This window comes from Ralstonia mannitolilytica (assembly GCF_000954135.1).
Taxonomy (GTDB): Bacteria; Pseudomonadota; Gammaproteobacteria; order Burkholderiales; family Burkholderiaceae; genus Ralstonia; species Ralstonia mannitolilytica.
In genome coordinates this window covers 2,545,133-2,601,899 of the sequence record NZ_CP010799.1, presented here as the reverse complement: position 1 = coordinate 2,601,899, position 56,767 = coordinate 2,545,133, and the positions used below count along the sequence as shown (strand labels likewise).

Below are 56,767 nucleotides of genomic sequence, written 5' to 3'. Positions count from 1 at the left end.
CCTGGCGCGCGACCTGGCCGAGAAAACCCTCAAGGAATTCGAGCAGTTCGACTACGTCGTCATTCCGTCGGGTTCGTGTGGCGGGATGATCCGCAAGCACTACGCCGATCTCTTTCGCGACGATCCGGAACTGGCCGGCCGGTACGAGCGCCTGGCGCCGCGCGTGCACGAGTTGACCGATTTCCTGGTCAACGTGGCGCGCGTTGAATCGCTCGATTCGGAATTCAAGGGCCATGTGACTTACCACGATTCGTGTTCCGGTCTGCGGGAGCTCGGGGTGAAGGCGCAGCCGCGCGAGTTGCTTGCCAAGCTGCCGGGCGCGCAGCTGACCGAGATGCCGGCGTGCGAAGCGTGCTGCGGCTTCGGCGGCACGTTTTCGATCAAGTACGGCGACATCTCCACCGCCATTGCCGATGAGAAGTGCGCCAACATCAAGGCGAGCGGCGCCGATGCCGTGGTGCTCGGGGACGTGGGCTGCATGCTCAACATCGAGGGCCGCCTGCGCCGCACCGGCGACACACGCACGCGCGTGCTGCATATCGCGCAGGTCCTGGCCGGCGACGCCTGACCCCACGAACCCGACGGAGACGCAATCGCATGCAAGTCCGCAGCATGGAATTCAAGGCGCGCGCCGGCCAGAAGCTTGCCGACCAGCGCCTGCAGCAGAACCTGACCAAGCTCTCGACCAAATTCGTCACCGCGCGCGCCGCGGCCATCCAGGAGATCGACTTTACGGCGACACGCGAGGCGTTGAAGGAGCGTCGCAACCGCGCGCTCGAGAACCTCGACGTCTGGCTCGCCACGTTCGAAGCCGAAGCCACGCGCCGTGGCGCCAAGGTCCTGTTTGCCGAAACGACGGCCGATGCGGCGCGGCTGGTCGCGGAAATCGCGCGCAGGCACGACGTGAAGAAAGTCATCAAGAGCAAGTCGATGGTGACCGAGGAGATGCGCCTGAACCAGGTGCTCGGCGAGATGGGCGTGCAGAGCATCGAGACCGATCTGGGCGAATACATCCTGCAGATCAACGACGGCGAGCCGCCGTCGCACATCATCGCGCCGGTGGTGCACAAGGATAAGGAAGAGATCGCAGATCTCTTTGCCAAGACCCACAAGAAGCCGCGCCTGACCGACATTCCGCAGATGACCCGCGAGGCGCGCGAGGTGCTGCGGCCCGAGTTCCTCTCTGCCGACATGGGCGTGACGGGGGGCAATTTCATCATTGCCGAAACGGGCTCGGTCGCCATCGTCACCAACGAAGGCAACGAAGGCATGTGCACGATCATGCCGCGCGTGCACGTTGCCGTGACCGGCATCGAGAAGGTGTTGCCCACGCTCGAAGACTTGGCCACGGTCATGCGCCTGCTGCCGCGCTCGGCCACGGGGCAGGCCATTTCCAATTACTTCTCGCTGTTGACCGGCCCACGCGCCCCGGGCGAGCAGGATGGCCCGGAGCATATGTACTTCGTCCTCGTCGATGGTGGCCGCAGTGGCCTCATCGGCGGCGCGTTCCAGGAGATGCTGCGCTGCATCCGCTGCGGCGCGTGCATGAACCACTGCCCGGTCTATCAGAAGATCGGCGGCCACGCGTATGGCTGGGTGTATCCCGGCCCGATGGGCAGCGTGCTGACGCCGAGCTACGTTGGGCTGTCGAACGCCCTGGATCTGCCGCAGGCTGCCACGCTGTGCGGCGAGTGCAATCGCGTGTGCCCGGCGTCCATCCCGCTGTCGGACCTGCTGCGCACGCTGCGCGAGAAACAGATGGAGCGCGAACTGCGTCCGCCATCGGAGCGCTTCGGCCTGCGGGTGTGGGGCTTCATGGCGCGGCGTCCCGCGCTGTATTCAGCCGGCACATGGGTCGCCGCACGCGTGCTGCGCTGGATGGGCGGCGACAAAAGGCTGATCCGCTCGCTGCCGGTAGGCAAAGGTTGGACGGACACGCGCGACATGCCGGCACCGGCCGGCAAGACGTTCCGCGAGCTGTATCGTGAAAAGAGGGCCCGGGCATGACGGCGGCTGAATCGTTGCAGAACCTGCGTGAGGCGCTCGAGCGTCACACGAAATCTCCCGACTTGCCGCGACTCCTGAATCAATGGCGCGACGATGCCACGCTCGCGCCGCTGGCCGTCCTGCCGCCGGCCTATGACCAGGTCCGACGCTCGCTGCTGCAGCGGCTCGATATGGCGGTGTCGTTCGGCGAAGAGAGCTGCTCGTTCTCGCCGGCGTCGCTGCTCGCGGAAATGCGGTTGTGGACAGACAAGGCTGAAGCCAAGCTCGCCGCCATGTAGCCGGTGGTCGACATGGAACGTGCCATGCGGGTGAGTGTCTGACACGTTATCCCGTGGCAGCCAGCGCCATGAACCGGACCGCCCGCGAAACCATGCTGTACGACGCCCTGAAGAAGAGCGCGGGACTCGCCTGCCTGAGGTGGTTTCCTCCTGGGTCTTCTGGTCGGGCCGCTTTGATCTGAAGCGGCCGGGAAGCGCCATCGCGCAGGCCGTCACCAGTATCGGGGGCACGTGGTGGCGTCCGCGATATGGGCAATACCGCCGACTCGGTGCTGGCAGTGATTGGCGGGCGTTGGGTACTTGGGGGACTTGTTCCTGATTCCGGGGATGGTCCGTGCGTACAACACGGTGTTGGCCGAGCAGCTCGGCCACGCCCGGACAGGGGGTGACATCATGAGCAAGAGAATCGCGTGGAAACGTCCAGCGTTGTGGGCGGCGGGCCTCGTGTGCGTCGGCGCAGCGCTGACGGCGTGCACGACGTCGCGTGATCAATATCGCGACAGCTCGAACATCAGCACGTATGGCGTGGTGGACGTCGGCATCGAGCGCACGTCGCGCTGACAGTCAACCCTTGGCTTGCGCCACGTCGTCAAATGGCCGCCATTCTCCATTGACCAACAGCTCCAGCGGCTGAAACAGCGCCTTGTACGCCATCTTCCGGCTCTGTTCGATCCAGTAGCCGAGATACACATAGGGCAGGTCCAGCGCCTGCGCCTGGGCGATCTGCCACAGCACGTTGTACGTCCCGTAGCTGGCCTTGTGCTCGAGCGGATCATAAAACGTGTAGACGGACGATAAACCGTCTTCCAGCACGTCGATCATGCTCACCATGCGCAACTTGCCCGCGGATGGCGACTCGGGCGGCTCGCGAAACTCCACCAGGCGCGAATTCACGCGGCTTTGCAGCAGGAACTGCTCGTACTGGTCGCGGCTGTCGTGGTCCATGCCGCCGCCGGCGTGGCGAATCGACTGGTACAGCAGATACAGCTGGTAATGCTCTTCCACATAGGTAAGCGGCGCCACCAGGGCTTCGAGTGACTGGTGTCGTTCCGCCGCCCGGCGCTGCGCACGCGACGGCACGAACTGATCGACCACGACGCGGCATGGCGTGCAGGCATGGCAGTCGTCGCAATGAGGGCGGTACGTGAAGATGCCGCTGCGCCGGAAGCCCGCGCGTACGAGCTTGGAATACACGTCGGCGTTGATGAGGTGTGCCGGCGTAGCAACTTGCGACCGCGCCAGGCGGCCATCCAGGTAGCTGCATGCGTAAGGCGCAGTGGCATAGAACTGCAATGCCGAGAGGGGGAGTTCCTTAAGCTTGCTCATTGCGCGTAGTCCACCGGCGGAGTACCGACTTGTCGAAGTACCACGGCACGATGGCCGGCGCGTTGGCCGCTTCCCGCACATGTGCGAGAAACGCCGCGCGCGGCACCGGCGCTGCGCCCAGCGACGCCAGGTGCTCGGTCTCCTGCTGGCAGTCTATCATCGCGACGCCCTGGCCGCCCAGGAAGGCGCAGAGGGCCGCGAGCGCAATCTTCGACGCGTCGGTGCGACGCGCAAACATCGATTCGCCGTAGAACATCCGGCCCAGAGACACCCCGTACAGTCCGCCCACACGCTCGCCCGCATACCAGCTTTCGACGCTGTGCGCATAGCCGCGGCGGTGCAGGGCGGTGTAGGCGTGGATGACGTCCTCGGTGATCCACGTGCCGTGCTGGCCGGGGCGGGCCGTCGTGGCGCAATCCACCATCGTCTCGCGGAATGCGTGGTCGATGCGGATTTCCCATGCCGGATTGTCGAGCACCCGGCGAAGCGTCTTGCGGAAGGTCGTCGACACGCGAAAATCTTCCGGGCGCAGAACCATGCGCGGATCGGTGCTCCACCACAACACCGGCTGGCCCTGGGCATACCACGGAAAAATGCCTTGCCGATATGCGATGAGCAGCCGTTGCGGAGACAGATCCGCGCTGGCCGCCAGCAACCCGGGCGCCTCGGAGTCTGGCCCGAGCGCACGATCGACCGGCGGGAAGGGATCGTGCGGATCCAACCAGGCGATCATGATGCGGACAACTTGGGATGGGGTTACGGCGTGGTGGCGGGCGTATCGATGGCCGCCGAGCGCATCGGCTTGTAGATGTCCAGCGTGTGCAGCCGGAAGCTGCTGTCCGACAGTTTGCCCGCCGCGCGGTCCGCAAAGAAGCAGCGCAGGGTGTGGATGACCGTGGGGAAGGCGAGGTCATCCCACGGGATATCGGCCTCGTTGAACAGCGCGACCTCGAGACTTTCTTCGCCGGGTGCGAAATCGAGGTCGTTCAGGCTGGCCAGATAGAAGAGATGCACCTGATGCACGTGCGGCACATTGAGCACCGAGTACAGCTCGCCGATTTCAACGCGGGCGCCGGCTTCCTCAAGCGTTTCGCGCGACGCGGCCTGCGCCGTGGTTTCGCCGATTTCCATGAAGCCCGCGGGCAGGGTCCAGAAGCCGTAGCGCGGCTCGATCGCGCGCTTGCACAGCAGGACCTGATCTTTCCAAACGGGCACGGTGCCGACCACGTTGCGCGGATTCACGTAGTGAATCGTATTGCAATGGTCGCAAACGTCGCGCAGCCGGTTGTCGCCGGCAGGAATGCGCGATACGACTGGCTGGCCGCAGTTGGAACAGAATTTCATGGGGAATCGTTGCGGGTGGAATGCCTCAGTGTATCACCGAGGCAGTAGCCGTCAGCCCGTGCGGCGGGAGCCGGAGTATCCAGTGCGGTGCGCGACGAGCGGCGCGCAGAAAGCAAAAAGCCCGCTTGGTTGCGGGCTTTGCTGCATCGGCTCAGGTCTTGGAGCGAGCCGTTCGACTTTGGCTGGTTGCGGGGGCAGGATTTGAACCTGCGACCTTCGGGTTATGAGCCCGACGAGCTGCCAGACTGCTCCACCCCGCGTCCGTCGAAAACAAGACTATATCGGAATCCGTGCGGCGATGCAACACCTTTTTGGAGAACATGCTTCTTGATGGTGCGTGGGGGTCCTTGCGATTCACCAGCCAAGCGTTGTGTCGACTGGCTTTTGGACACTTTCAGCCTGGCAATGTTCGAATGCGGCGCTCACGATGCATGGCAATGGGCGCGCCGTTTACAATGCCGCCTTCCGCGTTCTCCTGGATTCCGATCGTGCTCAACGCCTTGTTGTATCCGCTTGCCCGCCCGCTGCTGTTTTCGATGGACCCCGAAGACGCGCACCACTTCACACTGAATCAACTCAAGCGCGCGCAGGCCATGGGGCTGTCGGGTTGCATTGCGGCGCGTGTGGCGCCGCAGCCGCGCACGGTGATGGGCGTAACGTTTCCGAATCCGGTCGGGCTGGCCGCTGGCCTGGACAAGGACGGCGCGTACATCGATGCGCTGGGGGCACTCGGTTTCGGCTTCATTGAAGTGGGCACGGTCACTCCGCGCGCGCAGCCGGGCAACCCGCGCCCGCGCATGTTCCGTCTGCCCGCTGCAAACGCGCTGATCAACCGCATGGGTTTCAACAACGGCGGCGTCGACGCGTTCATCAACAACGTGAAAGCCTCGAAGTGGCGCGAAGCAGGCGGCGTGCTGGGTCTGAACATCGGCAAGAACGCCGATACGCCGATCGAGCGTGCCGTCGACGATTATCTTTACTGCCTCGAGCGGGTCTATCCGCATGCGAGCTACGTCACGGTGAATATCTCGTCGCCGAACACCAAGAACCTGCGCCAGCTCCAGGGTGCAAGCGAGCTCGACAGCCTGCTGGGAACCTTGCGCGATGCGCAGCAGCGCCTGGCCGATCAACATAAGCGCTACGTGCCGGTGGCCTTGAAGATCGCGCCGGACCTGGATGACGATCAGATTGCCAACATTGCCGATGCGCTGCTGCGTCACAAGATGGACGGCGTGATCGCCACCAACACGACGATTCGCCGCGAGGCTGTCGCGGGCTTGGCCCATGCGGAAGAGGCAGGTGGCCTGTCGGGGCAGCCGGTGCGCGAAGCGTCGACGCGGGTCATTCGGGCGTTGCGCGGTCTGCTGGGCGAGTCCGTGCCCATCATCGGCGTCGGTGGCATCCTGGCGGGCGAACATGCGCGCGAGAAGATCGACGCCGGTGCGCAGCTCGTGCAGGTCTATACGGGATTGATCTATCGCGGCCCCGCGCTGGTGGCCGAATGTGCCAGGGCGCTGGCGCGTTGAGGCCGGCTAGCGCCGGACCGCAAGGATGACCAACGCGCTGGCGGCGACGATCGCCGCGGCGAGGTCATACGGGCCGGCATAATCGGCCCACACGGCCGGGTCGAGATGCTCCGCAAAGGCGGGTTGCACCCACGGCAGGATCACGCGGGGAATGGCGAACAACAGCGCGGCGACAGCCAGCAGGACAACCCAGGCCATGCGGGATGTACGTGTGAGCCGGACGAGCCGGACGCAAGGGGTGGGCAAGGTGGTCTCCTTGCGGGAGCCGGCGGGTGGTCCCGTCGACAGAAGTTTGCAATCGAGGTGTGTCCGTCATTCTCCTACAGATTGATGTCGGGTGCCGTCCTACATTCGGCTAGGTGCAGCACAGCAGGGGCCCATCGCGGAACCGGCACCCGGCGGCTTCCGCCGGCAGCGGCATCGGACGACGCGCAGGCCGCTCGATTTGCGCAAACGCGGTGGAACGGGGGTGAAGCCGTGTCGGCAGCTCATCACCGTGATGCGGCGTGGCAACGGATGCCATTCAAGGGGTTGGCGCGGAAAAGGTGGGGAGTACAATCCGCCCTCATTGTGCATTGCACGATTTTGAGCGGCCGGTGGATCGGCCGATTTTTCAGTTCATGAGTCAAGCTCTCACAGCAACAGGGTCTGCGCAGGCCAACCTCAACCTGCGTGCCATGGTGGTCGGCGCCGTCGGCGTGGTATTCGGCGATATCGGCACCAGCCCGCTGTATTCGCTCAAGGAAGCCTTCAACCCGGAGCACGGTATCCCATTCTCCAGCCCGGCGGTGCTCGGCATCATCTCGATGCTGTTCTGGGCGATGGTGATCGTTGTGTCACTCAAATACGTGCTGTTCGTCATGCGCGCCGACAACAACGGCGAAGGGGGCATTCTCGCGCTGATGGCGCTGTCGCTGCGCACGGCCAGCGCAGACTCCAGGCGCATGTCGCTGCTGATGATGCTTGGCGTGTTCGGGGCCTGTATGTTCTACGGCGATGCCGTCATCACGCCGGCCATCTCGGTGCTGTCCGCCATGGAAGGCCTGGAGATTGCCGCCCCGGCGCTGTCGCCGTTTGTGCTGCCGATTACGCTGGTGATCCTGACGGTGCTGTTCCTGATCCAGCGCAGCGGCACGTCGGTGGTGGGCAAGCTGTTCGGTCCGGTGATGCTGCTGTGGTTTGCCGCGCTGGCGGCGCTGGGCCTGATGAACCTGGTGAAGGCGCCGCAGATCCTCGTGGCCGTCAATCCGATGTACGCGATCTCGTTCCTGCATGACCACGCGCTGCAGGCGTTCATCGTGCTGGGTTCCGTGTTCCTCGTGCTGACCGGTGCGGAAGCGCTGTATGCCGACATGGGGCACTTCGGTGCGCGCCCGATCCGCTGGGCGTGGTTCTTCATCGTGGCGCCGAGCCTGCTGCTGAATTACTTCGGCCAGGGCGCCATGATGCTGACCGACCCGAGCACCATCGAAAACCCGTTCTACCGCTCCATGCCGGAAGCGCTGCAGCTTCCCATGGTGGTGCTGGCCGCGGCCGCGACCGTGATCGCCTCGCAGGCGGTCATTTCGGGCGCCTTTTCGCTGACGAGCCAGGCCATTGCGCTGGGCTTCGTGCCGCGCATGCGCATCCGCTACACGTCTGAGGCCGAGATCGGGCAGATCTACGTGCCGGTGGTCAACTGGATGCTGTTGATCCTGGTGGTGGCCGTGGTGCTCGCGTTCAAGAAGTCCGACAACCTTGCTGCCGCCTACGGCATTGCGGTGACGACGACGATGGTCATCACCACGTTGCTGGCCGCAGTGGTGATGCGTTCGGTATGGCGCTGGAACACCGTGCTGGTGACGCTGGTCTGCCTGGGCTTCCTGGTGGTGGACCTCGCGTTCTTCGCGGCCAATCTGCTGAAGATCCGCGATGGCGGCTGGTTCCCGCTGATGCTCGGCGGCTTCGTGTTCTTCCTGCTGATGACCTGGTACAAGGGCAAGAAGCTGCTGCGCGCGCGCAGTCTTGAAGACGGCATTCCGCTGGAGCCCTTCCTCGCGGGCCTGCTCGCGCATCCGCCGCATCGCGTGGAAGGCACGGCCGTGTTCCTGACCGGCAATACCGACTTCGTGCCAGTGTCGCTGCTGCACAACCTGAAGCACAACCGCGTGCTGCACGAGCGCGTGATCTTCATCAGCTTCGTCACGCGCGACATTCCGTACGTGGACGACAAGCAGCGCGTGGTGGTGCGCGACCTCGGCAGCGGCCTCTATGTCGTGAAGGCGGAATATGGCTTCAAGGAAACCCCCGACGTCTATCGCGTACTGGAACTGGGCCAGCCGCAGATCGGCACGCGGTGCGAACTGATGGACACGTCGTTCTTCATCGCACGCGAATCGGTGGTGCCGTCCAAGCTGCCGGGTATGTCGATGTGGCGCGAGCGCCTGTTTGCCTGGATGCACCAGAACGGCGCCAAGCCTTCTGACTTCTTCCACATTCCGGCGAACCGCGTGGTGGAGCTCGGGACGAAGGTGGAAATCTGACGCGGCCTGCGCTCGTAAAAAAAACGGCCCGTGCGTGACAGACGCACGGGCCGTTTGCTTGTGAGGCGGCCCTTAATTACATCTTTGCGGCTGCGTGGTTGCGCTCGCGCACTTCATCGTTGCGGGCGCGCACGTCGTGGTTGCGGTCCTTCACGTCGTGGCGCAGGTCTTTGCGATCGTGACGCAGGTCGCGGCGCTCGGCATTGATCTGGTGCTGGTCTTGCGCGCGCTGCTTGTTCCAGTATTCGGCCCCCTTGACGTTGCCATTTGCCAGGTCGCGGTCCTCGCGCCGCTGCGCAGCATTGCGCTCGGCGCGCTCGTCTGCCAGGGCCGCCTTGTCCTTGGCGATGTCGGCGCGGTCGCGGCGGATATCGCGGTTGTCGTGCCGGATGTCACGGTTGTCCTGGCGAATCTGCTGGTTGTCTTGCTGCACTTGCTGGACCGGCGTGGTTTGCGCGAAGGCAGCGATGCCAGCGACGGCAAGCAGGGCGGCGATCAGGGTGTGGCTTGTCTTCATGGTGTTCTCCTCGTGGTTGCCAGGCGGTGGTTGCCTGTGCTTTCTTAACGGCCCGAAAAGACCTGTCGACGACGCCCGAGTGTGAGGAAAGTCCCACGGGCGTAAGGAGCTGTAACACCTTGCCGAAGCACAAAAAAACCCGCCGGCTCGAGGCTCCGGCGGGTTCTGGGCAGCGCAGCGGTATGCGTGTCAGCGCTTGAGCTTCGCGAAGGCTGCGGCCATGGCGCCGGCCACTTCGGGCTCGCGGCGCTGCTGGCTGCCATGGCGGTTGCCGCCGCCGCTTGGCCGGTCGCCACCGCCAGTGCGCGCGGGCGCCTGGCCGGGCTCGTCCGACAGCCGCATCGTCAGGCCGATGCGGTTGCGCTTCACATCCACCTCCATCACCTTGACCTTGACGATCTGGCCCGGCTTGACGACCTCGTGCGGGTCGCGCACGAACTTGGTGGACAGCGCCGACACGTGCACCAGCCCATCCTGATGCACGCCGATGTCGACAAACGCGCCAAAGGCGGCCACGTTGGTCACCACGCCTTCGAGCACCATGCCCGGCTGCAGGTCCTTGATGTCTTCCACGCCGTCCTGGAACGTGGCGGTCTTGAACTCGGGGCGCGGGTCGCGGCCGGGCTTTTCGAGTTCGGACAAGATGTCGACCACTGTCGGGAGGCCGAACTTCTCGTCGGTGAACTCGTGGGCCGACAGGCCGCGCAGCGCCTCGCGGTTGCCGAGCACATCCCCGATGCCCTTCTTGATGCGGTCGAGAATGCGCTGCACGACCGGATACGCTTCCGGGTGCACGGAGGAGCGGTCGAGCGGGTTGTCGCCGTCATTGATGCGCAGGAAGCCGGCCGCCTGCTCGAACGTCTTGTCGCCCAGGCGCGGCACCTTCTTGAGCGCCTCGCGGTTGGCAAAGGCGCCGTTGGCGTCGCGGTACTCGACGATGTTCTTGGCGAGAATCGAATTCAGCCCCGAGACCCGCGCCAGCAGTGGCACCGACGCCGTGTTCACATCGACGCCCACGGCGTTCACGCAATCCTCGACCACGGCATCCAGCGCACGGGCCAGCTCGCGCTGGTTCACGTCGTGCTGGTATTGGCCCACGCCGATCGACTTGGGGTCGATCTTCACGAGCTCGGCCAGCGGATCCTGCAGGCGGCGCGCGATCGACACCGCACCGCGCAGCGACACGTCCAGGTCCGGGAACTCCTTGGCGGCGAGTTCCGATGCCGAATATACCGATGCGCCGGCCTCGCTGACCACGACCTTGGTCAGCTTCAGCTCGGGCGCGCTGCGCATCAGGTCCTGCACGAGCTTGTCGGTCTCGCGGCTGGCGGTGCCGTTGCCGATGGACACCAGCGACACACCGTGCTGCTTGGCCAGGCGCGCGAGGGTAGCGAGCGAGCCGTTCCAGTCGCGGCGCGGTTCGTGCGGGTAGATCGTGGCGGTTTCCAGCAGCTTGCCGGTGTGGTCGACGACGGCCACCTTGCAGCCCGTGCGGATGCCCGGGTCGATGCCCATCACCGACTTCGGGCCCGCCGGCGCGGCCAGCAGCAGGTCATGCAGATTGCGGCCGAAGATCTTGATGGCTTCGGCCTCAGCCGATTCGCGCAACTGCGTGAGCAGTTCGGTCTCGATATGCGGCTGCACCTTGACGCGCCAGCACCAGCGGCAGACATCGGAGAGCCACTTGTCGGCCGGGCGGCCCTTGTTCTCGATGCCGACATGGCGCGCAATCATGGTTTCGCACGGATGCGGACTCAGGGCATCCTGCTCTTCGCCCAGGCCCAGCTTGACGAACAGCACCCCCGCATTGCGCCCGCGGAACAGCGCCAGCGCGCGGTGCGACGGCACGTTGCGGATCGGCTCGCTGTAGGCGTAGTAGTCGCGGAATTTCTCTTCTTCGGCGCTTTCCTTGCCTTCCACCACCGTCGACGAGACCAGGCCGTGGTTCCACAGGTGCTCGCGCAGCTTGCCGAGCAGCTCGGCCGTTTCGCCAAACTGTTCGGACAGGATGTCGCGCGCGCCGTCCAGCGCCGCCTTGACGTCGGGTACGCCGCCCTCGGCGGTCGGCTTGCCGTTGACGAACTTGGCGGCCTCGGCCTGCGGGTCGAGCATCGGGTCGGCCAGCAGCGCCTGCGCCAGTGGCTCCAGACCGCATTCGCGCGCGATCTGGGCGCGCGTGCGGCGCTTCGGCTTGTACGGCAGGTAGAGGTCTTCCAGCACCTGCTTCGTTTCGGCCGCTTCAATGGCCGCGCGCAGGGTGTCGGTCAGCTTGCCTTGCTCTTCAATGGAAGCCAGGATCGCCGCGCGGCGGTCTTCCAGCTCGCGCAGATACAGCAGGCGCTCTTCCAGGTTGCGCAGCTGCGTGTCGTCCAGGTTGCCCGTCACTTCCTTGCGGTAGCGTGCGATGAACGGCACGGTGGCGCCTTCGTCCAGCAGTTGCACGGCGGCCGCGACCTGCTGCGGCCTCACCGCCAGTTCAACGGCAATGCGGGAAACGATCTTCTGCAACACGGAATCAGTCATTGCTTCCAGAGAGTGCGATGGAAAGCCGCGCATTTTGCCACAACGTCAAGCGTGTCCCTGAGCGCAAATCCCCGTCTGCGCGGCGTTTGCGGCACAGGGGCGGTGATAAAATGCGCGCTATGCCTACGCCCCTGTTTTCCGCCCGCTGCCGCGCCGGTGCGCGCCACGTATCCCGTCTGGTCCTGCCGGCCGCCGCGCTGTTTGGCGCCCTTTGCGCCGCGCCTGCGTGGAGCCAGTCCCCGTTGCCCGCTACGCCGGCAACGGCAGTCTCCAGCACGCCGCCCGACTTTGGCGCCGAGCACGACCGCATCAGCAGCGCCAAATCGTGGGCCGAATACCGGTACGCCGAGGCGGAACGCGCATGCTACGACAAGTTCTTTGTCACGCACTGCATCAACAAGGCCAAGGATGTGCGCCGCACGGAACTGCACGCCATCCGTGAGCGCGAACTGGCCCTGGACGAAGCCGAACGTGCCGACCGCGCCGCGCGGCGTGATCAGGACCGCGCCATCCGCCAGGCGCAGTACAACGCCGAGCGCCCCCAGCGCGAAGCCGCTGAGCAGAAGAACCGCACCGATTTCGAAAACAAGCAGGAACAGCAGCGCCTGAACGAAGCGCAGCGCCAGGCCGAGGTGCCGCAGCGCGCCGCCAACGCGCAGGCCTTCGCCAAGAAGCAATCCGACTACGACGCCAAGTTGAAGGCCGCGCAGGAGCAGGGCGCCGCCAACGCCGCCAAGCGCGCAGAGAACGTGAAGCAGTTCCAGGAAAAGCAGCGCGAAGCCGCCCAGCGTCAGAAAGAACTGGACGAGCGTCGCGAGCAGACCAAGCGCCGCAACGAGCAAAACCAGAACAACACGAGTCCGCTGGGGTTCTAAACTCGAGGCAGGATCGGTTTCCGGAGGAGTGCGATGGACAGCGATCTGAACACGATTTCGCGTCGGATCATCGAGTTGCAGATCGAGCACCGCGATCTCGATTTCCTGATCGACCGCCTTGCGGGCGAAGCGAACCACGATGAGCTGCAGTTGCGCCGTCTCAAGAAGCGCCGCCTGAAACTCAAGGACACCATCACCCTGCTACAGTTGCAGCTTGAGCCGGACGTACCGGCCTGAGGCTGACCCACCCCGACGCTGAGAGGCCGCCGTCACGTGCGGCCTCGGTCATTTCATCCCCAAGGTTTTCCGTTGACTTCGCTTTCTCCGCTCGCCGAGCCGTCGGCCGAATCCGACGCTGGTGAGGCCGCAACGCCCAAGCCTACGCCCGACGCGCACCACGCCGAACTGGCAACGCTGTTTGCCGACGACGGCACGCTGGCCAAGGGCATCGAGTCGTATCGGCCGCGCACGTCGCAGCTCAAAATGGCGCAGGCCGTGGCCAATGCCATCGAAGCCGCGGATTCGGTCATCGTCGAGGCCGGCACCGGCACCGGCAAGACCTACGCGTACCTCGTTCCGGCGATGCTGTGGGGCGGCAAGGTGATTCTTTCCACCGGGACGAAGAACCTGCAGGACCAGCTCTTCCTGCGTGATATCCCGACGGTGCGCAAGGCGTTGAATGCGCCGGTGTCGGTAGCGTTGCTCAAGGGGCGTGCCAACTATGTCTGCCATTACCACCTGGAGCGCACGTCGCAGAACGGGCGTCTGTCGTCACGGCAGGACGCCGCGTGGCTGCGGCAGATCAACCTTTTCCTGAAGACCACCAAGACCGGCGACAAGGCCGAGCTTGCCAGCGTGCCCGAAAACGCGCCGGTGTGGAACCTCGTCACGTCCACGCGCGACAACTGCCTCGGCTCGGATTGCGCATATTACAAGGACTGCTTCGTCATGCGCGCCCGCAAGGAGGCGCAGCAGGCCGACGTGGTGGTCGTCAATCACCACCTGTTCTTTGCCGACGTGATGCTGAAGGACACCGGCATGGCGGAGCTGCTGCCGGCGGCCAACACGATCGTCTTCGACGAAGCGCACCAGCTGCCCGAGACGGCCACGCTGTTCTTCGGCGACACGATTTCCACCAACCAGATCCTGGAGTTGGCGCGTGACAGCGTGGCCGAGGGCCTGTCGCATGCGCGCGATGCGGTCGACTGGGTCGCGATCGCCGCGCCGCTGGAGCGCGCCGCGCGCGATCTGCGCCTGGTGTTCCGCCAGGACGGCGCGCGCCTGTCGATGAAGCAGATCGACAGCGATGCGGCCATCGCCAAGCCGTTCTACGAGGTGCTGCCCAAACTCGAGCAGGCGCTGTCCGATTTCACCGGGGCACTGGAGGCCCAGGCCGAGCGCGCCGAGACCATCGAGCAATGCCATCGCCGCGCCGTGGCGCTGTGCGAAAAGCTGGAAGCGTGGGTGGACCCCAAGCCGCCGCAGGCGCCGAAGGGTGAGGGCGAGGAAGCCGAAGCCGCACCGCCCGCCGACGAGCGCGTGCGCTGGGTGGAGGTGTTCGCCAACTCCGTGCAGTTGCACCTGACGCCGCTGTCGATCGCGCCGATCTTTTCGCGCCAGCGCGCCGGCCAGCCGCGCGCGTGGATATTCACCTCGGCCACGCTCTCGGTGCGGGGCAACTTCACGCATTACGCCGCGCAGTTGGGCCTCGACCGCAATCGCTCGTTGACGCTCGACAGCCCCTTCGACTATGCATCGCAGGGCTTGCTGTACGTCCCGCGCGACCTGCCGCAGCCGAGCGATCCGCGCTTTACCGATGCGGTGCTGGACGCCGCCTTGCCGATGATCGAGGCGGCGGGCGGCAAGACCTTCCTGCTGTGCACGACGCTGCGCGCTGTCAATCGCGCCGCTGAACGGTTGGCCGACGAGTTCGCGCAGCGTGGCTGGGATTTTCCGTTGCTGGTGCAGGGCCAGGCCAGTCGGACCGAACTGCTCGACCGTTTCCGCGCGCTGGGCAACGCCGTGCTCATCGGCAGCCAGAGTTTCTGGGAAGGGGTGGACGTGCGCGGCGAGGCGTTGTCGCTCGTCGTGATCGACAAGCTGCCGTTTGCGCCGCCCGACGATCCCGTCCTCAGCGCGCGCATGGAAGCGCTTGAAAAGAAAGGCCTGAGCCCGTTTGCCGTGCACCAGCTGCCGCACGCCGTCATCACGCTCAAGCAGGGGGCGGGGCGGTTGATCCGCTCCGAGACCGATCGCGGTGTGTTGATGATCTGCGACCCGCGCCTGGTGGAAAAGTCCTACGGCCGCCAGATCTGGCAGAGCCTGCCGCCGTTCAAGCGCACGCGCGAAGCCGAGACGGCAGCAGGGTTCCTTCGGTCGCTGCGCCCGGATGTGCCGCCTGAAGGGGCCGCAGACGAGGCGTGATCCCCAAACAAAAAGCCCGGCCAATTGACCGGGCTTTTTGCTGTGCTGTTTACGCCTGGCTTACCACCATTGATACCAGGGCTTGTCCTTCTTGCGCTGGCCGTACAGCAGGAATTCGCTCTTCGGGTAGTTCTGCTTGATGATGCGCTCGGTGTCGTCGCGCATGTCTTTCATGCCGAGGGCCTCGTACGACTTCATCATGATGTACAGCGCTTCTTCCACGGCAGGCGCGCGATCGTAATCCTTGATGGCTTCCTGCGCGCGGTTCACCGCTGCCAGATAGGCGCCGCGGCGATAGTAGTAGCGTGCCGCGCCCACTTCATGCTCGGCCATCGCATTGACGATGTACTGCATGCGCAGTGTTGCATCGGGCGTGTACTTGCTGTTCGGGAAGCGCGTGACCAGCGTCTTGAACGCGTCGTAGGCGGCGCGCGCGGCCTTGGGGTCGCGCTCGCTCAGGTCCTGGTTCGAGAAGCGGCCGAGCCAGCCGAGGTTGTCGTTGAAGTTGATCAGGCCCTTGAGGTAATAGGCGTAATCGACGCTGGGGTGGTTCGGGTGAAGCTGGATGAAGCGATCGACTGCGGCCAGCGCGGCGGCCGTTTCGCCGTCCTTGTAGTTGGCGTAGGCGGTTTCGATCTGGGCTTGCTGGGCGTACGGGCCGAACGGATAGCGGCTTTCGAGCTTCTCGTAGTACTTGACGGCCTTGGCATAGTCGCCGCCGTCGAGCGAGTCCTTCGCTTCCGAATATAATTTGTTGGCTGACCAGCCGGCCGTTTCGTCTTGCTGTTCCGGCAGGATGCCGCAGGCCGAGAGGGCCAGGCATGCGCCTGCCACCAACGCTGCTCCGATTTGAGCGCGGATTTGTACGCCAACACGTACACCAAAACGCGCCTGCTTTACGCTCGTGACCGACATGGGCACCTTTTCTGAATGAAAAATCGCATCAAGCATTATAGCCCAAGCCCTGTGTCGGACGACGCAGCGGCTGACGTTTCCCTCACCGCGCAGGAAACCGACGACACCCTCGACGACGAGGCCCTCGACTTGTCTGCCGAAGGTGCAGCGCCCGCAGCCGAGCCGATCATCGTAGAGATCCCGGAAGCCATGCACGGCGAGCGTCTGGACAAGGCGCTGGCCAAGCTGCTGCCGGACTATTCGCGCAGCCGCCTGCAGCAGTGGATCGACGCCGGAGCGGTTCGCGTGCGCGGTGAGGCCGTGCGCCCGCGTGCCGCCGTATCGGGTGGCGACCGCATCGAGGTGGTGCCGCAACGCGCGGCCGATGAGAACGCGTTTGTTGCCGAGCCGGTCGAGCTCGATGTCGTTTACGAAGACGACACGCTGCTGGTCATGAACAAGCCAGCCGGCCTGGTGGTGCACCCCGCCGCGGGCAATTGGAGCGGTACCGTCCTCAATGGCTTGCTGCATCGGTATCCGGAGGCGGCAGCGCTGCCGCGCGCCGGCATCGTGCATCGGCTCGACAAGGAGACTTCGGGGCTGATGGTGGTCGCAAAGACGCTGCCGGCACAAACCGACCTCGTGCGCCAACTGCAGGCGCGCACGGTCAAACGGACCTATCTGGCGCTGGTCTGGGGCGAAACGCCGGAGGAAGCCACGATCGATGCCCCGATTGGCCGCGACCCGCGCGATCGCACACGCATGGCCATCATCGAAACGGCCAGCGGCAAGCCGGCACGTACGCATTTCAAGACGCTCGACGTGGTGGATCTGGGGCGCGCGCAGGTGTCGCTCGTGCGTTGCCAACTGGAAACCGGCCGCACCCACCAGATTCGTGTGCACTTTGAATCCGAAGGCCATCCGCTGCTGGGCGACCCGGTCTACACGCGCAACTTCCGCCGCGGCCGGCCGCAGACCATCAAGGCCCCGTTGCCGGTGCCGTTCGCGCGGCAGGCGTTGCATGCTGTTCGCCTGGGGCTCGTGCACCCGGCGTCCGGCAAGTCCATGCATTGGGAAGCCGGCGTGCCGGATGATTTCGCTGAACTGATGGAAGCCCTGGACCTGGATCCCGATGTCGATTTCACCTGATTGGATCGTTCCTGAATGGCCGGCGCATCCGCGCGTCAAAGCGCTGGCCACCACGCGCCTGGGCGGCGTCAGCACGGGCGCCTACGGCCTGGCGGGCGGCTTGCCGGGCGGGTTGAACCTTGGCCAGCATGTTGGCGACATGCCGGAGGCGGTCGAACAGAACCGCCGCATCCTGCGCGCTGCGCTGCCCGCCGAGCCGGTCTGGATGGAACAGGTGCACGGCACAGGTGTTGCCGACCTCGACCAGCTTGTCGGGGCGCCGGCGCCGGTCGTGGCCGATGCCGCGGTGGCCTCGTCGCGCGATCGCGTCTGCGTGGTAATGACGGCAGACTGCCTGCCGGTGTTGCTCAGCGATGCGCGCGGCGTGACGGTCGGCGCGGCGCATGCAGGTTGGCGAGGGCTGTGCGGCGGCGTGATCGAGCGCACGGTCGACGCGATGACGCAGCGCCTGCGCGCAAGCGGCCAGGAGGCCGATCCGACTTGGCTGGCGTGGCTTGGCCCGGCCATCGGCCCAGCATGCTTCGAAGTGGGCGCGGAGGTGCGTCAGGCTTTCATGGACGCCGCACAGCCGGCCGAGCGGGAAGCCACGGAGGCGGCTTTCGTGCGGGGCGCGTCGGACGGGAAATTCCTGGGCGACCTGTATGCCCTGGCCCGGCTGCGGCTGGCGCGCGTGGGCTGCACGGAGGTGTACGGCGGTGGCCTGTGCACGATGACGGACGTCCAGCGTTTCTATTCCTATCGCCGGGAGCGCACGACCGGCCGCATGGCCACGCTGATCTGGCGCGCGGAGTGACGCTTCATGCAGCGCCGTCGCCGGAGGCAGCAGCGGCGTCCGCCTTGTCCTCGGCCGCCTCCTGCGTCTGCCGGCGGCGCTTGCGTGCAGGCGAGCCGACAATCCAGAGAAACAGCGCCAGCGGTGCGACGCCGTAGAGCAGGAACGTACCGACACCAGCAATCCAAGATTGCTCAGTCAACGACATCATGAGCACGACGTAAAGCCAACCGATGGCAACGATATACATGCGGAATGGGATGTCTGGCGTTGGCGTAATGGGGCAGTCTCGCACGAAAATGTTGCCGGCTGGTATATAGCCCGGAGTCCAGCTTAACCATTTGGTGGAACCGTTTTCGGGCGGATCCGGCAAAACCGACGCCGGACGTGCATTTCCCGGCCATCGTGAGTTAAGTCCGATTGACAGGCTTGAAACGGCAAGGCAACAATGCCCCGCAATACTACGAATTGCGCCATTTCGCCCAAACGAGGCGGCGCATATCGTACGGATCGAGGGCACTATGGCATCGCGTCAATCGGCATCTTCCAAAGCATCTAGCGCCCGCACTCAAGCCCCCTGGCAGGGCTTGTCGGACCCAGCGCAGTGGGCTGAGCAGTTCAAGCAATGGCAAACGCTTATGGGCGGCTACGCCCAACCCGGTGCCGCAGCGCCGGGCCTTGGGCAGTTCAATGGCGCGGCGACCGGCGAGGGCGCAGTCCCGTTTGCGCTGATCCCGCCCGAGCGGCTCGCTGAAATCCAGCAGAAGTATCTGGAAGAATGGCTGCAGATCTGGCGGCATATGAGCACGGGCGAAAGCGCCGAAGCCGTGGCCCCCGCCGATCGCCGCTTTGCCGACGAGGCATGGCGCAAGAGCCCGCTTTACGGTTATGCCGCAGCCTTCTACGTCCTCAACGCGCGCACGCTGATGGAAATGGCCGACGCCGTCCAGGCCGATGCCAAGACCCGCGAGCGTGTGCGCTTTGCCGTCTCGCAATGGACGGCCGCCATGTCGCCGTCGAACTTCCTGGCGACCAACCCGGAAGCGCAGAAGCAGTTGATCGAGTCGCGCGGCGAATCCCTGCGCACCGGTATTCTCAACATGCTGCAGGACATGGAGCGCGGCAAGATCTCGCAGACCGACGAAAGCGCCTTCGAGATCGGCCGCAACGTTGCCAATAGCGAGGGCGCGGTCGTCTTCGAGAACGAGTACTTTCAGCTCATCCAGTACAAGCCGCTGACCGCCAAGGTTTACACGCGCCCGCTGCTGCTGGTGCCGCCTTGCATCAACAAGTACTACATCCTCGATCTGCAGCCGGCCAACTCGCTCGTGCGCTATGCGGTGGAGCAGGGCAACACCGTGTTCCTGGTGTCGTGGCGCAATCCGGATGCCAGCATGGCGTCTCGCACGTGGGACGACTACATCGAGGGCGGCGCGATCGAGGCCATTCGCGTCGTGCGCGAGATTGCTGGGCAGGACCAGATCAACGTGCTGGGCTTCTGCGTCGGCGGCACGATTCTGTCGACTGCGCTGGCGGTGCTCGCTGCGCGCGGCGAACATCCGGCCGCGAGCCTGACACTGCTGACGACGCTGCTCGACTTTACCGATACGGGCATCCTCGACGTCTTCGTCGACCAAGCCCAGGTCGAGATGCGTGAGCAGACCATCGGCGCCAACGCGCCCACCGGCCCGGGCTTGCTGCGCGGCGTGGAGTTGGCCAACACGTTTTCGTTCCTGCGGCCGAACGACCTGGTCTGGAACTACGTCGTTGAAAACTATCTGAAGGGCAAGACGCCCGCGCCGTTCGACCTGCTGTACTGGAACGGCGATTCGACCAACCTGCCGGGGCCGTGGTACTGCTGGTATCTGCGGCACACGTACCTGCAGAACGACTTGAAGGAGCCGGGCAAGCTGACGGTTGCCGGCACACCCGTGGATCTGGGCAAGATCGATGCGCCGGTCTATATCTACGGCTCGCGCGAAGACCATATCGTCCCGTGGAAATCCGCCTACGCCTCGGTGCCGCTGCTCAAGGGCAAGCGCCGGTTCGTCCTCGGGGCCTCGGGGCATATCGCCGGCGTGATCAACCCGCCGGCGGCCAACAAGCGCTCGCACTGGATCAACGCCAAGCTGCCTGACTCCGCCGACGCATGGTTTGACGGTGCCACGGAGCACCCTGGCAGCTGGTGGCCGGACTGGTCTGCGTGGCTGGCTTCTCACGCCGGTGCGCAGAAGGCCGCTCCGAAGCGCTACGGCACTGCGGACTATCCGGAGATCGAGCCCGCCCCCGGCCGCTACGTGAAGCAGAAGGCGTAAGCGCACCCCCAACTCCGGCGCACGATGCCGGCCTGCGAGGCCGTGCGCGGCGCCCTCTCAACCCCCTTTGACTGTGGAAGGAAGACAAATGACCGATGTTGTGATCGTATCGGCGGTCCGTACCGCCGTGGGCAAGTTTGGTGGCTCGCTGGCAAAGATTCCTGCGCCCGAACTGGGTGCGGCGGTCATCCGCGAGGCTCTCTCGCGCGCCAAGGTGGCGCCGGAACAGGTGAGCGAAGTCATCATGGGGCAGGTGCTGACCGCCGGTTCGGGACAGAACCCGGCACGCCAGGCCGTCATCAAGGCCGGGTTGCCGAACATGGTCCCAGGCATGACCATCAACAAGGTGTGCGGCTCGGGCCTGAAGGCCGTGATGCTCGCCGCCAACGCCATCATGGCGGGCGACGCGGACATCGTCGTGGCAGGCGGCCAGGAGAACATGTCGGCCGCGCCCCACGTGCTGCCGGGCTCGCGCGATGGCTTCCGCATGGGCGACGCAAAGCTGATCGACTCGATGATCGTCGACGGCCTGTGGGATGTGTACAACCAGTACCACATGGGCATCACCGCCGAGAACGTCGCCAAGGAATACGGCATCACGCGCGAGGCGCAGGACGAGTTTGCCGTCGGGTCGCAGAACAAGGCCGAAGCCGCACAGAAGGCAGGGCGCTTCAATGACGAGATCGTCCCGATCATGATTCCGCAGCGCAAGGGCGACCCGATCGCGTTCGCACAGGACGAGTTCATCCGCCACGGCGCAACGCTCGAGTCGATGGCCGGTCTCAAGCCCGCGTTCGACAAGGCGGGCACCGTCACGGCGGCCAACGCCTCGGGCCTGAACGACGGTGCGGCCGCGGTGGTGGTGATGTCGGCCGCCAAGGCCCAGGAACTGGGCCTCACGCCGCTGGCCACGATCCGCGCTTATGCCAGCGCGGGCCTCGATCCAAAGGTGATGGGCATGGGGCCTGTGCCTGCCTCGAAACGCTGCCTGTCGCGTGCGGGCTGGTCGGTGGACGAGCTCGACCTGATGGAGATCAACGAGGCGTTTGCTGCGCAGGCGCTCGCTGTGCACCAGCAAATGGGTTGGGACACGTCTAAGGTGAACGTCAACGGCGGTGCGATCGCCATCGGCCACCCGATCGGTGCTTCCGGTTGCCGCATTCTGGTCACGCTGCTGCACGAAATGCAGAAGCGCGATGCGAAGAAGGGTCTGGCGTCGTTGTGCATCGGCGGCGGCATGGGCGTGGCGCTGGCCGTCGAGCGTCCGTAATTTTTTGCAGACCGGACCGGTGTGGCGTTGAACAAAAAGCGCGCACGCCGATCGGAGAGAACCGAGCACCACCGCCCGGCAGGACGCTGGGCGGCTCTAACAACAAGGACTAGGAGTGGACATGACCAAACGCATCGCATACGTCACCGGTGGCATGGGTGGTATCGGAACGGCGATCTGCCAGCGCTTGGCGCGCGATGGCTTCACCGTCATTGCCGGTTGCGGCCCGAACTCGCCGCGCAAGGCCAAGTGGCTCGAGCAGCAGAAGGCGCTCGGCTTTGATTTCATTCCGTCCGAGGGCAACGTCGGCGACTGGGAATCGACCAAGGCCGCATTCGACAAGGTCAAGGCAGAAGTGGGTGAGGTGGATGTTCTCATCAACAACGCCGGCATCACGCGCGACGTGGTGTTCCGCAAGATGACGCGTGCCGATTGGGACGCCGTGATCGACACCAACCTGACTTCGCTGTTCAACGTGACCAAGCAGGTCATCGATGGCATGGCGGACCGAGGCTGGGGCCGCATCATCAACATTTCGTCGGTGAACGGGCAGAAGGGGCAGTTTGGCCAGACCAACTACTCGACGGCCAAGGCCGGCCTGCACGGCTTCACGATGGCCCTCGCGCAGGAAGTCGCCACCAAGGGCGTGACGGTCAACACCGTGTCGCCGGGCTACATTGCCACGGACATGGTCAAAGCGATTCGTCAGGATGTGCTCGACAAGATCGTCGGCACGATTCCGGTCAAGCGACTCGGCGAGCCCGCGGAAATCGCTTCGATCTGCGCCTGGCTTGCCTCCGACGAGTCCGGTTTCGCCACGGGCGCGGACTTTTCCCTCAACGGCGGCCTGCACATGGGCTGACGCTCTCACGCCCATGCTGCACAATTGCTGCAGCATGGGCGCAGCATTCTTTCCCCCGGTTTGCCCCAGGGTGTTGCGATGCTCGATTGCACTGCAGCAGGCTTGCGGCGCGTGATCCAGCCCATATCATGGTGCCGCTACGGCACCAAAATGCTGCGGGTTTCTACCGGGGGAGGTCGCCTTTTCTTTGCACGGCGATCCGCATAGAATCCAGTCACGGAGGCGCTTCGCGGGGAGACACCGGAGCGTCCGATCATAACCGGATGCATCTGCGTTGCCGCATTCGCACGCAGATCGGCACAGCAGCGCAACCGCGATTTTGCTGTGCCGATTTCGCACTGCATCGGCTGCACCGCAGCAGCATCGCCAACACGGAAAGGCACGATGGCCACCAGTAAGAAGGGCACCGAACGGCTGATCAAGAAATATCCCAACCGCCGGCTCTACGACACCCAGACCAGCACGTACATCACGCTGGCAGACGTCAAGCAGCTCGTGATGGACACCGAGGAGTTTCGCGTCGTGGATGCGAAATCCGGTGAAGACCTGACGCGCAGCATCCTACTGCAGATCATTCTGGAAGAGGAAACCGGCGGCGTGCCGATGTTCTCCGGCTCGATGCTTGCGCAGATCATTCGTTTTTACGGCCACGCCATGCAGGGCATGATGGGCACGTACCTGGAGAAGAACATCCAGGCCTTCATCGACATCCAGAACAAGCTGGCCGAGAACTCGAAGGACCTGTACAGCGGCAACACGTTCAACCCCGATATGTGGTCGCAGTTCATGAACATGCAGGGGCCGATGATGCAGGGCATGATGAGCAACTACATCGAGCAGAGCAAGAACCTGTTCGTGCAGATGCAGGAGCAGATGCAGAGCCAGGCCAAGAACATGTTCGGCACGTTCCCGTTCAACCAGCCGCCCGAAAAGAAGTAATCCTTCGGCCTGGAGAAGAAGGCGAATCGCATGGCGGTTCGCCTTTTTGCTTTGGGGGCGGCAAATCGGGCAGCAGGGTAAAATGCGGCATTTCCGGCAAGGCGCGGCTTTGCCGGAGGATCACACCCCTCAGATTGCCCCCAAATGTTCGATGTCAGCCCCCGGCCTGCAGGCCGGTTGATCGCCTTTTTCACATGAGCCGCCTCTTGCTTGCCCCGATGGAAGGGGTTGCGGATTTCGTCATGCGCGACGTGCTGACACAGGCGGGAGGCTATGACGGCTGCGTCTCGGAATTCGTTCGCGTGACGGGTTCAGTGCTTCCGTTGCGCACCTACGAGCGCGAAACTCCTGAGATTGCCAACGGCGGCTACACCGCCAGCGGTACGCCGATGGTGATCCAGCTCCTCGGCAGTGATCCGGAATGGATGGCCCGCAACGCAGCCTATGCGGCGACGCTGTCACCGCATGGCATCGACCTGAACTTCGGGTGCCCCGCCAAGGTGGTGAACCGGCACGGCGGCGGTGCCATGCTGCTCGACACGCCGGAAGTCCTGCACACCATCGTGCGGGCGGTGCGCGGTGCGGTGCCGCCGCACATTGCAGTGACGGCCAAGATGCGGTTGGGCGTTTCGGACACTTCGCGTGCGATTGACTGCGCGACGGCGCTGGCCGAAGGCGGCGCGGTGTCGCTGGTGGTGCATGCCCGCACGCGCGATCATGGCTATCGCCCGCCGGCACATTGGGACTGGATTGCGCGCATTGCGGGCGCAGTCAGCATCCCCGTCACGGCCAATGGCGAGGTCTGGACCGTGGCCGATTGGGAGCGCTGCCGCGCCGTCAGCGGCTGTGACGACGTGATGATCGGCCGTGGCGCCGTGTCCGACCCGTTCCTGGCCCAGCGCATTCGCGGCCAGATGGCGCGTGAGCCGTCCGCCGCCGAATGGCCGATCGTACTCGGCTACCTTGCCGACTATCTCAAGAAGTTGCACGCCCGCATCTCCGCCAAGCACGAGCACGGCCGCGTCAAGCTGTGGCTCGGCTACCTGAAGCGGACATGGCCCCAGGCCGCGGAACTGCACGACGCGATCCGCCGCCTGCACGACGCGCTGGAAATCGAGCGTGTGATCGAACAGGCCCGGCTCGCGCTGGGCCGCCCCGGCGCAGTGAACGGTTAAAATACGCCACCGCGCGGCGCGCCATGCGCTGCGCCATCCTCTCCCCACTTCAGGTTGTTCCCATGTCCGACGTCAGTACCCAGAGCCCGAAGGTGGGCTTCGTTTCGCTCGGTTGTCCCAAGGCCTTGGTCGATTCCGAGCAGATCATCACCCAGCTCCGTGCGGAGGGGTACGAGATCTCCGGCACGTATGGCGGGGCAGACCTGGTGGTGGTCAATACGTGCGGCTTCATCGACGAGGCCGTGCAGGAAAGCCTCGATGCGATCGGCGAGGCGCTGGCCGAGAACGGCAAGGTGATCGTCACCGGCTGCCTCGGCGCCAAGAAGGATGCCGCCGGCCAGGACATCATCACGAGCGTGCACCCGAAGGTACTGGCCGTCACCGGCCCCCATGCGCTCGGCGAAGTCATGGAAGCAGTGCACACGCACCTGCCCAAGCCGCATGATCCGTTCATTGACCTGGTGCCGCCGCAGGGCATCAAGCTCACGCCGAAGCATTACGCGTATCTGAAGATCTCCGAGGGCTGCAACCACCGCTGCAGCTTTTGCATCATCCCGTCGATGCGGGGCGACCTGGTTTCGCGTCCGGTGGCCGAAGTGATGCTGGAGGCGGAAAACCTGCTGAAAGCCGGTGTGAAAGAGCTGCTCGTGATCTCGCAGGACACCAGCGCCTATGGCGTCGACGTCAAGTTCCGCACGGGCTTCTGGAACGGCCGGCCGCTGAAGACGCGCATGACCGAGCTGGTGGCCGCGCTGGGCGAACTGGCCTCGCAATACGGCGCCTGGGTGCGCCTGCATTACGTCTATCCGTACCCGAGCGTGGACGAAGTGATGCCGCTCATGGCCGAGGGCAAGGTGCTGCCGTACCTGGACGTGCCGCTGCAGCACGCCCACCCGGATGTGCTCAAGCGCATGAAGCGCCCGGCCAATGCCGAGAAAACGCTGGACCGCATCCGCGCCTGGCGCGAGGTGTGCCCCGAGCTGACCATCCGCAGCACCTTCATTGCCGGTTTCCCAGGCGAGACGGAAGAGGAATTCCAGACACTGCTCGACTTTATCGCCGAGGCCGAGCTGGACCGCGTGGGCTGCTTCGCGTATTCGCCGGTCGAAGGCGCCACCGCCAACGATCTGCCCGGTGCACTGCCCGACGAGGTGCGCGAAGAGCGCCGCGCGCGCTTCATGGAAGTGGCCGAGCGCGTGTCGGCGCGCCGCCTGCAGCGCAAGGTCGGCAAGACGCTGCGCGTGCTGGTGGACGAGGTCAACCAGGATGGCGGGATCGGTCGTTCGTCGGCGGATGCGCCCGAAATCGACGGCCTGGTCTATGTCGCGCCGCCGTCCAAGTCGTACAAGCGCTACAAGGCCGGCGATTTCGTGTCGGTCAAGATCACCGGTGCCGATGGGCACGACCTGTGGGGCGAGGTCTGAGCCACTTAGGTAGTCTTACCTAAAATTTGCGAACGACCGTGCGTTTATACTGGCCGCCATCCAATTCTGATGGCATGGGAGACAGCAATGGCACGTGAAGTGGTGGTGGTCAGCGGCGTTCGTACCGCAATTGGGACGTTTGGCGGCAGCCTGAAGGACGTGGCGCCGTGCGAACTGGGCGCGCTGGTCGTGCGCGAGGCGCTGGCCCGCGCCGGCGTGAAGGGCGAGGAGGTCGGCCACGTCGTGTTCGGCCACGTCATCAACACCGAGCCGCGCGACATGTATCTCTCGCGGGTGGCTGCCGTCAACGGCGGCGTGTCGGCCGAGACGCCCGCGTTCAACGTCAACCGCCTGTGCGGCTCGGGCCTGCAGGCCGTGGTGAGCGCCGCGCAGACCGTGCTGCTGGGCGATGCCGACATCGCCATTGCCGGCGGCGCCGAGAGCATGAGCCGCGCGCCGTACCTCGCTCCCGCCGCGCGCTGGGGCTCGCGCATGGGCGACGCCAAGATGGTCGACATGATGCTCGGCGCGCTGCACGACCCGTTCCACACGATCCACATGGGCGTGACGGCGGAAAACGTCGCCAGGGAATTCGGCATCAGCCGCGAGCAGCAGGACCAGACGGCGCTGGAATCGCACCAGCGCGCCTCGCGCGCCATCCGGGCCGGCTACTTCAAGGATCAGATCGTTCCGGTGACGATCAAGTCGCGCAAGGGCGACATCCAGTTCGACACCGACGAACACGTCCGCCACGACGCCACCATCGAAGATATGGCCAAGCTCAAGCCGGTTTTCGCAAAGGAGAGCGGCACCGTCACCGCAGGCAACGCCTCGGGCCTGAACGATGCCGGTGCGGCGCTGGTGCTGATGGAGCGCTCGGTGGCTGAACAGCGTGGCCTCAAGCCGCTGGCGCGCCTCGTGTCGTACGGCCACGCGGGCGTGGAGCCGAAGATCATGGGGATCGGCCCGGTGCCGGCCACGCGCAAGGCGCTGGAACGTGCGGGCCTGTCGGTCAAGGATCTCGACGTCATCGAGGCGAACGAGGCATTCGCGGCCCAGGCCTGCGCCGTGACCAAGGAACTGGGGCTGGACCCGGCCAAGGTCAATCCGAACGGCTCGGGCATCTCGCTCGGCCACCCGATCGGCGCAACGGGGGCCCTCATTACGGTGAAGGCGCTGCACGAGCTGCAACGCATCGGTGGTCGCTACGCGCTGGTGACCATGTGTATTGGTGGAGGACAAGGCATTGCGGCGGTGTTCGAACGCATCTGAACGCTTTCTATCGATTGCACGCCTGACCCGGCCCGCCGGCGCGCTGCGTGCGCTGGTGCTGGCCGCAGGCGTTGCAGCTATGTCGGCGGCGTCTGCGCAAACGCCGTCTGCCAATAACGGCTACGACGTATCGACCGGCAGCATGACCGTGCAGCCGGGCGACCTCGGCCTGAACCGCGCCATCGCGGAGGGTGAAAAGCGCCGCGCTGCCAAGGCCGGCAATGGGTTCTCCGCCCAGACGCAGTCGCCCGCCGTGCTGCAGCCGCAGCCGGACTACGCAAAATATCCCGTCTACACCGGCGTGATCGGCGACGTGCCGATCCGCATGCGCCTGGGCCGCAAGCCTGGTGAGATCGACAGCGTCCACGGCGAATACGTAGCCGGCCAGCAACCGGGTGTACGCCTGGTGACAGGCGAATACGAAAACGGCGGCTTCCTCATGGAGGAGTCCGATGACGGCACGCACGTCACCGGCACGTGGGAGGGGGCGATCGATGCGCATGGCATCGTGCGCGGCACGTGGACCGATGTGGCCCACGACGGCCACACGCTGCCGTTTGTGCTCCGCCCCCTCGCCGTGGTGGTGATTCCGCCTTACGATGCCGCCGCCAACAGCAACGCGGCGGTCGCTGCAACGCCGCTGACGCCCGCGGCGCCCCTGGCACCGGGCCAGATTGCACCGCCGCCCGCGCTGCCAGCTGTCAATCCCGCACGGTCCGGCGCGCACTGGTAAGCTGACGGGCTGACCACCGAAGGTCGTCATCCGCCACTCATCAGGAATGTCTCGTGACCGACGATACCAAGCTCCCGCCCATGTTTCCCGCCACGAAAGCCGTCCACCCGGACCTGCAGATTCCACCCGGCTTTGCCGCGTTTTCTCAGGCCACGCATCGCGCGTCGACCGTCGTATTCAAGAACCTCGCCGACATGCGTGCCTTTGGCAGTGGCAGCGTGGTCCATTGGCGCTACGGCCTACATGCCACGCCAACGTCCGACGCGCTGTGCCAGGCGCTGGCGCAGATCGAGGGCGGCTCGCACACGCTGCTGCTGCCATCCGGGCTGGCCGCCATTTCGCTCGTGTACTTCACGCTCATCAAATCCGGCGATGACGTGTTGATTCCCGATAACGCGTACGGCCCCAACCGCGACCACGGCGAATGGATGGCGCGCCAGTTCGGCATCACCGTGCGGTATTACGACCCCATGATAGGCGCCGGCATTGCCGACCTCATTCGCCACAACACCAAGCTCGTGTGGCTTGAGGCGCCGGGTTCGGTGACGATGGAAGTGCCCGATTGCACGGCCATCGCCGAGGCGGCACGGGCGGCTGGCGCCATCACCGCCATCGACAACACGTGGAGCGGCGGCGTGTACTACCAGCCGTTTGCGCGTGGCATCGATATCTCGGTGCAGGCGCTGACCAAGTACCAGTCCGGTGGCAGCGATGTCCTCATGGGCGCGGCCATCACCAACGATGAAGCGCTGCACCAGAAGCTCCTCGCCACGCGCATGCGCATGGGGTGGGGCGTGTCGGCAGACGATTGCTATTTCGTGCTGCGCGGCCTGCCGAGCCTGCCGACGCGGCTGGCTGCCCACGACGCCCACGCGCGTGAAGTGGCGGAATGGCTTATGGACCGTCCCGAAGTCGTGCGCGTGCTGCATCCGGCGCTGCCGAGCTGCCCGGGCCATGAAAACTGGAAACGCGACTTTACCGGCGCAAGCGGCTTGTTCTCGATCGTGCTGCACGAGCGCTATTCGCAGGCACAGATCGATGCGTTCATCGAGGCCCTGCGCTATTTTGCGATCGGCTTTTCGTGGGGCGGCGCGCACAGCCTGGCGCTGCCATACAACATCCCGTCGATGCGCACGGCGACTGCTTGGCCGCCAGCCGATTGGGAAAACGCGGGTGGTTTCGTTCGCCTCTATATCGGCCTGGAAGACCCGCGCGACCTGATTGCCGATCTGAAGCAGGCGATGGAGACGCACCTGCGCGCTTGATCGGCCGGCATTGCGCCCCCGGGGCCACCGGCCAATATGCCGGTGGCGGCTATAGCGTTTCCAGCAGGCGCGCGATGACTTCCGGCGAGGGCAACTGGCCCTGCAGTTCCTTCGGCAGTGTCTTGGTGATTGCGTAGGTCGCCACGCCGATGGGCTTTCTCGCATCGCGCAAGGCGTATTCGACGATCGTGCGCTTCTTTTCCTTGCACAGGATGATGCCGATCGACGGATTCTCATCCTCCTGACGGACCTGTTCGTCGAGCGCAGCAAGATAAAACTGCATCTTGCCGACGAATTCGGGCTCGAATTTGCCGATCTTCAGTTCTATGGCCACGAGTGAGCGCAGGCGCCGGTGGAACAGCAGCAGGTCGATGAAATACTCGTCGCCCTCGACTTCAAGCCGGTACTGGCTGCCCATGAAGGCAAACATGCCGCCCATTGCGCGCAGGAAATCTTCGATGCGTTCGATCAGTGCGCGCTCGAGTTCGCGTTCGCTGTGCTGTTCGCCTAGTTCCAGAAAGTCGAAGGCGTATTCGTCCTTGACCGCCAGCTTGGCCTGCGCGCGCAGGGCAGGGGTGAGTGCCTTGTCGAAATTGGTTTGGCCGAGCAGCGATTTTTCGTAGCTCTGGTTGTCGATCTGGTGCGCCAGAACATTCTTCGACCAGCCGAACTTGCGCGTCATGCGCAGATAGAACTCGCGCTGCTGGATGTCCTTGCAGCGCTCGAGAATGAGCACGTTGTGGCTCCAGCCGATTTCTCGCACCAGTGGTGCGAGTTTCGGCGCGCCGCTGTAGGTCTCGAAGAAGCCCTTCATGCGCCACAGGTTGGACGCCGAGAACCCGCCCGTGCCAGGGAAGCTTGCCTGCAGGTCGGCGGCCAACTGCTGCACCACGGCCTTCCCCCAGCCCTCGGCTTGCTGCCGGGCTACGATCAGCTGTCCGATGTCCCAGTACAGGCCCACCAGCTCCTTGTTAACGGCCCGCAGGGCGGCGTACTGCGCGGCCTGGATGCGCGCCTTGACCTCCGTCAGCAGCGCGGCGTAATCCTGCGGCTCCACCATGTCTCGCACCTCCGGTGCGAGTTTCTTGCGGGAGGATTGCGGGGCCGCCATGGCGTGGTCTCGACCTACTGGTGCGGAAACAGGTTCAGCAGGCCGTCGAGGCCGACCACATTGAACGCCACATCCGCCTGCGCCTGCACGATTGGCTTGGCGCGGAACGCCACGGAGAGCCCGGCCACCCCCATCATCTTCAGATCGTTCGAGCCGTCACCCATGGCGATCGCGTTATCCGGCGACACGCCGAGCTCCTTGCAGAACGCCTTGAGCGTCTGCGCCTTGACGTCTGCATTGACGATTTCACCGAGGACGCGGCCGGTCAGCTTGCCGTCGACGATCTCCAGCGTATTGGCACGCGCGCGGTCAAGGCCCAGGCGTTCCTGCAGGCGCGAGGTGAAGAACTCGAAGCCACCGGATACAAGCAACGTACGGATGCCCATGGCCTGCACCGCCTTGAGCATCTTTTCGGCGCCCGGCGAGAGTTGCAGGCGTTCGTTGTAGACGCGTTCCAGGACGCTGGCATCCAGCCCCTTGAGCAGTTCGACCCGGCGCGTCAGGCTCTCGTTGAAATCCTTGATCTCGCCGCGCATGGAGGCTTCGGTGATCGCGGCGACCTGCGGCTTGAGCCCGCAGAAATCGGCAATCTCGTCGATGCACTCGATGGTGATGAGCGTCGAATCCATGTCCATGGCAAGCACGCGGAAGTCGCCGAACGTCCATTCGTCGGGAATCCACGCGTAGTCCATCTTCAGGCTCGCGCAGATGGCGTCGAGCTGGATGCGCAGCTCGCTGGGCAGTTCGTGCACCCAATCGATCGCCGCGACGTTGGGCGCGCGCATTTCGTAGGCAGCGGTGCCGAACAGGCTGCGGACGGATTCAATGTCGCCAGTGGACAGCGGCGACAGGCTTTGCAGGACGACGGGCATGAGAGAGAGGAGAGGGCGCCGGAAAGTCCGCTATTGTAGCGAACGCACCCGGCGGGGAACCGCGTAATCAGGCCGACGGGGCGTCGAGCATCAGGCTGCGCGCAACCTTGGCGAGAAAGCGGTCGCAGGCCTCCAGCTGAGCGAGCTCGACGTATTCGTTGGCCTTGTGCGCCTGCTCGATGTTGCCCGGGCCGCACAGCACGGCCGGAATGCCGGCGCGCTGGAACAGGCCGGCTTCGGTGCCGTAGGCCACCTTGCGCTTGTCGTTGTCTTCGGTCAGCACGCGCACGAGCTGCGTGATCGCTGCCTGCTCCGAGGCGTCGAGCGACGGCGCGGCGGCAATCTCTTCGAGCTCGATGCGGGCGTCCGGATGTTCGCGCTGCATGGCTGGCTCGATCGTCTCGCGCACATAGCGCTCCACGCGCGCCCGGATGGCCGGCGCATCCACGCCCGGCAGGTTGCGGAACTCGAAGACCAGTTCGCACAGGGCAGGAATCGTGTTGAGCGCGATGCCGCCCTGGATCAGGCCCGTCGAGGCGGTGGTGAACGGCACGTCGAACGCCTCGTCGAACGGGCCCTTGGCGCGGAATTCATCGGCCAGGTCGCGCACGAAGCAGATGATGCGCGCCGCGTATTCGATGGCGTTCACACCCTGCGGCGTGAGCGACGAATGCGCGGCGCGGCCGTGCACCCGGCAGCGGTAGGCGTTGATGCCCTTGTGCGCAACGATGGGCCGCATGCTGGTGGGCTCGCCGACGATGCAGCCGGCGGGCTTGATGCCGCGCGCCACCAGGTCGTCGATCATGCGCGGCGCGCCCACGCAGCCGACTTCTTCGTCGTACGAGAGCGCAAGATGCACGGGCTCGCGCAGCTTGGCACCGAGCAGTTGCGGCACCAGCGCAAGCGACGACGCAATGAAGCCTTTCATGTCGCAGGTGCCGCGACCGTAAAGCCGGCCGTCCCGGATTTCCGGGGTGAACGGGTTGCTGTCCCATTTCTGCCCATCCACCGGCACCACATCGGTATGGCCCGACAGCACGATGCCGCCTTGCACGCTGCCGTTGGCGGCCGGAATGGTGGCGAACAGATTGGCCTTGTTGCGATCGTCGTTGTGCGAGAGGTGCGAATCGATGCCGAGGCCGCGCAGGTAGTCGCGCACGGTTTCGATGAGCGCAAGGTTGGAGCCACGGCTGGTGGTGTCGAAGCTGACGAGCTTGGTGGTCCAGTCGAGTGTGGAGAGGGCGGTCACGGCGGTGCTCATGTTGGTTTTTCCTTGTTCGCGTCGCTGCATCCTAGCGGATCACATCAATTGCCGCATGGCATGGCGAATGGTCTGCGCGAGCGCAGCGGTCTCGGCCGGGATGTTCTCGATACGCAGGCGGTCCTGCCCGGCCAGCTTGATCTGCCGGTTCTTCTGCACGAGATCGATGATCTTGATGGCGTCGATGGGCGGGTTCGGCACGAACTGCAGCGTGACGGCGTTCGTGCCGGTGTCGATCTTGCGGATGCCCAGCGGCTGCGCGGCAATGCGCAGACGATGCGTCTCGATGAGCGACTGCGCCTGCGGCGGCAGCTTGCCGAAGCGGTCGATCAGCTCTTCCTGGATGTTGTCGATGGCCTCGCTGCTCTCGCAGTTGGCCAGGCGCTTGTACAGCGACAGGCGCTCCTGTACGTCGCCGCAATAGTCCTGGGGCAGCAGGGCAGGCGTGCCGAGGTTGATTTCGGTGGTGGCGGCCAGTGGCGCCATCAGATCGGGCTCCTTGCCCGCCTTGAGCGACTTCACCGCCTGGTTCAGCATGTCCGTGTAAAGCTGGAAGCCGATCTCGGAGATCTCGCCAGACTGCTTGTCGCCGAGCACCTCGCCGGCGCCGCGGATTTCCAGGTCGTGCATCGCCAGGTAGAAGCCTGAGCCAAGCTCCTCCATCTGCTGGATTGCCTCCAGGCGGCGCTGTGCCTGCTTGGTCAGCCCGTCCACATCGTGCACCAGCAGGTACGCATACGCCTGGTGGTGCGAGCGACCGACACGGCCGCGCAGCTGGTGCAGCTGCGCCAGGCCGAACTTGTCCGCGCGGTGGATCAGGATCGTGTTGGCCGTGGGCACGTCGATGCCGGTTTCGATGATCGTCGTGCACAGCAGGATGTTGGCGCGCTGGGCCACGAAATCGCGCATCACGCGCTCGAGTTCGCGCTCGTGCATCTGGCCGTGGGCGACCGCCACGCGTGCTTCCGGAATCAGTTCCTCCAGCTTGGCGCGCTTGTTCTCGATGGTCTCGACCTCGTTGTGCAGGAAGTAGACCTGGCCGCCGCGTTTCAACTCGCGCAGGATGGCCTCGCGCAGCACGCCGTCTTCCTCGCGGCGCAGGAACGTCTTGATGGCCAGGCGCTTTTGCGGCGCGGTCGCAATCACCGAAAAATCGCGCAGGCCTTCGAGCGCCATGCCCAGCGTACGCGGGATCGGCGTGGCGGTGAGCGTGAGCACGTCCACCTCGGCGCGCAGCGTCTTGAGCGCCTCTTTCTGACGCACGCCAAAGCGGTGTTCCTCGTCGATGATGACGAGCCCCAGGCGGTTGAACTTCACGTCAGGCGAGAGCAGCTTGTGCGTGCCGATCACGATGTCGATCGTGCCGGCGTTGATGGCTTCGATCGCGGCGTCGATCTCTTTCTTGTTCTTGAAACGCGAAATCTCGGCAATGCGCACCGGCCAGTCGGCAAAGCGGTCGACGAGCGTCTGGTAATGCTGTTCGGCCAGCAGCGTGGTCGGCGCGAGGATGGCCACCTGCTTGCCGCCCATCACCGCAACAAACGCGGCACGCAGCGCGACTTCCGTCTTGCCGAAGCCGACGTCGCCGCAGACGAGTCGGTCCATCGGCTTGCCAGACGTCATGTCGCCGATCACCGCAGCGATGGCGGCGGCCTGGTCGGGCGTTTCTTCAAAGCCGAAGCTCTCGGCAAACTTGACGTAGTCCTCCGGCGCAAGCGGGAAGGCAAAGCCCTGGCGCATTGCACGGCGTGCGTACAGGTTCAGCAGTTCGGCCGCCGTGTCGCGGATCTGCTGCGCCGCCTTGCGCTTGGCCTTTTCCCACTGGCCCGAGCCCAGCGAGTGCAGCGGCGCCGTTTCCGGATCGGCGCCCGAGTAGCGCGAGATCACGTGCAGCTGGTGCACCGGCACGTACAGCTTGCTGCCCTTGTCGTAATCGAGGTGGAGGAATTCCTCCTCGCCGTTGCCCGTGTCCACCGACACCAGGCCCTGGTAGCGCCCGATGCCGTGCTCGCTGTGCACCACCGGGTCGCCGATCTTCAGTTCGGCCAGGTCGCGCACCATCGAATCGACGGCGGTGGCCTGTTCCTGCTTGCGACGGCCGGCGCGACGCGTGGTTTGCGCGTACAGCTCGGTTTCGGTGATGAAGGCGATGCGCTCGTCGCCGAGGATGAACCCCTGGTAAAGCGGCGCCACGCCGAGGACGAACTTCGCGTCGCCGGCGAGCAGGTCGGCGAAATCGGCCACGCCTTCCGGATGCAGGCCGCTGGCCGCGAGCATCTGCGCGAGCGTCTCGCGGCGGCCGGCGGATTCGGCGCAGATCATCACGCGGCAGTTGCCGCGCATCAGGAAGGATTCGAGGTTGACGAGCGGATCTTCCGCACGCCGGTTGACGGCCACGTTGGGCAGCGGCAGCGACAGCGGCGCGTCGCCGGGCTCGGTGCGCAGCACGAGACGGGCATGCGGCTTGGCGGCCACGAAGAACGATTCTTCGTCGAGGTACAGCGCCGAAGGCTGCAGCAAGGGCCGCTCGCGGTCGTGGCGCATGAAGTTGTAGCGCTGCGTGGTGTCGGCCCAGAAGCGGCGCACCGCACCTTCGATGTCGCCCACGAAGGCCAGGTGCGTGGCGCCCGGCAGATAGTCGAAGAGCGTGGCGGTCTCTTCAAAGAACAGCGGCAGGTAGTATTCGATGCCGGCCGAAGGCACGCCGTTGCCGATGTCTTTGTAGATCGGCGAGCGCGTCGGGTCGCCCTCGAACACCTCGCGCCAGCGGCCGCGGAAGGCCGTGCGCGACGCTTCGTCCATCGGGAATTCACGGCCGGGCAGCAGGCGCACTTCGTTCACGGGGTAGAGGCTGCGCTGCGTGTCGGGGTCGAACGCGCGGATGGTCTCGATCTCGTCGCCAAACAGGTCCAGCCGGTACGGCAGCGGCGAGCCCATCGGGAACAGGTCGATCAGGCCGCCGCGCACCGAGTATTCGCCGGGGCGCATGACGGCGCTGACGTGTTCGTAGCCGGCCAGCGTGAACTGCGCCTTGAGTGCCGCCTCGTCCAGCTTTTCGCCCTTCTTGAAGAAGAACGTGTAGGCCGCCAGAAAGGACGGCGGAGCGATGCGCTGCAATGCCGTCGATGCCGGCACCAGCAGGATGTCGCACGCGCCATTCTGCAGATCGTGCAGCGTGGCCAGCCGTTCGGAGATCAAGTCCTGGTGCGGCGAGAAATTGTCGTACGGCAGCGTCTCCCAGTCCGGCAGCAGCTTCACACGGGCCTGCGGAGCAAACCAGCGCAGTTCTTCCGCCAGGCGCTGCGCATCGACGGCATTGGCGCAGATCACCGCCAGCATCGGCACGGCAGCGCGATGCTGTTCGAGATAGCGCGCCAGGAGCAGGGCGTCCGCCGCGCCCTGCAGGCCGCTGAAGAGGAAGCGCTGGCCTGGTTTGACGACGGGCAGGGCAGAAAGCGAGAAATCGGACATGGGACGTCAAGATCGGAGGACAAAGCACGACACCCCGCCGGCATGTGCAGGCGGGGTGTCGTGACGCTGACCGCTATTATAAAATCCGCGCCAGCCGCGCGCTTGCACGGGCCCAAACCGACGCAAATCCTGCGCCCACGTCCCATTCTTCCGCCCTTCATGACGACTTCCCGCCCTGGCCGACGCCGTTTTGCGCTGATTCCGTCTGCGGGTACCGGCTCGCGTGCCGGGGGCGATCTGCCAAAGCAGTATCAATCGGTCGCCGGGCGGCCGATGCTGTGGCATACCGCGCAGGCGTTCCTGGCGAGCGCTGAAATCGATACGGTGCTGATCGTTACCACACCCGGCACAGAGCCGCTCGTGCAGCGGTTTCCCGGCTGCGGTTTCGACGTGCCCGGACTGGTGGAGGTCGATTGCGGCGGCGATTCGCGCCACGCGTCCGTCATGCATGGCCTGGCGGCGTTGCGAAGTCTCGGTGCAGAAGATGGCGACTGGGTGCTGGTGCACGACGCCGCGCGCCCCGGCCTGACGCCGGCGCTGGTTGCGCGTCTGATCGCGGCCGTTGAGGCGGAGGGCGCGCACGCGGCGGGCGGCATTCTCGCGCTGCCGGTGGCCGACACGCTCAAGCGCGCCGACGGCACCCAGCATATCGACGCCACGATCCAGCGCGAGGGCCTCTGGCAGGCGCAGACACCGCAGATGTTTCCGCTGGGCCTGCTGGAACGCGCCTTGCGTGACGCGCTGGCGCAGCACCGCATCGTCACCGACGAGGCGAGCGCCATGGAAGCCTGCGGGCACAAACCGCTGCTGGTGGCGGGCGCGCTGCGCAACTTCAAGGTGACGTATCCCGACGATTTCGCGCTGGCCGAGGCCATCCTGGCGCACGCCAGCCACGACTGAGAGAAAGGACCACACGCATGAACTGGATGGACATCCGCATCGGTCAGGGCTACGACGTGCATGCGCTCGTGGAGGGCCGCAAGCTGATCCTCGGCGGCGTGGAGATTCCGCACACGCGCGGCCTGCTCGGCCACTCCGACGCCGACGCGCTGCTGCACGCGATTACCGATGCGCTGTTCGGCGCGGCCGGCCTCGGTGACATTGGCCGGCATTTTCCCGATACCGATCCTGCCTTTGCCGGCGCCGACAGCCGCGTATTGCTTCGTGAAGCCGTGCGCCGCGTGCGCCACGCTGGCTACGCCGTCGGCAATGTCGATGCGACGGTGATCGCGCAGAGGCCCAAGCTCGCTCCGCACGTGCCCGGCATGATCGCCAACCTGGCCGAAGACCTTGGCATCGCCCGCGAGCGCTGCAACGTCAAGGCAAAGACGAACGAACAGCTCGGCTTTGAAGGCAAGGAGGAAGGCGTCGTCGCGCAGGCCGTCGTGCTCATCTATCGCGCGGAAGCCGCCGAGCAGGACTGAGCTTGCGCCTCGCCGCACGCCATGCCCGACGGCAGCCCGGATCGCTCGGCGCTGCCGTTGTCATTTGCACGCCCGCTGCGCCATGCCGCTATTCGGCGGCGATCACGACCGCCGCGGCGTTGACGACCGAGGCAATGCGGCCCACATCGCGCAACTGCTGCGTGGTCATGCCGATCTCCTTGAGCAGCTTGTAGTGTGAGCTGACACAGAAGTGGCACTTGCCGACGATGGACGCTGCCAGGGCATACATCTCGAAGCGGCGCTTGTCGATGCCGCCGTGGCTGGCATAGGCATTCATGCGCAGCTCCGCGCGCTGCGTCTTCAGGTCGGCGTCGTCGGCCATCTCAACGAACGGATACCACGTGTTGTTCATGCCCATGAGCGCGGCCGCGGTCAGCACGCCCGTGGTCTCTTGCGGAGACAGCACGCCGGCGTTGCGGATGACGTCCACCAGCACCTTGCTCCTGGCTGCAAACGCCGCTGCCAATGCCACGCCCACCGCGTCGGGGCCCTCCAGCGAGGAACGCGCGATCGTACCGTCGAGATTGAGCCGGATGTCTTTCGCGTAGTCGGGAATCAGGCCCTTGATGGTCTGCAGAAATTCCATGGGGATCTCCTTTCTGCCGCGGCGGAGCCAGAAAGAAAGCCCGCCCAAGGGCGGGCTTCGAACCGGATCAGCGCCGCGTGGCCGTTACAGCGTGGCACCGCCAACGGCACGGTTGCACGGGCAGAGCTCGTCGGTTTGCAGGCCGTCGAGAATGCGCAGCACCTCATCCGGGTTGCGGCCCACGTTCAGGTTGTTGACCGAAACGTGCTGGATCACGTTGTCCGGGTCGACGATGAACGTCGCGCGCAATGCGACGCCCGCTTCATGCTCGCGCACGCCGAGCTGGTCGATCAGCGCGCCGGTCGTGTCGGCAAACGACCACTGGTTCAGCTTATTGAGATCCTTGTGCTCGCGGCGCCACGCGAGTTTGACGAATTCGTTGTCCGTCGAGCCGCCCATCACGATGGTGTCGCGGTCGGCAAAGTCCTGATTGAGCTTGGCAAAGGCCACGATCTCGGTCGGACATACGAACGTGAAGTCTTTCGGATAGAAGAAGATGACCTTCCACTTGCCCGGGAACGAGGTCTCGGTGATGCCTTCGAATGCCGACTCGCCGTTTTCCTCGTGGTTGTTGAATCCCGGCTTGACGCCGACGACCTTGAACGGTTCGAGCTTGTCACCAATGGTCTTCATGGGCTTCTCCTGGAGGGGTGCGGCAATGGAAAGGGGCTTGCAAGCACGAGCTCACACCCGGGCGGCAAACGGGGGGGGCGGGCGAGCGCAGGCGAAGCTTGCGGCATGGACCGGCAAGGCCGCGCAGCCTGGCGGCTGCATTATTGGCGATGAACAGGCAGGCGGCCAATTGATAATCTCAAAGCCGCGCATAGCGCAGCCAGTACGGCCTGGGCGGCCGCACATGTCAGGCAGGGGAAGCAGGGGATGTGCCCGGCGCCCAGGGCGTCAGACGCGTGCGTAGCAGGCGCAGACGATGAGGCCGGTCTCGGGCGGCGTGCGGTTCTCGAGGGTCAGACGACCGCCGCTGCGCTGCAGGATGCGATTGACGATCGACATGCCCAGGCCGGCGCCCTTGGCTTCGCTGCGGGCAGATTCCAGCCGGTAGAACGGGCGAGTGAGCAAGGCAAGCTGGTCCGGCGGCACGCCCGCACCGCGATCGGCCACGCACAACACAACTTCGTTGCCCCGGAGCACGGTGCTGACGGTGATCTCCGCGCGGCCGGTGCCGGGCGTTTTGCCGTAGCGGCGCGCATTTTCGATCAGGTTGTCGAGAATGCGCTGCGTCTCCATCCGGTTACAGCGGGCGATGGCTTCGGGCGCCAGCTTGAGGGTGAGGTCGATGTCGTCGTGCGCGGAATAGACGGGCGCCGTGTCGCGCACGAGCTCGGTCAGGTCCACGGCTTCGAGCATTTCACCGCTGGGGCGCGCGTAGTCGAGAAACTGCCCGATGATGGCGTCCATCTGTTCGATGTCGGCCACCATAAGCTCGCGTGTCTGGTCGTCGACCGGGCTCATCTCGGTTTCCAGCCGCAGGCGCGTGAGCGGTGTGCGCAGGTCGTGCGAAATGCCGGCCAGCATGACGGCGCGGTCTGCCTCCAACTGCTTGAGGTCACGCACCATCTGGTTGAAGCTGTGATTGGCCTGCGCCACCTCGGTGCCGCCGCCTTCGGGCAGCGGCTTTGGATCATCGCCGGCGCTGATGGCGCGCGCCGTGTCGGCCAGGCGCTTGAGCGGCTGGTTCACGCGTGACGTAATGAAGGCCGCACCCAGCACCGACAGCACCAGCGCCGCCGTCGACCACCACAGCCATTGCACGCCGGGCACGCGCTCGAAGCGGTCGGGGCTGATGGCGACCCAGTAATCGTCGCCCTCGATCTGGAAGCTCACCCACACGCCCGGGATGTCGTTGACCGCCGTGGCGATCACCGTCTCGGCGCCGAGCCGGTTACGGATCTCGTGCTGCACAAGTTGCGTGAGGTACGGGTTGGTATGCGGCTCGCGGTATTCGTCTTCGCGCTCACGCGGGTAGACCTTGATGCCTTCGTTCTGTACGAGGTCGAGCAGCAGGAAGCGCCGGCGCGTGGGGTCGGAATACAGCAGCGCCGCGCGCGTGAGCTTGACCACGCTCACCACCTGCATGGCGATCTGCTGCGCGCGCGGCTCGCGCTCGAAAATGCGGAAGCTCTGGAACCACACGCCCAGCGAGATCGCGATGAGCAGGGCGATCAGCATGAAGGTCCGCCAGAACAGCGAGCCGAACACACTGATCAATAGACGCCGCAACGCGGCCGGACGCGGGATGCGCAAGTCGGTGCGGGGATGAAGGGTTGAAGGCCGGTCTTACTTGGCGCCGTCGGGGATGAACACGTAGCCCAGGCCCCAGACCGTCTGGATGAAGCGCGGGTTGCTCGGATCCGGTTCGATCAGCTTGCGCAGGCGCGAGATCTGCACGTCGAGGCTGCGGTCGAAGACTTCGTATTCACGGCCGCGCGCCATTTCCATGAGCTTCTCGCGCGATAGGGGTTGGCGCGGATGGCGTGCAAACACCTTCAGGACGGAGAATTCGCCCGTTGTGAGCGTGATCTCTTCGTCGTTCTTCTTGAGCGTGCGCGTTGCCAGGTTCAGCACAAAGTCGCCAAATGCGAAGGTCTCGGGCGTTTCGGATGGCGCGCCGGGAATCTCGGCCGGGCCGCGGCGGCGCAGCACGGCGTGGATGCGCGCGATCAGTTCGCGCGGATTGAACGGCTTGGGCAGGTAGTCGTCGGCGCCCATTTCGAGGCCGACGATGCGATCGACGTCTTCACCCTTGGCGGTGAGCATGATGATGGGCGTCTGATCATTCGCACCGCGCAAACGGCGGCAGATCGACAGGCCGTCTTCGCCCGGCATCATCAGGTCGAGCACCAGCAGGTCGAAGCGCTCGCGCAGCCAGAGTTTGTTCATGGCCGTGGCGTTTTCCGCCACCAGCACGGTGAAGCCCTGTTCCCCCAGGTAGCGGCGCAGCAGGTCACGCAGGCGGGGGTCGTCGTCCACGACGAGAATCTTATGACTGGAATTTTCCATGGCGCTAATGGTAACGACAAAAACATGGGCCCGAGGCGCTGTGAAAGCCCAATTGAAACAGACGGTTACATTATTTACCGGCCCACGTGAACAGGGCGCAGGACGCGCGGCTACACTGCCTTGGCAGTTCCTCGCAGCAGTTTGGGGTCTGTCGACCCCCGCGGAGGGGACTGGCGTGCAATGCGGTTGCCTGTTATCGATTGTCGCGCAATGATGCATGGCGCATCGGTTTCCAGCAACAAGGACGTGGCTTCTCAATCCCCTTTTTCGACTCGGTCAGGAATATTTCGGCGGCATCTGGTGCTGCTGGCTTGTGCGGCCGGCCTGTGCATGGCTGGCTTGCCGGCGCACGCGCGTGGCGACCGCGGCGGTTTTGGCGGCTTCGGCGGCTTTTTCGGCGGCGGACATGCCATGCAGGCCGGTGGACCGGAGAAAAGGGGCGGGCAGGGGCAGGCGCACGGCCGAGGCAGCGAAGAGCGCAGCCGACGTGCCGCCGCCATGGAAAACCGCCGTGGCGAGAACGCCGATCGACCAGGTCCGCAGCGCAAGCTGTCTCCCGAGGAACGCAAGCAATTGCGTCAGAACATCTACGACGTCACGCGCGATCTTTACCATCGCGGCGGGTAGGTCGGCGCGGGAAACGGCGCGCAAGTCGCTGCCCCGGCCGCAACGCAATTGCGTGGCGTCGAGAGAATAGGGCAATGGGGCCGATTCGGGGGACCAACATGCGTATCCGTACCACAGCACTATGGGTGGCGCTGGCCGCCAGCGTTCTTTGCCTGCCGGCCACGCAAGCGGCGGCGCAGGGCAAGCCGCAACGGCATTCCACGCACGTCAAGGCGGCCGTCGCCGAGGAGCAGCGCCTCGATCGCGACGAGGCGCGCTACTTCCTGACCCGCATCGGCTTTGCGCCTTCCGAAAGCGAGCTTGACGCCTACGCAGGGCTCACGCACCGCGAAGCCGTCGATCGCGTGCTCGCCCAGACGGGCACTGTTGCCACGCAGCCGCCGCCTGCGTGGGTGAACGAGCCGATCCTTCCCTATGACAAGCTCGCCGACGAAGACGCCCGCAAGGCTGCGAGACGCACCAACGCGGCGCACGAACTCGAGCTGCGCGCATGGTGGCTCGGCGAAATGATCCAGACGCCGTCACCGCTGACCGAGCGCATGACGCTGTTCTGGCACAACCATTTCGTGTCGAGCTCGCAGAAGGTCCCGTTTGCGCAGTTGATGTATCGACAGAACGTGCTGCTGCGGCAGAACGCGGTCGGCAACTTCGGCGCCATGCTCCATGCCGTCGCCAAGGACCCGGCGATGCTGATCTACCTGGATGGCGCGCAGAGCCGCAAAGGCAAGCCCAACGAGAACTTCGCGCGCGAGGTGATGGAGCTCTTCACGCTGGGTGAAGGCCATTACAGCGAACAGGACATCAAGGAAGCTGCCCGTGCCTATACCGGCTGGAGCGTCGACCGCGACCACGACTTTGCGTATGTCTGGCGGCCGCAGATCCACGACACCGGCGTGAAGACGGTGTTCGGCCAGAGCGGCGACTACGACGGCGACCAGATGCTGGACATCCTGCTGTCTCGCCCCGAGACAGCGACGTTTATCGTCACCAAGCTGTGGCGCGAGTTCGTTTCGCCCGATCCGGATGCGGCGCAGGTGCAGCGTGTGGCCGATGCGTTCCGCGCCAGCGGCTACGACATCAAGGTCGCGTTGCGCGAGTTGTTGATGACCCCGGCGTTCTGGGCGCCGCAGTCGCGCGCGACGCTGGTGAAGTCGCCGGTCGAGATGATCGTCGGCACGCTCAAGGCATTCAACGTGCAGTATTCCGACCCGACGCCGTTTGCGATCAAGGCCGCGCAGCTTGGGCAGAATCTGCTGGCGCCGCCCAACGTCAAGGGTTGGCCCGGCGGCGATGCGTGGATCAACTCCAACACGCTGCTGGGGCGCAAGCAGTTTCTCGATCAGCTCTTCCGCTCGACGGAGATGAAGGCGCCCGCGCAGGCACAGAAGCCCGCCGTGGTGATGGCCTCCATGCGTGAAGCGCTGAACCAGGGCGGCGCGGTGCAGGGCCTGGGCCAGGCCCTCAAGGGCATGGGGCAGGAAGGCCGCTTCAAGCTCGCGCAATCGCAGACGATGGTGTCGTTCAACGCGGCCACGTGGCTTGCGCAGTTCGGCGCGAATGCGGACGACCCGCCGCCGCTCACCTCGCGTATCTCCATTCAGCGGGCCGTGTTGCCGATCGAGCCGACGGCGCCGATTCCCGTCAAGCTGGCAGGCACGGCGTATCTGCGCACGCTGCTGATGGACCCGGCTTACCAGTTGAAGTAGCGCCATCGCTGCAGGAGCACACATCATGAAACGTCGCGATTTTCTCAAAGCAGGCGCCATGCTCGGCCTTGGTGGCACTGCACCCGGGATCGTCTTCGCGCAGGGCGAAGATCGTCGCAAAGGCTATGGCAACCTGCTCATTCTCATCGAACTCAAGGGCGGCAACGACGGGCTGAACACCGTGGTGCCGTACACAAGCGCGCAGTACTATGCGCTGCGCCCGCGCATTGCCATCAAGCGCGAACAGGTGCTGCAGCTCGATGACCGCTACGGCCTGCATCCGTCGCTGCAGGCCATGATGCCGCTGTGGCAGGCGGGTGAGCTCAGTGTGGTGCAGGGGTTGTCGTATCCGCAGCCGAATCTCTCGCATTTCCGCTCCATCGAGATCTGGGACACGGCCTCGCGCTCCGACCAATATCTGCGCGAGGGCTGGCTTACGCGCGCCTTCGCCGTCAAACCGGTGCCCGCATCGTTCGGCGCCGATGGCGTGATCATCGGCAGCGCAGACCTCGGCCCGCTGGATGGCGGCGCACGCGCCGTGGCGCTGGCCAGTCCGGACGCCTTTCTCAACGAAGCCAAACTGGCAATGCCCTCCAACGCACGCGGAAACGCCACGCTCGCGCACGTACTGAAGGTCGAGGCGGATATCGTCAAGGCGGCCGACGGCCTGCGTCCGAAGTCGGGCAAGTACGCGTTCCAGACGCGCTTTCCCGACGGCGGCTTTGGCAATTCGATCAAGGCGGCGATGCAGGTGGTCGCCGCACCTGGTCACGGCGGTGCCGACGTTGCGGTGGTGTGCCTGTCGCTGGGCAGCTTCGATACGCACACCAACCAGCAAGGCACGCAGGCGAATCTGCTGCGGCAACTGGCCGAAGGCATCGCTTCGCTCAAGAGCGCCCTGACCGAACTGGGCCGCTGGAACGACACGCTGGTCGTCACGTACTCGGAGTTCGGCCGACGTCCGCGCGAAAACCTCAACGGCGGGACGGACCACGGCACGGCCGCGGCGCACTTCGTGGCGGGCGGGCGCGTGAAGGGCGGGCTGGCAGGCCAGGGGCCCGTGCTGGAGCGGCTGGATGGCAGCGGCAACCTCGATCCGTCGGTGGATTTCCGCTCGCTCTACGCGACGGTGTTGGAGCGCTGGTGGGGCATGGATTCCCAGCCGGTGCTGGCCGGCCGGTTTGCGCCTCTCGACCTGATCAAGGCCTGATCAGCCGCGGATCTGCGTCTTCCAGGCAAGCCACAGCTTGCGCAGCGGCGTGAGGTCGGTCCGCTGCGTGAGCACCTGGAAGCCGTCGGCCTCCACTTCATCAAGCAAGCGCATGGCCAGCACGCCGCGAATCAGCGCGGGGCGCTGCGCACGGCGGTCTTCGGTTGGCAGCGCCGCGAGCGCTTCGTTGTACGTGGCACGCGCGCGCTCGGCCTGGGACGCCATCAGCGGCTTGAAGCCTTCTGCATAGCGGCGGTTGAACAGGTCGGCGGCCGGCACGTTGAAACGCTGCAATTCATCCACGGGGATATAGATGCGGTTGTGCCGGACATCTTCACCGAGGTTGCGGATGAAATGGACGAGCTGCTCGGCCAGCGACATCTGCCGCGCAAATTCCAGCGTGCGCGCATGGGTATGCCCTGCAATGCGCGCGGCCAGCCGGCCCGCCACGCCTGCCACCTGATCGCCATGGCGGCGCAGGTTGGGCCAGTCGAGATAGCGGTTCTGCATGGCGTCGGCTTCCACGCCGGCCAGCAGTTCGCCCAGGTGCACGGCGCCGATGTCGTACGTGTTCAGGAACGGCTGCAGCGCCTTCGTGGCGGGGTGCTCGGGGCGGCCCTCGAACAGCCGCGCCAGTTCCTGCCGCCACCACTGGAGCTTGGTCTGCACGACCGACGGATCGCTGGCATCGCGCACGGCGTCTTCCAGCTCGCGGCGCACGGCTTCGAGCGCGACGGTTGCGCGGCGGCGCTCGGGCGACAGAAACAATACGCTGTAGTACACGTCGCTGCCGGGCGGGGCGGCCTTGTCGGCGCAGTATTCGTCGGGGGTCACGGAAGAAGCCGTTACAGTGGGTTGGACCAGGGCGCTCATTCTACATGGCGCTGCAGTGCAGCATGCCGCCCGCCTGAGCCTTGCGAGAAAAGTCAATCAGACAACGCCGCGTCGTTGACCCTGCGCATTGCCGTGGGTATATTACTGACCGGTCAGTTATTTACTGAGAGCGTGTCATGCCTGCGATGTACCCGTCGTACCTGCATTCGGACTTCACCGGTTCCTCCGACACGCCTTCGGTGTCGCGCGGACGCATCCCCCTCGTGGCCGCCACCACGGCGTTGCTCGCGGCGGCGGCACTGCTTGCCGGCTGCAGCAAGGAACAGCCCAAGGCTCCCGAGGTGCGTCCGGTGCGCACCATGACCGTCACCAGTGAACACGGCGCCGGCACCGCGGAGTTTTCCGGCGACGTGCGCCCGCGCATTGAATCGCGCCTCGGTTTCCGCGTGCCGGGCAAGATCGTCGCGCGGCTCGTGGATGTGGGTGCGACCGTCAAGAAAGGCCAGGTGCTCGCCCGGCTCGATCCGACCGATCTGGCGCTCGCGCAGCAGTCGGCCCAGGCGCAACTGTCGGCCGCCAAGACCGACCGCGACCTCGCCGCGGCTGACCTCAAACGTTTCTCCGAACTGTTTGCCAAGGGCTTCATCAGCGCGGCCGAGCAGCAACGCCATCAAGCCAATTACGACGCCGCGCAGGCACGCTATGAGCAGGCCGCGGCGGGTTATCGCAACCAGTCCAACCAGGCCGCGTATGCCACGCTCGAAGCCGACGCCGATGGCGTGGTGACTGGCGTGGACGCGGAAGTCGGGCAGGTGGTGTCCGCCGGCCAGCCCGTGGTGCGCGTGGCCCAGACGGCCGAGAAGGAAGTGGTGGTCGGCATCCCGGAAGACCAGGTCGACACGCTGCGCAAGTCGCCCGAGGTGAGCGTCAGGCTTTGGGCCGACCAGTCGCGCAGCATTCCGGCCAAGGTGCGCGAGATTGCGCCCGCGGCGGACCCGCTCACGCGCACGTACACCGTGAAGATTTCGATTCCGAATCCGCCACCCGAACTGAAACTCGGTATGACCGCGGTTGCCACGTTTGTACGCCCCGGCGGCGGTGCCGACAGCGGCGGCATGGGCGTGCGCGTGCCGATCACCGCGCTGCTGCAGGAGCAGGGCAAGAACGTGGTGTGGCTGTACGACGCCGCATCGCAGACGGTCAAGCCGGTGCCGGTGACGGTCGGTGCGCCGCGCGACAACGTGCTGCTGGTCACCCGCGGACTGCAGCCCGGCCAGACCATCGTCACCGCCGGCGTGCACCTGCTCAAGGCCGGCCAGAAGGTGATGCCGATGGCCCCGGCCGATCAACCGTCGGCGCAGTCTGCCATCACGCCGCGCCGTTGATCGACGCCCCGGCCCTCGCCAACACACGCACACACCGCGCGCATGGAACATTCCCGTTTCAACCTGTCACGCTGGGCGCTTGAACATCAGCCGCTCACGCGCTTCCTGTTGGTGGCGCTGCTGCTCGGCGGCATCTTTGCGTATTCGAAGCTGGGGCAGGACGAAGACCCGCCGTTCACGTTCCGCGCAATGGTGGTGCAGGCCTTCTGGCCGGGCGCCACGGCGGAGCAGATGTCGCGCCAGGTGACCGACAAGATTGAGAAGGCGCTGCAGGAAGTGCCATACGCGTGGAAAATCCGCAGCTACTCCAAGCCCGGCGAGACGCTGGTCACGTTCCAGTTGGCCGACACGTCGCCCGCCAAGGAAACGCAGCAGCTCTGGTACACGGTGCGCAAGAAGGTGGGCGACATTGCGCCGACCTTGCCGCAGGGTGTGCGCGGGCCGTACTTCAACGACGACTTTGGCGACGTGTACGGCTCGATCTACGCGCTGTCGGCCGATGGCTTCACCTACCGGCAGCTCAACGACTACGCCGATGCGATCCGCCAGCAGTTGCTGCGCGTGCCGAACGTCGCCAAGGTGGAGCTGCTCGGCGATCAGGACGAGAAGATCTACATCGAGTTCCAGCAGGCCAAGCTGGCGCAGATGGGGCTGGACATCAACACCATTGCCACGCAGATCGGGCAGCAGAACAACATCGGCCCCAGCGGCGTGCTGGTGACGCCGACCGACAACGTGCAGATCCGCCTTTCCGGCCAGTTTTCGGACATCCGCGACCTGGAAAACCTGAGCCTGCGCGGCCCCGGCGGCACGACCAACATCCGCCTGGGCGACATCGCCACCGTGAAGCACGGCTACATCGATCCGCCGCACGCCAAGATGCGCTTCAACGGCAAGGAGGTGATCGGCCTGGGCATCTCGATGACCAAGGGCGGCGACATCATCCAGCTCGGCAAGGACTTGCGTGCGACGGTCGAGAAGATCCGCGCGAAGCTGCCGGTCGGCATCGAGATGGAGCAGGTGCAGAACCAGCCGAAATCGGTGCAGAACTCGGTGGGCGAGTTCGTGCATGTACTGATCGAGGCGGTGGTGATCGTGCTGGCGGTGAGCTTTCTTTCGCTCGGCCTGCACACCAAGCCGAAGCTGCGCATCGACATCTGGCCGGGCCTGGTCGTGGCGCTGACGATTCCCCTGGTGCTGGCGGTGACGTTCCTGTTCATGAACATCTTCGACATCGGCCTGCACAAGATTTCGCTCGGCGCCCTGATCATCGCGCTGGGCCTGCTGGTCGATGACGCGATCATCGCGGTCGAGATGATGGTGCGCAAGCTGGAAGAGGGCTTCTCCAAGATGGAGGCCGCCACCTTTGCCTACACGTCCACCGCCATGCCGATGCTCACGGGCACGCTGATCACCGCCACGGGCTTCCTGCCGGTCGGGCTGGCACGCTCGACGGTGGGCGAATACACATTCGGCATCTTCGCCGTGACGGCGCTGGCGCTGGTGCTGTCATGGTTTGCGGCCGTCGTGTTCGTGCCGTATCTCGGCTTCCTGCTGTTGCGCACGAAATCGCACGTGGGCGACGGCGGCCATCACGAACTGTTCGATACGCCGTTCTACAACCGATTCCGCGGCTGGGTGAACTGGTGCGTCGAGTACCGCAAGACGGTGATCGTCGTCACGCTGGTGGCGTTCGGGCTGGGCGTGTTCGGCTTCAAGTACGTGGAGAAGCAGTTCTTCCCCGATTCGAGCCGGCCTGAGCTGATGGTGGAGCTCTGGCTGCCGGAAGGCTCCAGCTTCAACCAGACCGAAACCGAAGCGAAGCGCTTCGAGGCGCTGATGCGCAAGGAGCAGAACGTCGACAGCGTGACGCTGTTCATCGGCTCCGGCGCGCCGCGCTTCTACCTGCCGCTCGACCAGATCCTGCCGCAAACGAACGTGGCGCAGGCCATCGTCATGCCGACATCGCTCGAGACGCGCGAGGGTGTGCGCCAGCGCGTCATCGGCTTGCTGAAGTCGCAATTCCCGCATCTGCGCGGCCGCGTGAAGCTGCTGCCCAACGGGCCGCCGGTGCCGTATCCGGTGCAGTTCCGCGTGATGGGCCCGGACATTGGCGGCGTGCGCAAGATTGCCGACCAGGTCAAGGCGATCATGCAGGCGAACCCCAATACCGTGGGCGTGAACGACAACTGGAACGAGAACGTCAAGGTCCTGCGGCTGGACATCGACCAGGACAAGGCCCGTGCGCTTGGCGTGTCCACGGGGTCGATCTCGCAGGTCACGCAGACGGTGCTGTCCGGCGCGCCCATCGCGCAGTACCGTGACGGCGACAAGCTGCTCGACATCGTCATGCGCCCCGAGGCGAGCGAGCGCAACACGCTCGATGCGTTGCAGCGCGTGCAGGTGCCCACGGCCAGCGGCCGCGCGGTGCCGCTTACACAGGTGGCGCGCGTGGGTTTTGCATGGGAACCGGGCGTGATCTGGCGCGAGAACCGCGATTACGGCATCACCGTGCAGTCGGATGTGGTCGATGGCGTGCAGGGCCCGACCGTGACAGCGCAGATCAACCCGCTGCTCGACAAGATCCGCGCAGACCTGCCGCCGGACTACCAGATCAAGATCGCCGGCGCGGAAGAGGAGAGTGCCAACGCCGGCGCGTCCATCGCCGCGCAGATGCCGCTGTGCATCTTCATCATCTTCCTGCTGCTGATGCTCCAGCTCCACAGCTTCTCGCGCTCTGTGATGGTGTTCCTGACGGGCCCGCTCGGCCTGATTGGCGCGGCCGCCACGCTGCTGCTGCTGCGCGCGCCGATGGGCTTCGTGGCGCAGCTCGGCATTACCGCGCTGATCGGGATGATCATCCGCAACTCGGTCATCCTGGTGGATCAGATCGAGCAGGACGTGGCCGCCGGTGTGCCCACATGGAACGCCATCGTCGAAGCGGCAGTGCGGCGCTTCCGTCCCATCATCCTCACGGCGGCTGCGGCGGTGCTCGCGATGATTCCGCTCTCGCGCAGCGTGTTCTGGGGCCCGATGGCGGCGGCCATCATGGGCGGGCTGATCATCGCTACGGTGCTGACGCTGCTGTTCCTGCCCGCGCTGTATGCGGCCTGGTTCCGCGTGAAGCGGCCCGAAGCCCGGGCCGCCGCGCCGACTGCCTGACGGCGGCGAGGGCAGGCGCAATCCCGGCCACGCGCGGTGCGGGCGGGGGATTGGAAACCCTCGGACGACTGCGATATAATCGCCGGCTTCCTTACCGGCGCCCTCAGCGGGCGCCGCGTTCCATCCGGCGAGGGTGGCGAAATTGGTAGACGCACCAGGTTTAGGTCCTGACGCCAGCAATGGTGTAGGGGTTCGAGTCCCCTCCCTCGCACCAGAATTCTCTTGCAGATCAGCGATTTAGCTTCAAAGGCGTTCCTGCCGCCGAGCGCTTTCACACGCGACGCCTTGTCCACCGCATCAGCGATCGCGAGTCTCTTTGAGCCACAGGCTCATAAGCCCAGCGCGGCCGCGCACACCGAACTTCCGATAAATGCTCGTGACGTAGGAATGCGTCGTGGAAATGGCAAGGCCGAGTTGTTCGGCAATCTGCTTTTCCGCGGCTTCCGTCAGCAACAGCTGCAATACCCTGCATTCGTGGGGCGCCAGCCGCTCCTTCAGTTGTGCGAGCGGGTTGTGCGCGCCGGCCGTTCTCAGTGCCGTGATGTTGCGTGCCACGCCGATGCGCAGCCGATGCTCGACATTCCACCGCGCCGACCATGACAAGTAGACATCGTTGCCCAGCTGATGCCGGTAGCGGTTCTCAAATCCGGTGCGTCTGGCGCCGGCCTGAACGCGGGCCGCTTCCCGCTGTGTCCGATCCCGGTCGTCCGGCGCCACAAGCTCGAGCATGAACTGGCCGACCAGTTCGGATGGCCGATAGCCGAGGATTTCCTCCCACGCGGCATTGGCGTAACGGATTCGCCCGGTCTCGTCGACCATGAAAACGGCATCCGGAAGGCTGTCGGCCAACGTGATCGCGCTCACTTCTTTGAGAACTTCCATGCTCTGCCGCTTTCGATCTGGACTGCGAAGGAAGAATGGCTGGCTTACCGAGGCCCATCGCCGAGCAAGGTTGCAGCCTGCGCTTTGATGGCGACCACGCCGGCGGCCTGTCTAGCACCGGAAGACAGCATCGGACCACGCCTACACGGGAATGCTTACCCTCTGATTAGCAGGGTGCCAGCCAGAATAGCGTCTGCTATCGTTTCCCACAATGTGCGGTGCCAGCATCACGCCGGACTCACGACATTCAAGGCACATTCGCTCCGACGGGGCGGGCGCGATGCAAACGAGGGGGAAGCCTGTGAGCGAGCCAGCCGGCGCAGACCGGCCTCAGCGCTCGCGGGCATCGGCGAAAAATATAAGAACTCGCGGGACGTTTCAAAGAATGGGGAAGTTTTCGCGCACGAATCCAGCGGCGGATCCGGGGAGGGACCTCCGCCGCCCATGCGCCGCCGACTGTGCTGGCGAGCTGCGACAGCGACGATCAGCTTATCCGGTCGGCAAAGACATGCGTGAATAAGCCTGTCGACACTCTGCACGCGGCATCCTATGGACCTCCTCTATAAAGTCAGGCTGTACCAGGAGAACGGTCACTACTTTGCCGTCCTGGTAGCGTCGGGCACGCTGCATTCCAGCACAGGGCGAAACATCGCCGAAGCCTTGGAAAACCTGGGGAGGTCCATGGCCGATCACCCTGCGGCCGCACCGGCTGATTGCCCAGTGAATCCGAAAGAGCGTGAGGCAAAATGCCAAACAGCGGAGCCCGTGCTGGCTGCTCCGGAGGTTCGGCGCCGCGCCGCTCTCGTCAAGCAACGTCTTGACGAGCGTTTCGGCAAGGCCACCCTGCGCGAGCTGGCGGACAAGCTCGGGCTGGACAACGTCACCCCGCAACTGCTCTCGTCCTCGATAGCGGGCAGAGGGGCGAAGCGTGTTCGGCTCGCCATTGCGGCCGCGCTTGGCGAAGACCCGAACACGCTCTGGCCGGCAGGACGCCATTGACAATCGGTGCGCCGTTGAATGGGTGCGAATCGCCCCCCTCAGGCGGCGAAGCACGGCGGGTCCGTTCGCCCGCACCCTTCAACGGCAGCCGGTTTCAGGTATCGGGCGTTCCGAGCGCGCGGTTGATCCGCAGCGCCACGAGCGTTCCGATCACCCCCGACATCAGGTACAGGCTGACCGCCGCAAGCCCGAATAATGACGAGAGGCCCAGCGCCACCAGCGGCGCAAAGGCCGCCCCGAAGAGCCAGCCGAAGTCCGTGGTGAGGGCGGCGCCGGTGTAGCGGAACCGCCGTTCGAAGTTCGAGGTGACCACGCCAGCCGCCTGGCCATACGAGAGCCCCAGCAGGCCAAAGCCGAGCAGGATGAAGATGTCCTGGCCGGTAGCGCCTCCATCCAGCAGCCACGGCGCAGCCAGACTGAACAGACCGATCAGCACGGCCATGGCGGCCAAGGTGGTGCGCCGGCCGATGCGGTCTGCGATCAGGCCCGACACCAGCGTACCCATGAGCGCGATGACCGCGCCGACGATCTGCACAGCCAGCACATTCGACACGCCCTGGGTCTTGTGAAGCGCGATCCATGACAACGGAAACACCGTGACGAGGTGGAACAGCGCATAGCTGGCCAGCGAGGCAAATGCGCCCAGGAAGATGTTGAACCCCTGCGCATTCACCATCTGCAGGGTGCTGATCGGTTCCAGCTCGCCTTCTTCCAGCAGTTGCGTGTATTCGTACGTCACCACGAGCCGCAGCCGCGCAAACAGCGCGACCACGTTGATGGCGAAGGCCACGTAGAACGGATACCGCCAGCCCCAGTCGATGAATTCTTCCGGCGTCAGGCTGGCATGGAGGAAGAGGAACAACCCGCCCGCCACGATGAAGCCGGTAGGCGCGCCGAGCTGGCCGAGCATGGCGTACCAGCCGCGCCTGTCTTCGGGCGCGTTCAGTGCGAGCAGCGACGGCAGGCCGTCCCAGGAGCCGCCAAACGCAATGCCCTGCATGAAGCGGAAGAGGGCCAGCAGGTAGATCGCCGCGCTGCCGATCGACGCGTACGACGGCAAGAACGCAATCCCGACGGTGGCCGTGCCGAGCAGGAACAGCGACGCGGTCAGCTTCGTGCCGCGGCCCCATCGGCGCTGGATGCGCATGAACAAGGCGGTGCCAAACGGCCGGCCGATGAAGGCAAACGAAAAGATCGTGAAGCTGAAGAGCAGCCCCGCCAATTCGCTCGCAAACGGAAAGTAGACCGACGGGAAGACGAGCACCGAGGCGATGCCGTAGACGAAGAAGTCGAAGTACTCGGAGGCCCGCCCGATGACCACGCCGGTGGCGATCTCAGCTGGAGCGACTTCATGGTGGCCCGGTGCGGGCGGAGCAGTGGGGGACGCGCGATGCTGATGGGTCAGACTGGCCATCGTGGGGTCTCCGTCGAGGGCGGGGGATGTCGTCAGGGCATTAAAGTCCGGCAATCACCAGAATAGGCGCCTAAACTGCAACGGCAAATCGAAAGATCGTTGGGGGCATCCCCGCGCGACGTTAACCAGACGCCACTTCCGAGACCATGCCACGCTTCGATGCAGCGGTGAAATCCTTCCAGGTAACGGGAAGATCGCTTTTGAGAAGTGCCGCAATTGCTTTGCTCCTGGCGCTTGCGGGATGCAGCAACGCGGTGCTGCTGTCGCCGGCAGGCGACATGGCGCTGCGGCAGCGCGACCTCATCATCATCGCCACCTGCCTGATGCTGCTGATCATCGTTCCGGTGATCATTCTCACGCTCGTGTTTGCGTGGCGATACCGGGAGAGCGCCGACGACGCGCACTACAACCCGGACTGGGACCACTCCACGGTGCTGGAGCTGGCGATCTGGGCTGCGCCGCTGCTCATCATCATCACGCTGGGCGCCATCACATGGGTCAGCACCCATCAGCTCGATCCGTATCGGCCGCTGACGCGGCTCGATTCCCAGCGCCCGGTGCCGCCCCAGACCAAGCCGCTCACCGTGGAAGTGGTGGCGATGGACTGGAAGTGGCTGTTCCTCTATCCCGAGCAGGGCATCGCCACTGTCAATGAACTGGCGGCGCCGGTTGATCGCCCGATTGCGTTCCGCATCACGGCCACGTCGGTCATGAACGCGTTCTTCGTGCCGTCGCTGGCAGGCATGGTCTATGCGATGCCGGGCATGGAGACCAAGCTCCACGCGGTCATCAACCGGCCCGGCGTGTACGACGGGTTCTCGTCCAACTACAGCGGCCAGGGTTTCTCGCACATGCGGTTCAAGTTCCACGGCCTGTCGAATGAGGAGTTCGACCGATGGGTGGCGCAGGTCAAGTCATCGGGCACGCCGCTGTCGAAAGACGTCTACCTCAAACTGGCCAAGCCCAGCGAAAGCGAGCCGGTGCAGCGCTACGCCAGCGTGGCGCCGGGCCTCTACGACCGCATCCTGAACCGCTGCGTGGACGGCCAGGCGTGCCTGGCAGACACCATGGCGCGCAACCGCAACCGTGCCGGGTTCGACCCGTCGACGGAAATCTGCACTGCGAGCAACGTGGCCGATGTCATGCCCATGCTCGCGGCGGAAACCGCCATCAACGACGACGGCCGGCGGCTGTTGCGGTAACGCGCAGTCTCGCGCGCCTTTTCGACGTTTTTCGCCAAATTTGATCGGCCCAGGTGACACCTATGCCCGAGCGTTCCGAACTCGCCAATCTGATCTTTGGCCGCCTGACATGGGAGGCCATTCCGTACCACGAGCCGATCCTGCTGGCGACCTTCGCGGTCGTCGCGCTCGGCGGCCTCGCGCTTGTCGCGGCGCTGACGTACTACCGCGTCTGGGGCTACCTGTGGCGCGAGTGGTTCACCAGCATCGATCACAAGAAGATCGGCATCATGTACGTCGTGCTCGGGATCGTGATGCTGCTGCGCGGCTTTGCCGACGCCGTGATGATGCGCATCCAGCAGGCCGTGGCCTTTGGCGACAATCTCGGGTACCTGCCGCCGCATCACTATGACCAGATCTTCACCGCGCACGGCGTGATCATGATCTTCTTCGTTGCCATGCCGCTGGTGACGGGTCTCATGAACTTCGTCATGCCGCTGCAGATCGGTGCGCGCGACGTGGCGTTTCCGTTCCTGAACAACTTCAGCTTCTGGATGACCACGGGCGGCGCCATCCTGGTGATGATGTCGCTGTTCGTGGGCGAATTCGCACGTACGGGCTGGCTGGCGTATCCACCGCTCTCGGGCATCCTCGCCAGCCCCGACGTGGGCGTCGATTACTACATCTGGGCGTTGCAGATCGCGGGCGTCGGCACCGTGCTATCGGGCATCAATCTGCTGGTGACCATCGTCAAGATGCGCGCGCCGGGCATGACGCTGATGCGCATGCCGATCTTCACGTGGACGTCCCTCTGCACCAACGCGCTCATCGTGGCAGCGTTCCCCGTTCTGACAGCCGCCGTGACGCTGCTGGCAGCCGACCGCTACCTCGGCACGCATTTCTTTACGGTCGAGCAGGGCGGCAGCGCAATGATGTACGTCAATCTGATCTGGATCTGGGGCCACCCCGAGGTCTACATCCTGGTGCTGCCGGCGTTCGGCATCTTTTCGGAAGTGGTGGCCACGTTCTGCCGCAAGCGGCTGTTCGGCTACGCGTCGATGGTGTACGCGACGGTGGTGATCACCGTGCTGTCGTATCTCGTGTGGCTGCACCACTTCTTCACGATGGGGTCGGGGGCCAGCGTCAACTCGTTCTTCGGGATCACGACGATGATCATTTCGATCCCGACCGGCGCGAAGATCTTCAACTGGCTCTTCACGATGTACCACGGCAAGATCCGCTTCGAGACGCCGATGCTGTGGACGGTGGGGTTCATGGTCACCTTCGTCATCGGGGGCATGACGGGCGTGCTGCTGGCGGTGCCGCCGGCAGACTTCTCGCTGCATAACAGCCTGTTCCTGATTGCGCACTTCCATAACGTGATCATCGGCGGCGTGCTGTTCGGGCTCATGGCGGGCATCACGTACTGGTTTCCGAAGGCGTTTGGCTACCGGCTGGTGTCGTCGTGGGGCAAGGCGTCGTTCTGGTTCTGGTTTGTCGGGTTCTACGTGGCCTTCATGCCGCTGTACTGGCTCGGCATGCAGGGCGTGACCCGGCGCATGAGCCATTTCGACGATGCGTCATTGCAGATCTGGTTCCAGCTCGCGGCACTTGGCGCGGCGCTCATCGCCGTCGGCATCGCGTGCTTCCTGATTCAGCTCGTGGTGAGCTTCCTGCGCCGCGAAGAGTTGCGCGACACCACGGGCGACCCCTGGAACGGCCGCACGCTCGAGTGGTCGACGTCATCGCCGCCGCCGCAGTACAACTTCGCGCTCACGCCGCTCGTGCACGACACCGACGCGTGGTGGCAGATGAAGCAGTACGGCTACCAGCGTCCGCAGGAGGGTTTCAAACCGATCCACATGCCGAAGAACACGGCCGCAGGCATCGTGCTGGCGGGCCTTTCCACACTCTGCGGCTTTGCGCTGATCTGGCATATCTGGTGGCTGGCCATCGCCTCGTTCGCGGCCACCATCCTCTCGGCGATCGTCCACACCTTCAACTACAAGCGCGACTATTACATCCCGGCGGAAGACGTGCTCCGCACCGAAGCCGCGCGCACTCAACTGATGGCAGGCCATGGCTAATACCAGCTCGCTGCATGTGACGGCCCCCACGGGCACCACCACGGTGGATGACGTACCACCGGGCGGTTACCAGTTTCACCTGACCGAAGAGCCGCATGTGCCCA

Annotated in this window: 50 protein-coding genes, 2 tRNA genes and 1 pseudogene (2 of these 53 cut by a window edge); 32 read left to right on the top strand and 21 right to left on the bottom strand. The window is 65.0% G+C overall.

The window, feature by feature from the left end:
* From TK49_RS12305 to TK49_RS24785, 5 genes and pseudogenes are all read left to right on the top strand, one after another.
* Positions 1-568, top strand: the 3' portion of a protein-coding gene (locus tag TK49_RS12305; RefSeq protein ID WP_045786956.1) for a (Fe-S)-binding protein. 158 nt of this gene lie to the left of the window's left edge; only the last 568 of its 726 coding nucleotides appear in the window; its start codon lies off the left edge, out of view; it ends in the stop codon at positions 566-568.
* Between the two features lie 29 nt (positions 569-597).
* A complete protein-coding gene (locus tag TK49_RS12300; protein ID WP_045786955.1) occupies positions 598-2,007 on the top strand; it encodes a LutB/LldF family L-lactate oxidation iron-sulfur protein in 1,410 nt (469 codons plus the stop codon).
* Complete coding sequence (locus TK49_RS12295) at positions 2,004-2,285, top strand: hypothetical protein (RefSeq protein WP_045786954.1); 282 nt, start codon at positions 2,004-2,006, stop codon at positions 2,283-2,285. The genes TK49_RS12300 and TK49_RS12295 overlap by 4 nt, the downstream gene beginning before the upstream one ends.
* Positions 2,286-2,353: 68 nt before the next feature.
* Positions 2,354-2,660 (top strand): annotated as a pseudogene (locus TK49_RS25165) (TM2 domain-containing protein); the annotation flags it as partial.
* Positions 2,661-2,678: 18 nt separating this feature from the next.
* Complete coding sequence (locus tag TK49_RS24785) at positions 2,679-2,846, top strand: hypothetical protein (protein ID WP_045787871.1); 168 nt, start codon at positions 2,679-2,681, stop codon at positions 2,844-2,846.
* A 3-nt stretch (positions 2,847-2,849) separates the two neighbouring features.
* Here TK49_RS24785 and TK49_RS12285 read toward each other — a convergent pair whose 3' ends face one another.
* The 4 genes from TK49_RS12285 to TK49_RS12270 form a co-directional block, all read right to left on the bottom strand.
* Complete coding sequence (locus TK49_RS12285; protein WP_045786953.1) at positions 2,850-3,611, bottom strand: arginyltransferase; 762 nt, start codon at positions 3,609-3,611, stop codon at positions 2,850-2,852.
* On the bottom strand, positions 3,598-4,344 hold the full coding sequence (aat, locus tag TK49_RS12280) for a leucyl/phenylalanyl-tRNA--protein transferase (RefSeq protein WP_045786952.1): 747 nt from the start codon (positions 4,342-4,344) through the stop codon (positions 3,598-3,600). The genes TK49_RS12285 and aat overlap by 14 nt, the downstream gene beginning before the upstream one ends.
* 23 nt (positions 4,345-4,367) lie before the next feature.
* Positions 4,368-4,955, bottom strand: coding sequence for an NUDIX hydrolase (locus tag TK49_RS12275; protein WP_045786951.1), 588 nt, complete (start codon positions 4,953-4,955; stop codon positions 4,368-4,370).
* Between the two features lie 183 nt (positions 4,956-5,138).
* Positions 5,139-5,215 (bottom strand) — tRNA-Met (locus TK49_RS12270).
* Between the two features lie 228 nt (positions 5,216-5,443).
* On the opposite strand from TK49_RS12270, the gene TK49_RS12265 reads away from it, so the two are divergent.
* A complete protein-coding gene (locus tag TK49_RS12265; RefSeq protein WP_045787870.1) occupies positions 5,444-6,481 on the top strand; it encodes a quinone-dependent dihydroorotate dehydrogenase in 1,038 nt (345 codons plus the stop codon).
* 6 nt (positions 6,482-6,487) lie between these two features.
* On the opposite strand, the gene TK49_RS12260 is transcribed toward TK49_RS12265, so the two are convergent.
* Complete coding sequence (locus TK49_RS12260) at positions 6,488-6,679, bottom strand: hypothetical protein (protein ID WP_045786950.1); 192 nt, start codon at positions 6,677-6,679, stop codon at positions 6,488-6,490.
* A 422-nt stretch (positions 6,680-7,101) separates the two neighbouring features.
* On the opposite strand from TK49_RS12260, the gene TK49_RS12255 reads away from it, so the two are divergent.
* On the top strand, positions 7,102-9,003 hold the full coding sequence (locus TK49_RS12255) for a potassium transporter Kup (protein WP_045787869.1): 1,902 nt from the start codon (positions 7,102-7,104) through the stop codon (positions 9,001-9,003).
* 76 nt (positions 9,004-9,079) lie between these two features.
* Here TK49_RS12255 and TK49_RS12250 read toward each other — a convergent pair whose 3' ends face one another.
* Both TK49_RS12250 and TK49_RS12245 read right to left on the bottom strand, forming a co-directional pair.
* Positions 9,080-9,520: a hypothetical protein gene (locus tag TK49_RS12250; protein ID WP_045786949.1), complete on the bottom strand. Its 441-nt coding sequence runs from the start codon at positions 9,518-9,520 to the stop codon at positions 9,080-9,082.
* Positions 9,521-9,709: 189 nt separating this feature from the next.
* Positions 9,710-12,043: a Tex family protein gene (locus TK49_RS12245; protein WP_045786948.1), complete on the bottom strand. Its 2,334-nt coding sequence runs from the start codon at positions 12,041-12,043 to the stop codon at positions 9,710-9,712.
* 110 nt (positions 12,044-12,153) lie between these two features.
* Between TK49_RS12245 and TK49_RS12240 the strand changes: the two genes are divergently transcribed.
* The 3 genes from TK49_RS12240 (at position 12,154) to TK49_RS12230 (ending at position 15,342) form a co-directional block, all read left to right on the top strand.
* Positions 12,154-12,918, top strand: a complete 765-nt coding sequence (locus tag TK49_RS12240) for a hypothetical protein (RefSeq protein WP_045786947.1) — start codon at positions 12,154-12,156, stop codon at positions 12,916-12,918.
* A 33-nt stretch (positions 12,919-12,951) separates the two neighbouring features.
* A complete protein-coding gene (locus tag TK49_RS12235; protein ID WP_045786946.1) occupies positions 12,952-13,155 on the top strand; it encodes a DUF465 domain-containing protein in 204 nt (67 codons plus the stop codon).
* A 72-nt stretch (positions 13,156-13,227) separates the two neighbouring features.
* Positions 13,228-15,342 carry a DNA repair helicase YoaA gene (locus tag TK49_RS12230; protein WP_197742976.1) on the top strand — a complete coding sequence of 705 codons (2,115 nt, stop codon included), beginning with the start codon at positions 13,228-13,230 and terminating at the stop codon, positions 15,340-15,342.
* A 60-nt stretch (positions 15,343-15,402) separates the two neighbouring features.
* On the opposite strand, the gene TK49_RS12225 is transcribed toward TK49_RS12230, so the two are convergent.
* Complete coding sequence (locus TK49_RS12225; RefSeq protein WP_045786944.1) at positions 15,403-16,257, bottom strand: outer membrane protein assembly factor BamD; 855 nt, start codon at positions 16,255-16,257, stop codon at positions 15,403-15,405.
* 15 nt (positions 16,258-16,272) lie between these two features.
* Here TK49_RS12225 and TK49_RS12220 point away from each other — a divergent pair, with 15 nt between their 5' ends.
* Positions 16,273-17,385, top strand: a complete 1,113-nt coding sequence (locus tag TK49_RS12220) for an RluA family pseudouridine synthase (RefSeq protein WP_045786943.1) — start codon at positions 16,273-16,275, stop codon at positions 17,383-17,385.
* Positions 17,369-18,178 (top strand): peptidoglycan editing factor PgeF, encoded by an 810-nt coding sequence (pgeF, locus tag TK49_RS12215; protein WP_045786942.1) that lies wholly within the window; start codon positions 17,369-17,371, stop codon positions 18,176-18,178. Before TK49_RS12220 ends, pgeF begins: the two co-directional genes overlap by 17 nt.
* A gap of 4 nt (positions 18,179-18,182) precedes the next feature.
* Here pgeF and TK49_RS12210 read toward each other — a convergent pair whose 3' ends face one another.
* Positions 18,183-18,407 (bottom strand): hypothetical protein, encoded by a 225-nt coding sequence (locus TK49_RS12210; protein WP_045786941.1) that lies wholly within the window; start codon positions 18,405-18,407, stop codon positions 18,183-18,185.
* A gap of 271 nt (positions 18,408-18,678) precedes the next feature.
* On the opposite strand from TK49_RS12210, the gene phaC reads away from it, so the two are divergent.
* The 9 genes from phaC to TK49_RS12165 all read left to right on the top strand — a co-directional run bounded on the left by phaC (position 18,679) and on the right by TK49_RS12165 (position 29,412).
* Positions 18,679-20,472: a class I poly(R)-hydroxyalkanoic acid synthase gene (phaC, locus tag TK49_RS12205; RefSeq protein ID WP_045786940.1), complete on the top strand. Its 1,794-nt coding sequence runs from the start codon at positions 18,679-18,681 to the stop codon at positions 20,470-20,472.
* 88 nt (positions 20,473-20,560) lie between these two features.
* A complete protein-coding gene (locus tag TK49_RS12200) occupies positions 20,561-21,742 on the top strand; it encodes an acetyl-CoA C-acetyltransferase (RefSeq protein WP_045786939.1) in 1,182 nt (393 codons plus the stop codon).
* A gap of 121 nt (positions 21,743-21,863) precedes the next feature.
* Positions 21,864-22,604 carry a 3-ketoacyl-ACP reductase gene (locus TK49_RS12195; RefSeq protein WP_045786938.1) on the top strand — a complete coding sequence of 247 codons (741 nt, stop codon included), beginning with the start codon at positions 21,864-21,866 and terminating at the stop codon, positions 22,602-22,604.
* Positions 22,605-22,988: 384 nt separating this feature from the next.
* A complete protein-coding gene (gene phaR, locus TK49_RS12190; protein ID WP_045786937.1) occupies positions 22,989-23,543 on the top strand; it encodes a polyhydroxyalkanoate synthesis repressor PhaR in 555 nt (184 codons plus the stop codon).
* A 194-nt stretch (positions 23,544-23,737) separates the two neighbouring features.
* Positions 23,738-24,718, top strand: a complete 981-nt coding sequence (locus TK49_RS12185; protein WP_045786936.1) for a tRNA dihydrouridine synthase — start codon at positions 23,738-23,740, stop codon at positions 24,716-24,718.
* Between the two features lie 62 nt (positions 24,719-24,780).
* Positions 24,781-26,142: a 30S ribosomal protein S12 methylthiotransferase RimO gene (gene rimO, locus TK49_RS12180; RefSeq protein WP_045786935.1), complete on the top strand. Its 1,362-nt coding sequence runs from the start codon at positions 24,781-24,783 to the stop codon at positions 26,140-26,142.
* Between the two features lie 87 nt (positions 26,143-26,229).
* Positions 26,230-27,414: a beta-ketothiolase BktB gene (bktB, locus tag TK49_RS12175; RefSeq protein ID WP_045786934.1), complete on the top strand. Its 1,185-nt coding sequence runs from the start codon at positions 26,230-26,232 to the stop codon at positions 27,412-27,414.
* Positions 27,389-28,147: a hypothetical protein gene (locus TK49_RS12170; protein WP_045786933.1), complete on the top strand. Its 759-nt coding sequence runs from the start codon at positions 27,389-27,391 to the stop codon at positions 28,145-28,147. The genes bktB and TK49_RS12170 overlap by 26 nt, the downstream gene beginning before the upstream one ends.
* Positions 28,148-28,200: 53 nt before the next feature.
* On the top strand, positions 28,201-29,412 hold the full coding sequence (locus TK49_RS12165; protein WP_045786932.1) for a cystathionine beta-lyase: 1,212 nt from the start codon (positions 28,201-28,203) through the stop codon (positions 29,410-29,412).
* A 49-nt stretch (positions 29,413-29,461) separates the two neighbouring features.
* Here TK49_RS12165 and TK49_RS12160 read toward each other — a convergent pair whose 3' ends face one another.
* The 4 genes from TK49_RS12160 to mfd all read right to left on the bottom strand — a co-directional run bounded on the left by TK49_RS12160 (position 29,462) and on the right by mfd (position 36,127).
* Positions 29,462-30,523: a PDDEXK nuclease domain-containing protein gene (locus tag TK49_RS12160; protein WP_045786931.1), complete on the bottom strand. Its 1,062-nt coding sequence runs from the start codon at positions 30,521-30,523 to the stop codon at positions 29,462-29,464.
* A 14-nt stretch (positions 30,524-30,537) separates the two neighbouring features.
* Positions 30,538-31,395 carry a phosphoserine phosphatase SerB gene (serB, locus tag TK49_RS12155; protein ID WP_045786930.1) on the bottom strand — a complete coding sequence of 286 codons (858 nt, stop codon included), beginning with the start codon at positions 31,393-31,395 and terminating at the stop codon, positions 30,538-30,540.
* Between the two features lie 67 nt (positions 31,396-31,462).
* Entirely contained in the window at positions 31,463-32,656 is a 1,194-nt protein-coding gene (gene argE, locus TK49_RS12150) for an acetylornithine deacetylase (RefSeq protein WP_045786929.1), read from the bottom strand.
* Between the two features lie 39 nt (positions 32,657-32,695).
* A complete protein-coding gene (gene mfd / locus TK49_RS12145) occupies positions 32,696-36,127 on the bottom strand; it encodes a transcription-repair coupling factor (protein ID WP_045786928.1) in 3,432 nt (1,143 codons plus the stop codon).
* 159 nt (positions 36,128-36,286) lie between these two features.
* On the opposite strand from mfd, the gene ispD reads away from it, so the two are divergent.
* Positions 36,287-37,027 (top strand): 2-C-methyl-D-erythritol 4-phosphate cytidylyltransferase, encoded by a 741-nt coding sequence (gene ispD / locus TK49_RS12140; RefSeq protein ID WP_045786927.1) that lies wholly within the window; start codon positions 36,287-36,289, stop codon positions 37,025-37,027.
* 17 nt (positions 37,028-37,044) lie between these two features.
* On the top strand, positions 37,045-37,551 hold the full coding sequence (gene ispF, locus TK49_RS12135; protein ID WP_045786926.1) for a 2-C-methyl-D-erythritol 2,4-cyclodiphosphate synthase: 507 nt from the start codon (positions 37,045-37,047) through the stop codon (positions 37,549-37,551).
* A gap of 88 nt (positions 37,552-37,639) precedes the next feature.
* Here the strand turns inward: ispF and TK49_RS12130 are convergent, their stop codons facing one another.
* The 5 genes from TK49_RS12130 to TK49_RS24860 form a co-directional block, all read right to left on the bottom strand.
* Positions 37,640-38,158: a carboxymuconolactone decarboxylase family protein gene (locus tag TK49_RS12130; protein WP_045786925.1), complete on the bottom strand. Its 519-nt coding sequence runs from the start codon at positions 38,156-38,158 to the stop codon at positions 37,640-37,642.
* An 84-nt stretch (positions 38,159-38,242) separates the two neighbouring features.
* A complete protein-coding gene (locus TK49_RS12125) occupies positions 38,243-38,791 on the bottom strand; it encodes a peroxiredoxin (protein ID WP_045786924.1) in 549 nt (182 codons plus the stop codon).
* Positions 38,792-39,058: 267 nt separating this feature from the next.
* Positions 39,059-40,420: an ATP-binding protein gene (locus TK49_RS12120; RefSeq protein ID WP_045786923.1), complete on the bottom strand. Its 1,362-nt coding sequence runs from the start codon at positions 40,418-40,420 to the stop codon at positions 39,059-39,061.
* Positions 40,421-40,453: 33 nt separating this feature from the next.
* On the bottom strand, positions 40,454-41,176 hold the full coding sequence (ompR, locus tag TK49_RS12115; protein WP_045786922.1) for an osmolarity response regulator transcription factor OmpR: 723 nt from the start codon (positions 41,174-41,176) through the stop codon (positions 40,454-40,456).
* 276 nt (positions 41,177-41,452) lie between these two features.
* Positions 41,453-41,827, bottom strand: coding sequence for a hypothetical protein (locus tag TK49_RS24860; RefSeq protein WP_181817396.1), 375 nt, complete (start codon positions 41,825-41,827; stop codon positions 41,453-41,455).
* Between the two features lie 74 nt (positions 41,828-41,901).
* On the opposite strand from TK49_RS24860, the gene TK49_RS12105 reads away from it, so the two are divergent.
* Both TK49_RS12105 and TK49_RS12100 read left to right on the top strand, forming a co-directional pair.
* Entirely contained in the window at positions 41,902-43,509 is a 1,608-nt protein-coding gene (locus tag TK49_RS12105; RefSeq protein WP_045786920.1) for a DUF1800 domain-containing protein, read from the top strand.
* 25 nt (positions 43,510-43,534) lie between these two features.
* Positions 43,535-44,719, top strand: a complete 1,185-nt coding sequence (locus tag TK49_RS12100) for a DUF1501 domain-containing protein (protein WP_045786919.1) — start codon at positions 43,535-43,537, stop codon at positions 44,717-44,719.
* Here the strand turns inward: TK49_RS12100 and hpnD are convergent, their stop codons facing one another.
* Entirely contained in the window at positions 44,720-45,592 is an 873-nt protein-coding gene (gene hpnD, locus TK49_RS12095; protein WP_082076315.1) for a presqualene diphosphate synthase HpnD, read from the bottom strand.
* A gap of 137 nt (positions 45,593-45,729) precedes the next feature.
* Here hpnD and TK49_RS12090 point away from each other — a divergent pair, with 137 nt between their 5' ends.
* From TK49_RS12090 to TK49_RS12080, 3 genes are all read left to right on the top strand, one after another.
* Positions 45,730-46,938, top strand: a complete 1,209-nt coding sequence (locus tag TK49_RS12090) for an efflux RND transporter periplasmic adaptor subunit (protein ID WP_045786917.1) — start codon at positions 45,730-45,732, stop codon at positions 46,936-46,938.
* A gap of 42 nt (positions 46,939-46,980) precedes the next feature.
* On the top strand, positions 46,981-50,100 hold the full coding sequence (locus tag TK49_RS12085; protein ID WP_045786916.1) for an efflux RND transporter permease subunit: 3,120 nt from the start codon (positions 46,981-46,983) through the stop codon (positions 50,098-50,100).
* Positions 50,101-50,227: 127 nt separating this feature from the next.
* Positions 50,228-50,314, top strand: a tRNA-Leu gene (locus TK49_RS12080).
* An 83-nt stretch (positions 50,315-50,397) separates the two neighbouring features.
* Here the strand turns inward: TK49_RS12080 and TK49_RS12075 are convergent.
* On the bottom strand, positions 50,398-50,982 hold the full coding sequence (locus TK49_RS12075; protein WP_045786915.1) for a PAS domain S-box protein: 585 nt from the start codon (positions 50,980-50,982) through the stop codon (positions 50,398-50,400).
* 549 nt (positions 50,983-51,531) lie between these two features.
* Between TK49_RS12075 and TK49_RS12070 the strand changes: the two genes are divergently transcribed.
* Positions 51,532-51,981 carry a hypothetical protein gene (locus TK49_RS12070; RefSeq protein WP_045786914.1) on the top strand — a complete coding sequence of 150 codons (450 nt, stop codon included), beginning with the start codon at positions 51,532-51,534 and terminating at the stop codon, positions 51,979-51,981.
* Between the two features lie 94 nt (positions 51,982-52,075).
* On the opposite strand, the gene TK49_RS12065 is transcribed toward TK49_RS12070, so the two are convergent.
* Positions 52,076-53,395, bottom strand: coding sequence for an MFS transporter (locus TK49_RS12065; RefSeq protein WP_045786913.1), 1,320 nt, complete (start codon positions 53,393-53,395; stop codon positions 52,076-52,078).
* Positions 53,396-53,541: 146 nt separating this feature from the next.
* On the opposite strand from TK49_RS12065, the gene cyoA reads away from it, so the two are divergent.
* From cyoA to cyoC, 3 genes are all read left to right on the top strand, one after another.
* Entirely contained in the window at positions 53,542-54,597 is a 1,056-nt protein-coding gene (cyoA, locus tag TK49_RS12060) for a ubiquinol oxidase subunit II (protein WP_045786912.1), read from the top strand.
* A 62-nt stretch (positions 54,598-54,659) separates the two neighbouring features.
* Entirely contained in the window at positions 54,660-56,663 is a 2,004-nt protein-coding gene (cyoB, locus tag TK49_RS12055) for a cytochrome o ubiquinol oxidase subunit I (protein WP_045786911.1), read from the top strand.
* Positions 56,656-56,767: the 5' end (the start) of a cytochrome o ubiquinol oxidase subunit III gene (gene cyoC / locus TK49_RS12050; RefSeq protein WP_082062895.1), read on the top strand. Its footprint extends 551 nt past the window's final position; only the first 112 of its 663 coding nucleotides appear in the window; the start codon lies at positions 56,656-56,658; its stop codon lies off the right edge, out of view. The genes cyoB and cyoC overlap by 8 nt, the downstream gene beginning before the upstream one ends.

Bases quoted from the DNA above. Each gene is read 5' to 3' on its own strand.
- TK49_RS12300 (WP_045786955.1), top strand. From the start codon at position 598: ATGCAAGTCCGCAGCATGGAATTCAAGGCGCGCGCCGGCCAGAAGCTT.
- TK49_RS12295 (WP_045786954.1), top strand. From the start codon at position 2,004: ATGACGGCGGCTGAATCGTTGCAGAACCTGCGTGAGGCGCTCGAGCGT.
- TK49_RS24785 (WP_045787871.1), top strand. From the start codon at position 2,679: ATGAGCAAGAGAATCGCGTGGAAACGTCCAGCGTTGTGGGCGGCGGGC.
- TK49_RS12285 (WP_045786953.1), bottom strand. From the start codon at position 3,611: ATGAGCAAGCTTAAGGAACTCCCCCTCTCGGCATTGCAGTTCTATGCC.
- aat (WP_045786952.1), bottom strand. From the start codon at position 4,344: ATGATCGCCTGGTTGGATCCGCACGATCCCTTCCCGCCGGTCGATCGT.
- TK49_RS12275 (WP_045786951.1), bottom strand. From the start codon at position 4,955: ATGAAATTCTGTTCCAACTGCGGCCAGCCAGTCGTATCGCGCATTCCT.
- TK49_RS12260 (WP_045786950.1), bottom strand. From the start codon at position 6,679: ATGGCCTGGGTTGTCCTGCTGGCTGTCGCCGCGCTGTTGTTCGCCATT.
- TK49_RS12255 (WP_045787869.1), top strand. From the start codon at position 7,102: ATGAGTCAAGCTCTCACAGCAACAGGGTCTGCGCAGGCCAACCTCAAC.
- TK49_RS12250 (WP_045786949.1), bottom strand. From the start codon at position 9,520: ATGAAGACAAGCCACACCCTGATCGCCGCCCTGCTTGCCGTCGCTGGC.
- TK49_RS12245 (WP_045786948.1), bottom strand. From the start codon at position 12,043: ATGACTGATTCCGTGTTGCAGAAGATCGTTTCCCGCATTGCCGTTGAA.
- TK49_RS12240 (WP_045786947.1), top strand. From the start codon at position 12,154: ATGCGCGCTATGCCTACGCCCCTGTTTTCCGCCCGCTGCCGCGCCGGT.
- TK49_RS12235 (WP_045786946.1), top strand. From the start codon at position 12,952: ATGGACAGCGATCTGAACACGATTTCGCGTCGGATCATCGAGTTGCAG.
- TK49_RS12225 (WP_045786944.1), bottom strand. From the start codon at position 16,257: ATGTCGGTCACGAGCGTAAAGCAGGCGCGTTTTGGTGTACGTGTTGGC.
- TK49_RS12220 (WP_045786943.1), top strand. From the start codon at position 16,273: ATGAAAAATCGCATCAAGCATTATAGCCCAAGCCCTGTGTCGGACGAC.
- pgeF (WP_045786942.1), top strand. From the start codon at position 17,369: ATGTCGATTTCACCTGATTGGATCGTTCCTGAATGGCCGGCGCATCCG.
- TK49_RS12210 (WP_045786941.1), bottom strand. From the start codon at position 18,407: ATGTATATCGTTGCCATCGGTTGGCTTTACGTCGTGCTCATGATGTCG.
- phaC (WP_045786940.1), top strand. From the start codon at position 18,679: ATGGCATCGCGTCAATCGGCATCTTCCAAAGCATCTAGCGCCCGCACT.
- TK49_RS12200 (WP_045786939.1), top strand. From the start codon at position 20,561: ATGACCGATGTTGTGATCGTATCGGCGGTCCGTACCGCCGTGGGCAAG.
- TK49_RS12195 (WP_045786938.1), top strand. From the start codon at position 21,864: ATGACCAAACGCATCGCATACGTCACCGGTGGCATGGGTGGTATCGGA.
- phaR (WP_045786937.1), top strand. From the start codon at position 22,989: ATGGCCACCAGTAAGAAGGGCACCGAACGGCTGATCAAGAAATATCCC.
- TK49_RS12185 (WP_045786936.1), top strand. From the start codon at position 23,738: ATGAGCCGCCTCTTGCTTGCCCCGATGGAAGGGGTTGCGGATTTCGTC.
- rimO (WP_045786935.1), top strand. From the start codon at position 24,781: ATGTCCGACGTCAGTACCCAGAGCCCGAAGGTGGGCTTCGTTTCGCTC.
- bktB (WP_045786934.1), top strand. From the start codon at position 26,230: ATGGCACGTGAAGTGGTGGTGGTCAGCGGCGTTCGTACCGCAATTGGG.
- TK49_RS12160 (WP_045786931.1), bottom strand. From the start codon at position 30,523: ATGGCGGCCCCGCAATCCTCCCGCAAGAAACTCGCACCGGAGGTGCGA.
- serB (WP_045786930.1), bottom strand. From the start codon at position 31,395: ATGCCCGTCGTCCTGCAAAGCCTGTCGCCGCTGTCCACTGGCGACATT.
- argE (WP_045786929.1), bottom strand. From the start codon at position 32,656: ATGAGCACCGCCGTGACCGCCCTCTCCACACTCGACTGGACCACCAAG.
- mfd (WP_045786928.1), bottom strand. From the start codon at position 36,127: ATGTCCGATTTCTCGCTTTCTGCCCTGCCCGTCGTCAAACCAGGCCAG.
- ispD (WP_045786927.1), top strand. From the start codon at position 36,287: ATGACGACTTCCCGCCCTGGCCGACGCCGTTTTGCGCTGATTCCGTCT.
- ispF (WP_045786926.1), top strand. From the start codon at position 37,045: ATGAACTGGATGGACATCCGCATCGGTCAGGGCTACGACGTGCATGCG.
- TK49_RS12130 (WP_045786925.1), bottom strand. From the start codon at position 38,158: ATGGAATTTCTGCAGACCATCAAGGGCCTGATTCCCGACTACGCGAAA.
- TK49_RS12125 (WP_045786924.1), bottom strand. From the start codon at position 38,791: ATGAAGACCATTGGTGACAAGCTCGAACCGTTCAAGGTCGTCGGCGTC.
- ompR (WP_045786922.1), bottom strand. From the start codon at position 41,176: ATGGAAAATTCCAGTCATAAGATTCTCGTCGTGGACGACGACCCCCGC.
- TK49_RS12105 (WP_045786920.1), top strand. From the start codon at position 41,902: ATGCGTATCCGTACCACAGCACTATGGGTGGCGCTGGCCGCCAGCGTT.
- TK49_RS12100 (WP_045786919.1), top strand. From the start codon at position 43,535: ATGAAACGTCGCGATTTTCTCAAAGCAGGCGCCATGCTCGGCCTTGGT.
- hpnD (WP_082076315.1), bottom strand. From the start codon at position 45,592: ATGAGCGCCCTGGTCCAACCCACTGTAACGGCTTCTTCCGTGACCCCC.
- TK49_RS12090 (WP_045786917.1), top strand. From the start codon at position 45,730: ATGCCTGCGATGTACCCGTCGTACCTGCATTCGGACTTCACCGGTTCC.
- TK49_RS12085 (WP_045786916.1), top strand. From the start codon at position 46,981: ATGGAACATTCCCGTTTCAACCTGTCACGCTGGGCGCTTGAACATCAG.
- TK49_RS12075 (WP_045786915.1), bottom strand. From the start codon at position 50,982: ATGGAAGTTCTCAAAGAAGTGAGCGCGATCACGTTGGCCGACAGCCTT.
- TK49_RS12070 (WP_045786914.1), top strand. From the start codon at position 51,532: ATGGACCTCCTCTATAAAGTCAGGCTGTACCAGGAGAACGGTCACTAC.
- TK49_RS12065 (WP_045786913.1), bottom strand. From the start codon at position 53,395: ATGGCCAGTCTGACCCATCAGCATCGCGCGTCCCCCACTGCTCCGCCC.
- cyoA (WP_045786912.1), top strand. From the start codon at position 53,542: ATGCCACGCTTCGATGCAGCGGTGAAATCCTTCCAGGTAACGGGAAGA.
- cyoB (WP_045786911.1), top strand. From the start codon at position 54,660: ATGCCCGAGCGTTCCGAACTCGCCAATCTGATCTTTGGCCGCCTGACA.